The organism is Sulfitobacter sp. F26204 (assembly GCF_026410305.1).
In the GTDB taxonomy this organism is placed as follows: domain Bacteria; phylum Pseudomonadota; class Alphaproteobacteria; order Rhodobacterales; family Rhodobacteraceae; genus Sulfitobacter.
In genome coordinates, this window is record NZ_JAPMLQ010000002.1 from 222560 (window position 1) to 278244 (window position 55685).

The 55685-nt window shown below is 56.7% G+C and carries 60 protein-coding genes and 1 riboswitch (1 of these 61 cut by a window edge); of the genes, 30 read left to right on the top strand and 30 right to left on the bottom strand.

Annotated features, from left to right (window positions below):
* Nucleotides 1-111: 111 nt before the first annotated feature.
* The 4 genes from OS190_RS04995 to OS190_RS05010 are packed head-to-tail and all read right to left on the bottom strand — an operon-like array spanning nucleotide 112 to nucleotide 3786.
* Nucleotides 112-1269: an acyl-CoA dehydrogenase family protein gene (locus tag OS190_RS04995; RefSeq protein ID WP_416237372.1), complete on the bottom strand. Its 1158-nt coding sequence runs from the start codon at nucleotides 1267-1269 to the stop codon at nucleotides 112-114.
* A 17-nt stretch (nucleotides 1270-1286) separates the two neighbouring features.
* Complete coding sequence (locus OS190_RS05000; protein WP_267157569.1) at nucleotides 1287-1499, bottom strand: hypothetical protein; 213 nt, start codon at nucleotides 1497-1499, stop codon at nucleotides 1287-1289.
* Nucleotides 1500-1547: 48 nt separating this feature from the next.
* Complete coding sequence (locus OS190_RS05005; protein WP_267157570.1) at nucleotides 1548-3329, bottom strand: acyl-CoA dehydrogenase C-terminal domain-containing protein; 1782 nt, start codon at nucleotides 3327-3329, stop codon at nucleotides 1548-1550.
* Nucleotides 3330-3384: 55 nt separating this feature from the next.
* Entirely contained in the window at nucleotides 3385-3786 is a 402-nt protein-coding gene (locus tag OS190_RS05010; RefSeq protein ID WP_267157571.1) for a MerR family transcriptional regulator, read from the bottom strand.
* Nucleotides 3787-4259: 473 nt separating this feature from the next.
* Here OS190_RS05010 and OS190_RS05015 point away from each other — a divergent pair, with 473 nt between their 5' ends.
* The gene (locus OS190_RS05015) at nucleotides 4260-4472 is read left to right on the top strand and encodes a hypothetical protein (protein WP_267157572.1); all 213 of its coding nucleotides are present in this window, start codon (nucleotides 4260-4262) and stop codon (nucleotides 4470-4472) included.
* 35 nt (nucleotides 4473-4507) lie between these two features.
* Here the strand turns inward: OS190_RS05015 and OS190_RS05020 are convergent, their stop codons facing one another.
* Entirely contained in the window at nucleotides 4508-4888 is a 381-nt protein-coding gene (locus OS190_RS05020) for a MerR family transcriptional regulator (RefSeq protein ID WP_267157573.1), read from the bottom strand.
* A 118-nt stretch (nucleotides 4889-5006) separates the two neighbouring features.
* Between OS190_RS05020 and OS190_RS05025 the strand changes: the two genes are divergently transcribed.
* From OS190_RS05025 to OS190_RS05035, 3 genes are read left to right on the top strand one after another with little or no spacing between them, the layout of a single operon-like run.
* Nucleotides 5007-5429 (top strand): PaaI family thioesterase, encoded by a 423-nt coding sequence (locus OS190_RS05025; RefSeq protein WP_267157574.1) that lies wholly within the window; start codon nucleotides 5007-5009, stop codon nucleotides 5427-5429.
* Complete coding sequence (locus OS190_RS05030; protein ID WP_267157575.1) at nucleotides 5426-5932, top strand: PaaI family thioesterase; 507 nt, start codon at nucleotides 5426-5428, stop codon at nucleotides 5930-5932. Before OS190_RS05025 ends, OS190_RS05030 begins: the two co-directional genes overlap by 4 nt.
* Nucleotide 5933: 1 nt before the next feature.
* Entirely contained in the window at nucleotides 5934-7268 is a 1335-nt protein-coding gene (locus OS190_RS05035) for an MATE family efflux transporter (RefSeq protein WP_267157576.1), read from the top strand.
* A 99-nt stretch (nucleotides 7269-7367) separates the two neighbouring features.
* Here OS190_RS05035 and arsC read toward each other — a convergent pair whose 3' ends face one another.
* From arsC to OS190_RS05055, 4 genes are read right to left on the bottom strand one after another with little or no spacing between them, the layout of a single operon-like run.
* On the bottom strand, nucleotides 7368-7712 hold the full coding sequence (gene arsC / locus OS190_RS05040; RefSeq protein ID WP_267157577.1) for an arsenate reductase (glutaredoxin): 345 nt from the start codon (nucleotides 7710-7712) through the stop codon (nucleotides 7368-7370).
* A complete protein-coding gene (locus tag OS190_RS05045; RefSeq protein WP_267157578.1) occupies nucleotides 7709-8785 on the bottom strand; it encodes a quinone-dependent dihydroorotate dehydrogenase in 1077 nt (358 codons plus the stop codon). Before OS190_RS05045 ends, arsC begins: the two co-directional genes overlap by 4 nt.
* Nucleotides 8749-9180 (bottom strand): DUF1330 domain-containing protein, encoded by a 432-nt coding sequence (locus tag OS190_RS05050; protein ID WP_267157579.1) that lies wholly within the window; start codon nucleotides 9178-9180, stop codon nucleotides 8749-8751. Before OS190_RS05050 ends, OS190_RS05045 begins: the two co-directional genes overlap by 37 nt.
* On the bottom strand, nucleotides 9177-9527 hold the full coding sequence (locus OS190_RS05055) for a DUF952 domain-containing protein (RefSeq protein ID WP_267157580.1): 351 nt from the start codon (nucleotides 9525-9527) through the stop codon (nucleotides 9177-9179). Before OS190_RS05055 ends, OS190_RS05050 begins: the two co-directional genes overlap by 4 nt.
* Before the next feature lie 172 nt (nucleotides 9528-9699).
* Between OS190_RS05055 and OS190_RS05060 the strand changes: the two genes are divergently transcribed.
* From OS190_RS05060 to OS190_RS05070, 3 genes are all read left to right on the top strand, one after another.
* Nucleotides 9700-11256 carry a bifunctional metallophosphatase/5'-nucleotidase gene (locus tag OS190_RS05060; RefSeq protein ID WP_267157581.1) on the top strand — a complete coding sequence of 519 codons (1557 nt, stop codon included), beginning with the start codon at nucleotides 9700-9702 and terminating at the stop codon, nucleotides 11254-11256.
* A gap of 295 nt (nucleotides 11257-11551) precedes the next feature.
* On the top strand, nucleotides 11552-11980 hold the full coding sequence (locus OS190_RS05065; RefSeq protein ID WP_267157582.1) for a GNAT family N-acetyltransferase: 429 nt from the start codon (nucleotides 11552-11554) through the stop codon (nucleotides 11978-11980).
* Between the two features lie 299 nt (nucleotides 11981-12279).
* The gene (locus OS190_RS05070) at nucleotides 12280-12960 is read left to right on the top strand and encodes an SOS response-associated peptidase (RefSeq protein ID WP_267157583.1); all 681 of its coding nucleotides are present in this window, start codon (nucleotides 12280-12282) and stop codon (nucleotides 12958-12960) included.
* Between the two features lie 23 nt (nucleotides 12961-12983).
* On the opposite strand, the gene OS190_RS05075 is transcribed toward OS190_RS05070, so the two are convergent.
* Together OS190_RS05075 and OS190_RS05080 are read right to left on the bottom strand one after the other, a co-directional pair.
* Nucleotides 12984-13334 carry a cupredoxin domain-containing protein gene (locus OS190_RS05075; RefSeq protein ID WP_267157584.1) on the bottom strand — a complete coding sequence of 117 codons (351 nt, stop codon included), beginning with the start codon at nucleotides 13332-13334 and terminating at the stop codon, nucleotides 12984-12986.
* 105 nt (nucleotides 13335-13439) lie between these two features.
* Nucleotides 13440-14348: a LysR substrate-binding domain-containing protein gene (locus OS190_RS05080; protein ID WP_267157585.1), complete on the bottom strand. Its 909-nt coding sequence runs from the start codon at nucleotides 14346-14348 to the stop codon at nucleotides 13440-13442.
* 86 nt (nucleotides 14349-14434) lie between these two features.
* Here OS190_RS05080 and OS190_RS05085 point away from each other — a divergent pair, with 86 nt between their 5' ends.
* Together OS190_RS05085 and OS190_RS05090 are read left to right on the top strand one after the other, a co-directional pair.
* Nucleotides 14435-15658 carry an acyl-CoA dehydrogenase gene (locus OS190_RS05085; RefSeq protein ID WP_267157586.1) on the top strand — a complete coding sequence of 408 codons (1224 nt, stop codon included), beginning with the start codon at nucleotides 14435-14437 and terminating at the stop codon, nucleotides 15656-15658.
* 96 nt (nucleotides 15659-15754) lie between these two features.
* A complete protein-coding gene (locus OS190_RS05090; protein WP_267157587.1) occupies nucleotides 15755-17950 on the top strand; it encodes a dehydrogenase E1 component subunit alpha/beta in 2196 nt (731 codons plus the stop codon).
* A gap of 217 nt (nucleotides 17951-18167) precedes the next feature.
* Here OS190_RS05090 and OS190_RS05095 read toward each other — a convergent pair whose 3' ends face one another.
* The 10 genes from OS190_RS05095 to OS190_RS05140 all read right to left on the bottom strand — a co-directional run bounded on the left by OS190_RS05095 (nucleotide 18168) and on the right by OS190_RS05140 (nucleotide 28090).
* Nucleotides 18168-19400 (bottom strand): mandelate racemase/muconate lactonizing enzyme family protein, encoded by a 1233-nt coding sequence (locus OS190_RS05095; protein WP_267157588.1) that lies wholly within the window; start codon nucleotides 19398-19400, stop codon nucleotides 18168-18170.
* Between the two features lie 115 nt (nucleotides 19401-19515).
* Entirely contained in the window at nucleotides 19516-20604 is a 1089-nt protein-coding gene (locus tag OS190_RS05100; RefSeq protein ID WP_267157589.1) for a Zn-dependent alcohol dehydrogenase, read from the bottom strand.
* A 90-nt stretch (nucleotides 20605-20694) separates the two neighbouring features.
* Nucleotides 20695-21906: a TCR/Tet family MFS transporter gene (locus OS190_RS05105; protein ID WP_267157590.1), complete on the bottom strand. Its 1212-nt coding sequence runs from the start codon at nucleotides 21904-21906 to the stop codon at nucleotides 20695-20697.
* 3 nt (nucleotides 21907-21909) lie between these two features.
* Nucleotides 21910-23235, bottom strand: a complete 1326-nt coding sequence (locus OS190_RS05110; protein WP_267157591.1) for a lyase family protein — start codon at nucleotides 23233-23235, stop codon at nucleotides 21910-21912.
* A gap of 18 nt (nucleotides 23236-23253) precedes the next feature.
* Complete coding sequence (gene pcaC, locus OS190_RS05115) at nucleotides 23254-23637, bottom strand: 4-carboxymuconolactone decarboxylase (protein ID WP_267157592.1); 384 nt, start codon at nucleotides 23635-23637, stop codon at nucleotides 23254-23256.
* Nucleotides 23630-24418, bottom strand: coding sequence for a 3-oxoadipate enol-lactonase (gene pcaD, locus OS190_RS05120; protein WP_267157593.1), 789 nt, complete (start codon nucleotides 24416-24418; stop codon nucleotides 23630-23632). The genes pcaC and pcaD overlap by 8 nt, the downstream gene beginning before the upstream one ends.
* Before the next feature lie 3 nt (nucleotides 24419-24421).
* On the bottom strand, nucleotides 24422-25615 hold the full coding sequence (locus tag OS190_RS05125; RefSeq protein WP_267157594.1) for an endonuclease/exonuclease/phosphatase family protein: 1194 nt from the start codon (nucleotides 25613-25615) through the stop codon (nucleotides 24422-24424).
* A complete protein-coding gene (locus tag OS190_RS05130) occupies nucleotides 25615-26583 on the bottom strand; it encodes a threonine ammonia-lyase (protein ID WP_267157595.1) in 969 nt (322 codons plus the stop codon). The genes OS190_RS05125 and OS190_RS05130 overlap by 1 nt, the downstream gene beginning before the upstream one ends.
* A complete protein-coding gene (locus tag OS190_RS05135) occupies nucleotides 26580-27404 on the bottom strand; it encodes an alpha/beta fold hydrolase (protein ID WP_267158298.1) in 825 nt (274 codons plus the stop codon). Before OS190_RS05135 ends, OS190_RS05130 begins: the two co-directional genes overlap by 4 nt.
* Nucleotides 27404-28090 (bottom strand): haloacid dehalogenase type II, encoded by a 687-nt coding sequence (locus tag OS190_RS05140; protein ID WP_267157596.1) that lies wholly within the window; start codon nucleotides 28088-28090, stop codon nucleotides 27404-27406. The genes OS190_RS05135 and OS190_RS05140 overlap by 1 nt, the downstream gene beginning before the upstream one ends.
* A gap of 191 nt (nucleotides 28091-28281) precedes the next feature.
* On the opposite strand from OS190_RS05140, the gene OS190_RS05145 reads away from it, so the two are divergent.
* Nucleotides 28282-28713, top strand: coding sequence for an FKBP-type peptidyl-prolyl cis-trans isomerase (locus tag OS190_RS05145; protein ID WP_267157597.1), 432 nt, complete (start codon nucleotides 28282-28284; stop codon nucleotides 28711-28713).
* 18 nt (nucleotides 28714-28731) lie between these two features.
* On the opposite strand, the gene OS190_RS05150 is transcribed toward OS190_RS05145, so the two are convergent.
* Complete coding sequence (locus OS190_RS05150; protein ID WP_267157598.1) at nucleotides 28732-29151, bottom strand: hypothetical protein; 420 nt, start codon at nucleotides 29149-29151, stop codon at nucleotides 28732-28734.
* A gap of 142 nt (nucleotides 29152-29293) precedes the next feature.
* Here OS190_RS05150 and OS190_RS05155 point away from each other — a divergent pair, with 142 nt between their 5' ends.
* Nucleotides 29294-30409 (top strand): THUMP domain-containing class I SAM-dependent RNA methyltransferase, encoded by a 1116-nt coding sequence (locus OS190_RS05155; RefSeq protein WP_267157599.1) that lies wholly within the window; start codon nucleotides 29294-29296, stop codon nucleotides 30407-30409.
* 108 nt (nucleotides 30410-30517) lie between these two features.
* Here the strand turns inward: OS190_RS05155 and OS190_RS05160 are convergent, their stop codons facing one another.
* From OS190_RS05160 to fabA, 4 genes are all read right to left on the bottom strand, one after another.
* Complete coding sequence (locus tag OS190_RS05160; RefSeq protein ID WP_267157600.1) at nucleotides 30518-31309, bottom strand: enoyl-ACP reductase FabI; 792 nt, start codon at nucleotides 31307-31309, stop codon at nucleotides 30518-30520.
* 9 nt (nucleotides 31310-31318) lie between these two features.
* Nucleotides 31319-32548, bottom strand: a complete 1230-nt coding sequence (gene fabB / locus OS190_RS05165) for a beta-ketoacyl-ACP synthase I (RefSeq protein WP_267157601.1) — start codon at nucleotides 32546-32548, stop codon at nucleotides 31319-31321.
* A gap of 155 nt (nucleotides 32549-32703) precedes the next feature.
* Nucleotides 32704-33579, bottom strand: a complete 876-nt coding sequence (locus OS190_RS05170; protein ID WP_267157602.1) for an adenylate/guanylate cyclase domain-containing protein — start codon at nucleotides 33577-33579, stop codon at nucleotides 32704-32706.
* Nucleotides 33580-33718: 139 nt separating this feature from the next.
* Nucleotides 33719-34228: a bifunctional 3-hydroxydecanoyl-ACP dehydratase/trans-2-decenoyl-ACP isomerase gene (gene fabA, locus OS190_RS05175; protein WP_267157603.1), complete on the bottom strand. Its 510-nt coding sequence runs from the start codon at nucleotides 34226-34228 to the stop codon at nucleotides 33719-33721.
* 210 nt (nucleotides 34229-34438) lie between these two features.
* On the opposite strand from fabA, the gene irrA reads away from it, so the two are divergent.
* From irrA to OS190_RS05190, 3 genes are all read left to right on the top strand, one after another.
* Nucleotides 34439-34861, top strand: coding sequence for an iron response transcriptional regulator IrrA (irrA, locus tag OS190_RS05180; protein WP_267157604.1), 423 nt, complete (start codon nucleotides 34439-34441; stop codon nucleotides 34859-34861).
* A gap of 19 nt (nucleotides 34862-34880) precedes the next feature.
* Nucleotides 34881-35681: a phytanoyl-CoA dioxygenase family protein gene (locus OS190_RS05185; protein WP_267157605.1), complete on the top strand. Its 801-nt coding sequence runs from the start codon at nucleotides 34881-34883 to the stop codon at nucleotides 35679-35681.
* Nucleotides 35682-35773: 92 nt separating this feature from the next.
* Complete coding sequence (locus OS190_RS05190) at nucleotides 35774-36688, top strand: hypothetical protein (RefSeq protein ID WP_267157606.1); 915 nt, start codon at nucleotides 35774-35776, stop codon at nucleotides 36686-36688.
* Between the two features lie 81 nt (nucleotides 36689-36769).
* On the opposite strand, the gene OS190_RS05195 is transcribed toward OS190_RS05190, so the two are convergent.
* Nucleotides 36770-37639, bottom strand: a complete 870-nt coding sequence (locus OS190_RS05195; RefSeq protein WP_267157607.1) for a hypothetical protein — start codon at nucleotides 37637-37639, stop codon at nucleotides 36770-36772.
* A 123-nt stretch (nucleotides 37640-37762) separates the two neighbouring features.
* On the opposite strand from OS190_RS05195, the gene miaB reads away from it, so the two are divergent.
* The 12 genes from miaB (at nucleotide 37763) to OS190_RS05255 (ending at nucleotide 49530) form a co-directional block, all read left to right on the top strand.
* Nucleotides 37763-39070, top strand: coding sequence for a tRNA (N6-isopentenyl adenosine(37)-C2)-methylthiotransferase MiaB (miaB, locus tag OS190_RS05200; RefSeq protein WP_267157608.1), 1308 nt, complete (start codon nucleotides 37763-37765; stop codon nucleotides 39068-39070).
* A 203-nt stretch (nucleotides 39071-39273) separates the two neighbouring features.
* A complete protein-coding gene (locus OS190_RS05205; protein WP_267157609.1) occupies nucleotides 39274-39861 on the top strand; it encodes an OmpA family protein in 588 nt (195 codons plus the stop codon).
* A gap of 11 nt (nucleotides 39862-39872) precedes the next feature.
* The gene (locus tag OS190_RS05210) at nucleotides 39873-40190 is read left to right on the top strand and encodes a hypothetical protein (protein WP_267157610.1); all 318 of its coding nucleotides are present in this window, start codon (nucleotides 39873-39875) and stop codon (nucleotides 40188-40190) included.
* Between the two features lie 145 nt (nucleotides 40191-40335).
* Nucleotides 40336-41346 carry a PhoH family protein gene (locus OS190_RS05215; protein ID WP_416237382.1) on the top strand — a complete coding sequence of 337 codons (1011 nt, stop codon included), beginning with the start codon at nucleotides 40336-40338 and terminating at the stop codon, nucleotides 41344-41346.
* Nucleotides 41347-41401: 55 nt separating this feature from the next.
* Nucleotides 41402-41905, top strand: coding sequence for an rRNA maturation RNase YbeY (gene ybeY, locus OS190_RS05220; protein ID WP_267157611.1), 504 nt, complete (start codon nucleotides 41402-41404; stop codon nucleotides 41903-41905).
* 37 nt (nucleotides 41906-41942) lie between these two features.
* Nucleotides 41943-42854: a hemolysin family protein gene (locus tag OS190_RS05225; RefSeq protein ID WP_267157612.1), complete on the top strand. Its 912-nt coding sequence runs from the start codon at nucleotides 41943-41945 to the stop codon at nucleotides 42852-42854.
* 8 nt (nucleotides 42855-42862) lie between these two features.
* Entirely contained in the window at nucleotides 42863-44356 is a 1494-nt protein-coding gene (lnt, locus tag OS190_RS05230; RefSeq protein ID WP_267157613.1) for an apolipoprotein N-acyltransferase, read from the top strand.
* A gap of 32 nt (nucleotides 44357-44388) precedes the next feature.
* Nucleotides 44389-44437: riboswitch (SAM-SAH riboswitch) on the top strand.
* Nucleotides 44438-44440: 3 nt separating this feature from the next.
* Nucleotides 44441-45622, top strand: coding sequence for a methionine adenosyltransferase (gene metK, locus OS190_RS05235; protein WP_267157614.1), 1182 nt, complete (start codon nucleotides 44441-44443; stop codon nucleotides 45620-45622).
* Nucleotides 45623-46159: 537 nt separating this feature from the next.
* Nucleotides 46160-46861, top strand: a complete 702-nt coding sequence (gene trmB / locus OS190_RS05240; RefSeq protein ID WP_267158300.1) for a tRNA (guanine(46)-N(7))-methyltransferase TrmB — start codon at nucleotides 46160-46162, stop codon at nucleotides 46859-46861.
* Nucleotides 46862-47042: 181 nt separating this feature from the next.
* Nucleotides 47043-48395: a 3-phosphoshikimate 1-carboxyvinyltransferase gene (gene aroA / locus OS190_RS05245; RefSeq protein WP_267157615.1), complete on the top strand. Its 1353-nt coding sequence runs from the start codon at nucleotides 47043-47045 to the stop codon at nucleotides 48393-48395.
* Entirely contained in the window at nucleotides 48392-48910 is a 519-nt protein-coding gene (locus OS190_RS05250) for a hypothetical protein (protein WP_267157616.1), read from the top strand. Before aroA ends, OS190_RS05250 begins: the two co-directional genes overlap by 4 nt.
* Nucleotides 48911-48912: 2 nt before the next feature.
* Complete coding sequence (locus OS190_RS05255; RefSeq protein ID WP_267158301.1) at nucleotides 48913-49530, top strand: (d)CMP kinase; 618 nt, start codon at nucleotides 48913-48915, stop codon at nucleotides 49528-49530.
* A gap of 190 nt (nucleotides 49531-49720) precedes the next feature.
* Here the strand turns inward: OS190_RS05255 and OS190_RS05260 are convergent, their stop codons facing one another.
* Together OS190_RS05260 and OS190_RS05265 are read right to left on the bottom strand one after the other, a co-directional pair.
* Nucleotides 49721-49951 carry a hypothetical protein gene (locus tag OS190_RS05260; protein WP_267157617.1) on the bottom strand — a complete coding sequence of 77 codons (231 nt, stop codon included), beginning with the start codon at nucleotides 49949-49951 and terminating at the stop codon, nucleotides 49721-49723.
* Between the two features lie 135 nt (nucleotides 49952-50086).
* Nucleotides 50087-50593: a DUF992 domain-containing protein gene (locus OS190_RS05265; RefSeq protein ID WP_267157618.1), complete on the bottom strand. Its 507-nt coding sequence runs from the start codon at nucleotides 50591-50593 to the stop codon at nucleotides 50087-50089.
* A 400-nt stretch (nucleotides 50594-50993) separates the two neighbouring features.
* Between OS190_RS05265 and rpsA the strand changes: the two genes are divergently transcribed.
* From rpsA to OS190_RS05285, 4 genes are all read left to right on the top strand, one after another.
* Nucleotides 50994-52667: a 30S ribosomal protein S1 gene (gene rpsA, locus OS190_RS05270; protein ID WP_267157619.1), complete on the top strand. Its 1674-nt coding sequence runs from the start codon at nucleotides 50994-50996 to the stop codon at nucleotides 52665-52667.
* Between the two features lie 277 nt (nucleotides 52668-52944).
* The gene (gene ihfB, locus OS190_RS05275) at nucleotides 52945-53229 is read left to right on the top strand and encodes an integration host factor subunit beta (RefSeq protein ID WP_267157620.1); all 285 of its coding nucleotides are present in this window, start codon (nucleotides 52945-52947) and stop codon (nucleotides 53227-53229) included.
* A complete protein-coding gene (locus OS190_RS05280; RefSeq protein WP_267157621.1) occupies nucleotides 53229-53579 on the top strand; it encodes a lipopolysaccharide assembly protein LapA domain-containing protein in 351 nt (116 codons plus the stop codon). Before ihfB ends, OS190_RS05280 begins: the two co-directional genes overlap by 1 nt.
* 8 nt (nucleotides 53580-53587) lie before the next feature.
* Entirely contained in the window at nucleotides 53588-54235 is a 648-nt protein-coding gene (locus OS190_RS05285) for a phosphoribosylanthranilate isomerase (RefSeq protein WP_267157622.1), read from the top strand.
* 93 nt (nucleotides 54236-54328) lie between these two features.
* On the opposite strand, the gene OS190_RS05290 is transcribed toward OS190_RS05285, so the two are convergent.
* A protein-coding gene (locus OS190_RS05290) for a phosphomannomutase/phosphoglucomutase (protein WP_416237383.1) crosses the window boundary here: on the bottom strand, nucleotides 54329-55685 show its 3' portion. 83 nt of this gene lie beyond the right edge of the window; only the last 1357 of its 1440 coding nucleotides appear in the window; its start codon lies off the right edge, out of view — the gene reads right to left on this strand; it ends in the stop codon at nucleotides 54329-54331.

Genomic DNA, 55685 nt, shown 5'->3' on the forward strand with positions numbered 1-55685 from the left:
GGCAAGATGAAGCCTGAGGTCGCTCAATGGCTTTGTGCGTGGTGTTTGTCGGGCCCTCTGGTTTCACTTTGCAAATAAACTCAATCCTGTTCTTACGTCTTGGTCGATGGGTCAGAGATTGCGCGCAATCAGTTCTTTCATGATCTCGTTGGTGCCTCCGTAGATACGTTGAACGCGTGCGTCGGCCCACATTTCACCAATGGCATATTCCTGCATGAACCCGTACCCGCCGTGCAGTTGCAGACAGTCGTCCAACACTTCACCTTGTGTATCGGTGAGCCAGTATTTTGCCATTGCAGCGCGATCCACGGATAATTCCCCGCGCAGGTGTTGCGCGATGCACTGGTCAAGGAATGCGCGCGCGACGGTCGTTTTGGTTTTGCATTCGGCCAGTTTGAAGCGGGTGTTTTGGAACTGTGTCAGCGGGCCGCCAAAGGCTTCGCGTTCCTTGCAATAGGCGATGGTGCGGGCCATGGCACCTTCCATGGCACCGACCGCTTCGCAGGCGATGATCAGCCGCTCTTGCGGCAATTGCTGCATCATCTGGTAAAAACCTTTGCCTTCTTCACCGCCCAGGATGTTTTCAGGCGGAATTTCGACGTTTTCAAAAAACAGCTCTGATGTGTCGGAGGCGTGTTTGCCTATTTTTTCAAGGTTTCGGCCACGTTGGAAGCCCGTCGCACCCTCCGTTTCTACCACCACCAGCGAAACACCTTTGGAGCCTTCTTTTGGGTCTGTCTTGGCTGCGACGATGATGAGGTCGGCGTGCTGGCCATTGGTGATGAAGGTTTTCTGACCCGACAGACGGTAGCTGTTGCCGTTTTTGATCGCGCGTGTCTTGATGGCCTGTACGTCCGATCCTGTGGAAGGTTCGGTCATCGCCAGGGCACCGACCATTTCGCCCGAGACCATCTTGGGCAACCAGCGCTTTTTCTGCTCTTCTGTGCCATAGGCCAGGAAATAATGCGCCACGATACCGGAATGGATGCCATTGCCCCAGCTTGCCAGGTTGGCGCGGGCGGATTCGAGATAGATCGCAGCCTCATGACCAAAGTCCCCACCGGCACCGCCATATTCTTCGGGGATGGAGGCACAAAGCAGGCCCAATGCCCCGGCTTCGTTCCATGTGTCGCGGTCCATTTCGGACTGTTTGCGCCATTTCTCGAATTTCGGGGTCCATTCGGTCGTGATGAAATTGGCCGTCATCTCAGCCAGCATCTGGTGTTCTTCGGTCATCCAGACAGATGATTCTGCGGCCAGGTCTTTCATATCATCCCCCAGGATTTCTAACGTTTACGGTCGTCGAGTTCAGCATTGAACAAGCGCAGTCGCGCCGTCAGGTTTTCTTCGTTGATCACCGAAGCAAAGTTTTCGAAGAGGAAGGAAAGTGCCTCGCCCTCATCCAGACCTGCTTCTGCGCTGAATTTCTTGAGCACACGGTAGCCGTCTTCGGTCATGGCGACCGGAAAACGACGGGTCAGGCGAAAGCGTTTGGGCACTTGTTTCTCCGAATTGTGTTGGCCGGACAGAACTGTCCGACCATCACTTTAGAAGTTCGCCGCGTCGAGCGCCATCACTGTATCCGCACCCGACTGGATGCGCGTGAGGTGGAGGGCAGTCGCGGGCAGCTGGCGTGCCATATAGTAGCGGCCTGTCGCCAGTTTTGTCTCGTGAAACGCCGCGTCAGAGGCCCCGTTGGCAAGGGCAGCATTTGATGCCAGACCCATCTTTGCCCACATCAGGCCCAGACATACATGACCGAACATATGCATGAAGTCGTTGGAACCTGCGAGGGCATGGTTGGGGTTTTTCATCCCGTTCTGCATGAAATACATGCCCGCGCTTTGCAAATCCTTGCTTGCTGCTTTCAGAGGTTCGATGAAACCTTTGTCAAATGCCGCATCGGTGCCGGCATTGTCCTTGCAAAAGGATTTTACCAGGTCAAAGAAGGCCATCACGTGTTTGCCGCCGTCCTGCGCCAATTTGCGGCCCACGAGGTCCAGTGCCTGAACGCCATTCGCCCCTTCATAGATCATCGCGATCCGTGCATCGCGGGTGAATTGGGACATGCCCCATTCTTCGATATAGCCATGGCCACCATAGAGTTGTTGCGCCTTGACAGTCATGTCATAGCCGACATCGGTCAGGAAACCCTTGATTACAGGTGTGAGCAGGGAGACCAGGCCATCCGCGTCCTTGTCGCCAGAGCGATGGGCAGCGTCAATCATCGACGCTCCCCAGAGGATAAAGGCGCGCGCGCCTTCGACAAATGATTTCTGATCCATCAACGACCGGCGAACGTCGGGGTGCACAATGATTGGATCAGCGGGTTTGTCCGGTGCCTGCGCACCTGTGACTGCGCGGCCTTGCAAACGATCGTTGGCATAGATGACAGCATTCTGGTAGGCGACATCGGCCTGGGCCAGGCCCTGCATGCCAACGCCCAGGCGCGCCTCGTTCATCATGGTGAACATGGCGCGCATGCCTTTATGCTCTTCGCCCAGAAGATATCCGGTCGCGCCGTCATAGTTCATCACGCAGGTCGAATTGCCGTGAATGCCCATCTTTTCTTCGATGGAGCCAACCGTGACGCTGTTGCGCTCTCCCAGCGAACCGTCTTCGTTCACGTTGAACTTGGGTACGATGAACAAGGATACACCCTTGATGCCTTCAGGACCGCCCTCGATCTTGGCCAGTACAAGATGGATGATGTTGTCGGCCATGTCGTGTTCGCCCGACGAGATAAAGATCTTCTGGCCGGTGATCTTGTAGGATCCATCCTGCTGAGGGGCGGCTTTGCTACGCATGAGGCCGAGATCGGTACCGCAATGCGGTTCTGTCAGGTTCATCGTACCGGTCCAGTCGCAGGAAACCATCTTGGGCAGATAGGTGTCCTTTTGCTGATCGGTGCCATGGGCGAGAATGGCCGAGGCCGCGCCATGAGTCAGGCCTTGATACATCGTAAAGGCCTGGTTCGCGGCCGAGAACATTTCCCCTACAGCAGATCCGATGACCTGTGGCATGTTCTGACCACCATATTGTTCGGGCATATCGAGACCGGTCCAGCCGCCTTCCTTGACCTTGTCAAACGCGTCTTTGAAGCCGGTGGGGGTATAGACCACGCCGTTTTCCAAACGGCAGCCTTCCTTGTCACCAACCGTATTCAGCGGTGCGATCACCTCAGTGGTCAGTTTGCCCGCTTCTTCAAGGATGGCAGAAGTGAAATCAGGGTCCAGGTCTTCGTAGCCGGGAATGGATGCCTCGCTGATTTTCAGCACGTCATGCAGAACGAATTGCATGTCTTTGATCGGGGCGGTGTATGAAGGCATGAGGCTCTCCCTTTGAGATAAAACTTTTGGCCGGAGGGGACGCGCGGTTTGGCAGTTATTCTGCCATGCTCGGCGTTTGGTTGAGGGAAGACATTATCTTTTCTCCCCACTTCAGCTGTTCCTTGAGGTCGTCGATGGCGGCGTCCAGCTCTTCACGCTGGGCAAGCATATCGGTCAGACGGTCGCGGGCTATGCCATAGGCGCGGGTGATCTGGGTCTTTTGCTGGTCGCCACGATGGTAGAGATCCAGGAGCTGGCGGATTTCTTCCAGACTGAAGCCGAACCGCTTGCCGCGCAGAATCAGTTTCAAACGGGCGCGATCGCGCTTGGTGAACAGGCGTTTTTGACCTTCACGCTCAGGAAACAGCAGTTCCTTGGCTTCGTAAAAACGCAGGGTGCGCGGCGTTACGTCAAAGGTGTCGCACATCTGGCGGATCGTCATCATATCGCTGGTCATATCATTTACTCTCGTCACAAATAACAGGTTATCCACTTGGCTGTTTGGTGCCTTGATGGATTAAGATGTGTGGTGTCTCAGCGTTGCATACAATACCGCAGATGGTTGACGTAACATGGACGTCACGTCATTTTACGGGTTTACGTAACGACCGTTTTGGTAAAGTTGTAATTTCTTTGGGGAATGCGATGCAGAGGGGCTATTTTAGGGAATTGAAATAGTGAACAGGGAAATAGAGCAGGCTCACCGGTGATGAAGCCTTACCGGATCGAGACTTCGCATCCCAATCCAGTTGATGGTGCCTGCGAAGGCCTCTATCTGGTCGTGGGGCAGCGGGAAAGCTTGGCAAAATAGTGCCGAGGTCAGATGTAGTTATGTTGACCGGGTATGAAATGTGGTAGCCGCTGTTGTCTCGCAATTTTAGCGTTTGGCACAACCAATTGATCTAAGTGCCTATAAGTAGGATTTTCGCCATGGCCCGTTCATATGTGTCTCCGCACGAGCAGCAGGCAGAAAAAGAGCGTGCGCTCGCGGATATTGATACCGCGTCAAAATTGATTGATGGCGCAATCTTTGATCTGGCTGAACAACTGCCAAGCAACATGATCGGCAGACTGGTTGCGCTGAGTGCGGATCTTGAAAGGATTCGCTCTGACATCAAAGGCAAGAAAACACTGACCCAATAGCGCGGTCGTTGCAGCAGGACGGCGCCGATGAAGGCCTAACTGCCTATTTTGGCAAGTTCCGATGCCGTTTCGTCGCGCAGAGCCTGAAGTTCCCGGATGGCATCTTGCAGTTGCGCTTGTTGGTCCGAAAGTTCTTCGAGTTGTTCATCCGCCAAGGCAATCCATGCCTTCATCTGGCTTTCATTGCCTTCCTTTTCGTAGATCAGCAACCATTGGCGGATCACCTCGAGCGGGAAACCGAATTTACGCCCACGCAGGATCAGCTTCATGCGTGCAGATTCACGGGGGCCATAGAAACGAGAACGGCCTTCGCGGTCGGGATGTAGCAATTCGATGTATTCATAATACCGCAGGGTACGCGGTGTTACATCGAATTTGGCACACATTTCCTTGAACGTCAGGCGGTCATCGGCCATAGAAACTTACTCCCTCAGATATAAGTTAAGCCGATGGCAAAGGGAGCGCAACAGGTGGCCTTGCCCTTTGCTGCGAGGCTGGGGATAAAGGGGCAAATTCGCCCAAAGGACCCCGGACATGACAAACAAGATCGAGCGGGCAGGACAGTTCATTCGCGCATTGCCGCATGCAGATGCCCTGGGGATGGAGCTGGAAGAGCTGGATCCCGGAACCGCCGTTATTTCGATGCCCTATTCGGACAGGATTGTAGGTGACCCTGAAACAGGGGTGGTTCATGGTGGTGCCGTATCTGCCCTGATGGACACCTGTTGCGGAGCGGCAGTGATGAGCCATCCGAGCAATCCGGCAGGTACCGCAACGATCGATTTACGCATTGAATATTTGCGGGCTGCCACGCCGGGACAGCGGATCACGGCGCGTGCAACCTGTTATCATGTGACCCGTTCGGTTGCTTTTGTCCGGGCGACGGCAACAGACGAGGACGAAGACTTGCCCGTTGCTATGGCCACTGGCACATTTACGGCGGGGAGTGGCAAATGAGCAAACGGCCCGAACCTGTACAAGTCGTGAAACAACGCCGTGACAGTGTGCTGCGCGCCCTGACCAAGGGTGTTCCCTATATTCAGTTTCTGGGCGTCGAATTTGAACGGCGCGGGGACGAACTTACCGCGATCATGCCGTTCAAGGAAGAATTGATCGGCAACCCGATTCTGCCCGCCTTGCACGGGGGTGCAACCGCTGCCTTTCTGGAAGTGACTGCGATCATCACCTTGAGCTGGGGCATGATCTGGGAAGACATGGAAAGCGGTGCATTGAACGTTGAAAACCTGGAACAGATCAAACTGCCACGCCTGCCAAAGACAATTGATTTTACCACCGATTACCTGCGTTCCGGTCTGCCACGTGATGCTTACGCGCGGGCACGGATCACACGGGCGGGGCGGCGTTATGCCTCTGTGCATGTAGAAGGGTGGCAGGACAATCGGGCGCGGCTTTATGCCCAGGCAACAGGACATTTCGTGATGCCACAACGGGACGCCTGAAATGACGGTTCCCGAAACTGCTGTGGCGGGTGCGATCACACATAAGCGGGTGCTGCAAATCGCCCTGCCAATTGTCATTTCCAACGCAACGATACCTATTCTGGGTGCTGTCGACACAGGCGTTGTCGGGCAATTGGGCGCGGCCGCGCCGATTGGTGCTGTCGGATTGGGCGCAATTGTGCTGTCTGCTTTCTATTGGTTCTTCGGCTTTTTGCGCATGGGGACTGTTGGGCTGACCGCACAAGCGGCAGGCGACGGTGATACAGGTGAAGTCGCGGCCTTGTTGACCCGTGGGCTAATGATCGGCCTGGGAGCGGGGGTGCTGGTGATACTCCTGCAATTCCCGTTATTCTGGCTTGCGTTCAATGTTTCGCCCGCCTCAGCCGAGGTCGAAACCCTGGCACGGCAGTATATGGCGATCCGCGTCTGGTCGGCTCCTGCTGCTATTTCGATCTATGCAATTACCGGTTGGTTGATCGCTCAGGAACGCACCCGTGCTGTGTTGGTGATCCAACTCTGGATGAACGGATTGAACATCGGCCTGGATTTATGGTTTGTACTGGGTCTTGGTTGGGGGGTCGAAGGGGTGGCCATCGCTACCTTTATCGCGGAATGGAGCGGTGCTGCCCTTGGGATGTGGTTCTGCCGTGGCGTGTTTCAAAGCCCCGACTGGCGTAATTGGGTACAGGTTTTCAACCGCCTGCGCTGGGTCCGGATGATCCGACTGAACACCGACATTCTGATCCGTTCCATGTTGCTTGAGGCGATTTTCCTGTCTTTTGTCTTTATCGGGTCCGACATGGGAGATGTGACACTGGCCGCCAATCAGGTATTACTGCAATTCCTGATGATCACGGCCTACGGACTTGATGGTTTTGCCTTTGCCGCGGAGGCCCTGGTGGGACGTGCGGTGGGTGCGCGCCGGGTAGCGGACCTGCGGCGCGGGGCGGTACTGGCCTCGTTCTGGGCAGGTATCGTGTCGCTGTTGTTGCTGTTCGGGTTCGGGTTCTTCGGGCCAAAAATCATCGATCTGATGGCCAAGGCACCAGAGGTGCAAGCAGCCGCACGGGTCTATTTGCCCTATATGATGCTGGTACCCGTATTGGCCTGTGCGGCTTTTATGTTGGACGGTGTCTTTATCGGGGCGACGCAGTCCCGTGACATGCGCAACATGATGGCGGTGTCTTTTGTGGTGTTTGTGATTGCGGTGCTGATCCTCGTGCCAATTTTTGAAAACCACGGTCTTTGGGCGGCGATGTTGATTTCCTTTGTGGCGCGTGGCGTCACTTTGGGACTGCGCTATCCGGCGCTGGAACGATCGGTCAGCGCGTCCTGAAGATACCATGCCTATCACCCTTTGAGCGTCCGACACCGCGATACCCTGTTGATGCATCTCTGGCACCGGGCAGGGTATTGGGGGCGACAGCCCTATCAGCTACAGTAATTCCTCAATGGCTTCGACGGGTCGCCCGATGGCGGCTCGGTCGTGGGAAAAGGCGATTGGCCTTTCGATCAGAGCAGGGTGGGCAACCATAGCGGCGATCAGTTCTTCGTCAGGGGTGTCCTTGCTGAAGCCCAATTCCTTGAACAGTTTATCTTCGCTGCGCATCATCTTTATCGCTGGAATATCACCCAATGCCGAAAGCGCCGTGGTGATTTCGGCTGCAGTTGGCGCGTCCATAAGGTATTGTCTTACGGTGACTTCTGCGCCTGACTCTTCGATCAGAGCCAATGCCTGACGGGACTTTGAGCACCGCGGGTTGTGCCAAATTGTGATCATAACCATTCCGTTTGTTTGCTGCCGACGGCATCTGCAACATTGGCAAAGCCGTCCTGGGAAAGTAGCGCATCGACGCCATGAGCGATTTGTGCCACCAGTGACATACCACCATAGACCAATGCAGTGTAAAGTTGTATCGCAGAAGCTCCGGCACAGATCTTGGCATAGGCCTGTGCAGCGGACCCGACGCCCCCGACCCCAATCAAAGGAATATCGGTGAAGGTCGACAGCCGTGCCAATACACGCGTCGAACGTTCAAAAAGTGGTTCGCCGGACAGGCCACCTGATTGACCTGCATGTTTTGAGCGCAGACCTGTACGATCCAGTGTTGTGTTGGTCGCAATGATCGCGGCAACGCCTGCCTGTGTCGCAACTTCCGCCACATCTGCAATCTCTTGCTCTGTCAGATCAGGTGCGATTTTCAGGAAGACCGGCGTCGTTCCGCGAACGTCCATGACTCCGTCGAGCAGAGCGGCCAAAGCGGCCTTGCCTTGCAGGTCACGCAGTTTTTCGGTGTTGGGCGAGGAGACATTGACTGTGGCAAAATCCACGTGATTGCGGACTGCCTGCATCACGCGGGCGAAATCAGCCGCGCGATCGGTGCTTGTCTTGTTCGCGCCGAGGTTCAGGCCAACGGGCACGACTGCGTCATGCTGTGTTAGCCGGGTGCAGATTGCTTGGGCACCATCATTGTTGAACCCGAAGCGGTTGATCGCTGCGCGGTCCTTTGTCAGCCGGAACAGGCGTGGTTTGGGGTTGCCCGGTTGCGGCAGGGGGGTTGCCGCACCAACTTCGATAAAGCCAAAACCGCAGCGCGAGAGTGGCGCGATCGCGGTTGCGTTCTTGTCAAACCCGGCGGCAAGGCCGATAGGATTGGACAAGGTAATTCCGGCGACTGTGGTCTTGAGCCGGTTCGAGGTAACCGGCCCCGGTGCGGCGGCCAGACCCATTTGCAAGGCACGGATGGCCAGAGCATGTGCCGTCTCGGGGTCGAGCCGGTGCAGGACATTCAACCCGAGTTTCTCAAGCAGTGAATTCACGCAAATTGTCCTGTGATGTTTGTAGGCTGGCATCGGATCAACCGTGAGGTTTTGACTGCGGCTTGACGGTGCACGACAGCTTTTTGATAGGCGGGGTCAGAAATCATCGCCAGAAATGCATGTGCCGTTGGGTATTGCGCGATGAACATCGCGTCCCATATTTCCTCTGAGGGGCCAATAAGTGTCAGCTCAAAGCTGCCTCGCCAAAGGATGCTGCCGCCGACTTTATCCAGAATTGCAGCGGTTTTTGCGCCATAGTTGGCATAGGCTTCGGCCCCAGAAAGCCCGTCGCGGGCCAGTTCATGATCGCCCGGATAATTCGCCAGATCACGAAACGCCACAAGGTTGAGCATGTTCAGGGGAAGGTCCCTGTCGAGGGCCTTGAAGGTGTCGAACTGGGCGCGGTGAGGGTCGATATAGTCAGTCATTGGCTGGCCTTCTCAAAACCGGCAGGAAACTGGTGCCTGCCGTCCTGTAATGGCAATGGCTGCGCCCAGATCACATCGGCAAGTGACATCTTACGGTAGAGATGCGGAAACAGCGCATCGCCGCGAGAGCGTTCCCATTTGAGTGCATCACCGGCGGCATCTGCATCGACCGCGATCAAGAACAGCCCGTCAACCCCGGCAAAATGCTTTGCCGCGGTCTCTGCTGCCTGGGTTGCTGTGGAAAAGTGAATATAGCCATCGGCCAGATCGATCGGAGCCCCTGCCGTTTCGCCGTTATCGCGCAGCATCTGCCATTCGTCGGTTCGGAATATTTTATAAATCAACATGCGGATGTGATGCCTGTCTGTCCGGGGAGCGTCAAGCCGCCAGTGGCACCTTGCATGTGCAGTTGGATTGAGCGCGCAGTGGCTGACCCGAAGGCAGTGGCGCACTACTTCTTTGACAGTGGCAGGACAGGGATGCACGATGCGGATATAGATTCCATTTGGGGGAAAACCAATGATACGATTCCTGTCTAGCGTTGCGGCACTTGGTCTGATGGCCGGTGGTGCTGCTGCCGATTATACACTGACGATCTTGCACACTAACGACTTTCATGCGCGGTTCGAGCCGATCAGCAAATATGACGGGCCCTGTTCTGCTGAGGATAATGCAGAAGGCAAGTGTTTTGGTGGTTCCGCAAGATTGATGACTGCGATCACCGAGGCGCGGGCGCGTTCGACTAACTCGATCCTCGTCGATGGCGGGGATCAGTTTCAGGGCACGCTGTTCTACACCTATTACAAGGGTGCATTGGCCGCGGAGATGATGAACCAGATGGGATATGACGGCATGACCGTCGGTAACCACGAATTTGATGACGGGCCAGAAGTGTTGAAAGGCTTTATGGATGCGGTGGAATTCCCGGTCCTGATGTCCAATGCGGATGTTTCGGGTGAGCCCTTGCTCGCGGATAGTCTGGCCAAGTCAGCCGTGATTGAGCGGGGCGGTGAAAAGCTGGGTCTGATCGGTCTGACGCCCGAAGATACAGACGAGCTGGCCAGTCCTGGCGACAATATCACCTTTTCCGATCCGGTGGCGGCGGTGCAGGCCGAAGTTGACAAGCTGACGGCTCAGGGGGTGAACAAAATCATCGTGCTGAGCCATTCCTCATATGGTGTTGACCAAAAGGTCGCCGAAGGCACCACCGGTGTTGACGTCATTGTCGGTGGACATTCCAACACCCTGCTGTCCAACACCAACGAACGTGCCGAAGGGCCTTACCCAACGATGGTTGGCAATACTGCGATCGTGCAGGCCTATGCCTATGGTAAATTTCTGGGAGAGTTGAACGTCACCTTTGATGATGCGGGCAATATCACCGAAGCGAAAGGCGAACCTGTGGTTCTTGACGCTGCCGTGACCGAAGACGAAGGCACGATCGCGCGCATCACCGAGGCTGCAGGCCCATTGGAAGAAATCCGCAACAAGGTGGTAGCGCAGACCGATGAAGTGATCGGTGGTGATCGCGACGTTTGTCGGGCCATGGAATGTACGATGGGCAACCTGATTGCCGATGCGATGCTGGATCGTGTTGCGAACCAGGGGATCCAGGTGGCTTTTCAGAACAGTGGGGGCATCCGCGCATCGATTGACGCGGGGGAAGTGACCATGGGCGAAGTATTGACGGTACTGCCATTCCAGAACACGCTGTCCACCTTCCAGGTGACGGGTGCCGTCCTGTTGGAGGCACTTGAAAACGGCGTGTCGCAGGTTGAGGAAGGTGCCGGGCGTTTCCCGCAGGTTGCAGGGATGACCTATGCCTTTGACGCTGCTGCAGAAGTTGGTTCGCGGGTAAGTGACGTGACAGTAGGCGGTGAGCCGCTCGATCCGGCGGCGACATATGGCATTGTGTCCAACAACTATGTACGCAACGGCGGAGACGGCTACGAAATGTTCAAGAACGCTGCCAACGCCTATGATTTCGGCCCAGATGTGGCAGATGTCACGGCCGAATACATTGCCGCCCATGCGCCGTACAAACCCTATACGGATGGACGGATCACCAAAAAGTAACTGCAGTTACATGACGACAGAAGAAGGGCGCATCCTGTTGGTTGCGCCCTTTTTTGATCCCGTACCCACGCGGAAGCGGTCTGGATTCCTTGCAAGAGCGGCGGTGCTGCGATAGCCTTGCCCGGTGTTCATGGAGATTCTATGCCCCGTTACTGAGGGGAGGCACTATCGCCTCCTGGTTTAAATCCTGACAAAGCCAGAACGGCGATGATGCCGTGGCGGTCGGTTTATTCTTAGTCAATCCATACCATGAAGTGCGGATGTTTCCGCACGTCGAACACGAAAGTTCATCATAATGATTCGTACATACGACAGATCGGATGCCGATGCTCTGATCTCTATCTGGGACAAGGCAGAGGTTCTTGCCCATCCGTTTCTACCTGCTGACGTCAGAAACCAGGTGCGCAGGGATTTGCGTAATTTATACCTGCCGCATGCAGAAACCTGGGTACTTGAAGTCGCCGGAACTCCGGCAGGCTTTATCGCAATGATCGACACTGAAATCGGTGGCTTGTTCCTTCATCCATCCCACCAAAAGCAGGGTCTGGGCCGACAAATGGTTGACCATGTTGTGGCGTTGAAAGGGCCGCTTGAGGTCGAAGTATTCAAAGCCAACAAGATTGGTCTGCCATTTTACACACAGTATGGTTTTGAGATCATCGGTGAAGGCACATTCGAACCTACAGGCGATGAAACAGTCAAAATGGCGATGCCGACCACCTAGATAGCATCCGGTGGAGGGCATGAGAGGACGGTGCCCTCCTCCATTGCTGCGCGTCATCGGGCATTGTGTGAAAGATCATCCGATGGCGGCGTTAGTCCGGGCATCGCAGATTGGTCACGTGAAAGGCTGAAAAAACAGTGCAACCACCATAGTCACACCAATTTGCGATCTGACCCGAACCTCTTGGGCGTTCTCATCTTTGCCAAGACAACTGGATGAGCAATGGTTGTGCCTGGGTTTTGCGAAAGTGGGGGCATGCGGTTAGCATCACCAAAACCAGTAGCCAAGGAGAGACCCTGATGTGCGGACGCATGGCCGTGACAATGCCACCCGATGCGATGGCGCAGCTTTTTGCTGCCGCGCCGGATAACGTCATGCCGCAACTGCCCAATTATAACGTTTGCCCGACCAATGATGTGCCCATCGTTACCGGTGACGGGCAGGGCGGGCGCAGGCTGCGTGCGATGCGCTGGGGGTTTATTCCGCGCTGGTACAAAAAACTGAATGGCGGACCTTTGCTTATCAATGCACGGGCTGAAACACTGGCGGAAAAACCTGCCTTTCGCGATGCTGCACGAACACGGCGGGGATTGGTTCCTGCCACAGGATTTTACGAATGGACCAAAGCCGCTGATGAGGGGCGCGATCCTTGGTACATTGAACGAACGGATGGTGGGGTGCTGGCTCTGGCCGCTGTCTGGCAGGACTGGCAGGCGCCCGAGGGCGAGGTATTGTCCACCTGTGCAATCGTGACCACATGCGCAAATGCATCCATGCAGGCGATCCATCACAGGATGCCTGTCATTCTGGAGCCTGATGCCTGGGCGCTCTGGCTGGGGGAACAAGGAAAGGGCGCGGCAACGCTGATGACCGCTGCACCAGATGATCTGTTGCAGTGGCACCGCGTTGACCGCGCCGTAAATTCCAATCGCGCCAGTGGGTCCGCGTTGATCCAACCTCTGGCGAGTGATGCCAGATGAAGACCGCGCTGGGCTGAGGGGTCTTAGTTTTCGTCAGAAGGGGCTTGGGCAAAGACGATTTCACCGGCAACTTCATTGCCCGCTGCGTCCAGACCCGAAAACTTTGGCGGGGTCTCGGCTTTGACTTCCAGTAGATAGGCCCCTTCGGATGCGATCGAACCGGAGGTCCATTGCTGGCCTTCACCGGTCAAGGTGTGAGACGTGTCACTGCGGTTTTGAAAGGTGATTTTGTCACCGGGCGTCGCAAAAACCAGATTAGGGAAATAGCTGCCATCATTGATGATCACAACATGTTCCTCCGCATGCGCAGCACCGGCCACAAAACTGAGAGCAGCAGCAAGTGCTACAGCGCCCTTGCGATAAGAATTAAGCATTGAAATGCTCCTTGTAACGGCCCCACCCGGTCACAGACAATTTTTCTTAAAGGGTAAATGCGGCGAAAGTTTGGCAAACAGGGCGGAAATTGGGAGGCACCGTGTTCATTCCGATGTTTGGGCTTGTCCTGCCAACCAACTGCGAAAGGAAACTAGTGCAGCACCCTCATCGCGATCGGCAGGCCAGACGAGGAAGTAACTGCCGATGCTCTGCGTGGATTGTGCCGACGCCAGCATGAGTTGACCATCCCGCAAATAGGGTTGCGCAAAGAATGTGGGCAACAGCGCGACACCAAGCCCATGGATCGCCGCCTGTGCCATTGTCGAGAATTGGTCAAACACCATACCGGAGGGCGGATCGGCAGTTACACCCAGGGCGGCAAGCCAACGTGCCCAACCGCGGGGGCGGGTCTCAAGATGCAACAGGGGATGGGCCAGCATGTCAGCAGCCTGGGTCAAGGGCGCTGCTATCATATCGGGTGCGCAAACGGGCACGACGGTTTCGGGCATCAGGGGCAGATAACGCACCCCCGGCCAATCCTCGTGACCAAAGTGAATGGCCGCATCGAACGGGCTGTCGGAAATCGCAAAGGGTTTGAGCCTTGTACTGAGGTTGACGGTGACTTCTGGATGGGCCTCGGCGAAACCGCGCAGACGCGGGGCCAGCCAATGCATGCCGAATGCAGGAAGAATGGCAAGGTTCAATGTGCCGCCATGGGGGTTTGTGCGCAGGGAAACCGAGGCTTGTGCAAGCCGGTTGAGAATGTCGCGCACCTGCGGAACATAGGCCTGACCCGCTTGGGTCAGTGCCAATTGCCGGCCCTTGCGCAGGATCAGCACCACATCCAGTTGTTCCTCAAGAGCCTTGAGCTGGCGGCTGATCGCGCTTTGCGTCAGCGACAGCTCTTGTGCGGCGGCAGTCGCGGAACCCAGGCGCGCGACTGCCTCGAATGCCAGCAATGCCGAGATCGACGGCAGAAAGCGTCGCGGAGCAATCATATGATTTTTTCTCATACATCCAGTACAAAGCAGCGATAGTCTTTCCGTCCCGATTTTGCAATGATGCCACCGAACACTCCTCTTTCTCGAAAGGAATTGCGATGAGCGCCGAAACCCCCGCCCTGCGTGCCAAGGATGCGCCCGATCTGGGATCATTCGACTGGACCGATCCGTTCCGTCTGGACGGTCAATTGTCAGAAGACGAACGCATGATCCGCGACAGTGCGAAGTCCTACGCGCAGGAAAAACTGCAGCCGCGGGTAATCGAGGCCTATGCAAACGAGGAAACAGATCCGTCGATTTTCAAGGAAATGGGTGATATGGGCCTGCTCGGCATCACCATCCCAGAAGAATACGGCGGCCTCGGCGGCGGCTATGTGTCCTATGGTCTGGTTGCACGCGAGGTCGAGCGTGTGGATTCAGGGTATCGCTCTATGATGTCGGTACAGGCAAGCCTCGTGATGTATCCAATCTATGCCTATGGATCAGAAGCGCAGCGCAAGAAATATCTGCCCAAACTGTGCTCCGGTGAATGGATCGGTTGTTTCGGCCTGACGGAACCCGATGCAGGATCCGACCCAGGCAGCATGAAAACCCGTGCGGTGAAAACCGCGAATGGGTACAAGCTGACCGGTTCGAAAATGTGGATTTCCAATGCCCCGATTGCGGATGTCTTTGTGGTCTGGGCCAAAAGCGAAGAGCACGGGGGAAAGATCCGCGGCTTTGTTCTGGAAAAAGGCATGAAAGGCCTGAGCGCACCGAAGGTGGGGAACAAGTTGTCCCTGAGGGCGTCGATCACCGGCGAGATCGTGATGGACGGTGTGGAAGTGGGCGAAGATGCTCTGTTGCCACATGTCTCCGGTCTGAAAGGACCGTTTGGCTGTTTGAACCGCGCGCGTTACGGTATTTCATGGGGGGCCATGGGCGCGGCGGAATTCTGCTGGCATGCGGCACGTCAATACGGTTTGGACCGCAAACAGTTCGGCAAGCCGCTGGCGCAGACCCAGTTGTTCCAGAAAAAGCTGGCTGATATGATGACCGAGATTTCACTGGGCCTGCAGGGGTCGTTGCAAGTTGGTCGTCTGATGGATCAGGCGAATGCGGCCCCCGAAATGATTTCTATCGTCAAGCGCAACAACTGTGGCAAAGCCCTCGAAGTGGCCCGTCACGCCCGCGACATGCATGGTGGCAACGGGATTTCCGGTGAGTTTCAGGTCATCCGCCATATGATGAACCTCGAGACAGTGAATACCTATGAGGGGACACATGATGTCCATGCGTTGATCCTTGGGCGTGCTCAAACCGGCCTTCAGGCGTTCTTTTGACCCCGTGATACGCGCAGGCGCGTGATGAGTTTACGGGCAAGATGAAGCAGGGGCGCGTGGGAGACACGGGCCTCTGCGTTTTTATGTGAGGGTGATATGGACCGCGTTTCGATCGTGCACGAGAATTTTCTGCGTCGTGTGGCTGCGGAGGATTTCCCCGCTGGTGATACGGATATTGGAGATATTGACCGGGAGGAAGCCTTGGGGCTTTACCGGGGGCAGGTGCTGTCGCGCGCCCTGGATGTGCAAAGTCGCGTGATGCAGAAGGCGGGACAGGGGTTTTATACCATCGGGTCATCCGGGCATGAGGGGATGGCTGCCCTGGGGCATGCCCTGCGTGTCGATGATATTGCCTTTTTGCATTATCGTGATGCCGCCTTTCAGATTGCGCGGGCTGCCAAGGCGGGGCAGGCAGGGATGATGCGCGATATGTTGTTGTCCTTTGCCTGTTCGACAGAGGATCCAACCAGCGGCGGGCGCCATAAGGTACTGGGCGCGCGCAGTTTGATGATCCCGCCCCAGACCTCGACCATCGCCAGTCATCTGCCCAAGGCGGTGGGGGCGGCACATTCGATCACTCTTGCCCGGCGTAACCGGCCGGAGCATGCGATTCTGGCACGGGATGCTATTGCGATGTGTTCGTTTGGGGATGCGTCATTGAATCACTCCACAGCGCAGGGCGCGATCAATGCGGCGGGATGGACCGCAGTACAGGGTATCCCCTTGCCCCTGTTGTTTGTCTGCGAAGACAACGGCATCGGAATATCGACCAAAACACCTACAGGATGGGTGAAAGCCACGATGTCGGTGCGGCCCGGTATGGCCTATTTCGAAGCCGATGGTCGCGATGTTTTTGCTGCTCTCCAGACCGCGCGAGAGGCAACGGATTGGGTACGCCGCCATCGCAAGCCAGCGTTTTTGCATCTGCGTACCGTGCGACTTTACGGCCATGCAGGGCCGGATGTCGTGACCTCCTATCTTCCACGTGCAGAAGTTGAAGCGGATGAGGCGCAGGATCCTTTGCTATATACAGCCGGGCATCTGGTTGCTTCGGGCAAGGTGACCGCCGCGCAGGTATTGGAAATTTACACGGAGATGCTGGAGGAGGTTGCGCAGGCGGCAGAGGAGATGGCGGATACGCCCCGTTTGAAAACCGCAGGCGAGGTCATGGCCAGCCTGATCCCGCCGAAACGGGACGTCACACAAGGCAACGGGCCAAGCGCCGAACAGCGGGCGGAGATTTTTGGCAGTGACCTTGCGCAGATCGATCAACCTCAACCGATGTCACGACTGATCAACTGGGCGATCCATGATCTGATGCTGCAATATCCCGAAACCCTGCTGATGGGAGAGGATGTCGGACGCAAAGGCGGTAACTATGGGGTGACCCAAAAGCTGCACGCGCGATTCGGTCCTGCACGGGTCATCGACACTTTGTTGGATGAACAGAGCATTCTGGGGCTGGCGATTGGTCTGGCGCATAACGGCTTCATTCCGATGCCGGAAATCCAGTTTCTTGCCTATCTGCACAACGCCGAGGACCAATTGCGTGGGGAGGCAGCGACACTGCCGTTTTTCAGCAAGGGGCAATGGAGTAATCCGATGGTTTTGCGCATTTCCGCGCTTGGCTATCAGAAAGGCTTCGGTGGGCATTTCCACAATGACAATTCGCTGGCGGTGCTGCGCGACATTCCGGGGGTGATCATAGCCTGCCCATCAACCGGGGATGAGGCGGCGCAAATGCTGCGTGAATGCCATCGTTTGGCGCGCGAGGAGCAGCGTGTCGTGGTTTTCCTTGAGCCCATTGCGCTATATCCCATGCGTGATCTGGCCGAGGCGGGAGATGGTGAATGGATGCGTCACTATCCTGCACCGGATCAAAGAATCGGATTGGGCAGTGTCGGTGTGCATGGGGATGGTGCGGATATTGCCATTGTGACCTATGGCAACGGGCACTACCTGAGCCGTCAGGCCCAGCTTGATCTGGCGCAAAGGGATGTTGAGGCACGGGTCATTGATCTGCGCTGGCTGGCACCGCTCCCCGAAGATGCCTTGCTGGAAGCCATAGGGGACCGCCCCGTACTCATAGTCGACGAATGTCGTCGCACCGGAGGGCAGGCGGAGGCATTGATGGCGCTGTTGAGCGAGCAGGAAGTGACGCGTTTTGCGCGGCTGACCGCCGAAGACAGCTTTATCGCGACGGGACCTGCCTATGGCGCAACCTTGCCTTCGCGTGAAGGGATTGTGGCTGCGGCTGAAAACCTTCTGGCGGGAGCTGCCAAACAGCAATGAGGTAGACAGGAACGATACTTGTGTAGAGAAACCCCATTGATTTGTTCAGGGATGACACAAAATCGTTGTGTGATCGATCGGCCCGTCCTGCGGCAGAATGTCAACTGACCTGGGCAGAAGATACAGGTGGGGCATCGGAGGCAGGTCACCTCTTTGGATGAAAACGGTCCGCACCTGGCGGAGCGCGGGAACACCTGCCGGGTAATACTGGTTGGCTTCAGGTCTTGTGCGCCGGTGCGCCGCCTTCAAAGGCATTGCCATTTACGTAATCGCATGGCGCGTCCTGCATTTGCAGATGCAGGTCGGTCCCGGTGTAGGGATGGGCCCGCGCCAGAACTTCGTCAACGTCGATGCCCAGACCGGGGGCAGTCGGGGCAGCAATGAAACCGTCTTCAACCTTGATGCTGCCTTTGATCAGTTGATCGTGGAACGGTGTTTCAATGGTTTCGGCCATCAGCAGGTTCGGAATGCTGACACCCAGATGAATATTGGCGGCCCATTCCACCGGTCCAGCATAGAGATGCGGTGCCATTTGGGCATTGTAAACCTCAGCCAAGGCCGCGACCTTTTTCATTTCCCATAGGCCACCGGCACGTCCCAATGCTGGTTGCAGAATGGTCGCTGCGCCGCTGCGTAACACCGGTGCAAACTCTGCCTTGGTGGTCAGGCGCTCACCGGTTGCAATCGGTATGCGGAGGGAGCGGGCGACCTTTGCCATCTCTGCGGTATTGTCAGGCGGAATCGGTTCTTCGAACCAAAGGGGGGTGAAGGGTTCGAGGGCTTGACCCAATCGGATTGCACCCGCAGTTGAAAACTGTCCGTGAGTACCAAAGAGCAGGTCCGCCTTGTCGCCGACCGCCGCGCGGATGGCTTTGCAAAAGGCCACGGATTGCGCAATGTCCGACATGGCAGGCATATGCCCGCCGCGCATCGTATAGGGGCCGGCCGGGTCGAATTTGACCGCGGTATAGCCACGTGCAACGCAATCAGATGCGGATTCAGCCGCCATTTCGGGAGAGGTCCAAAAGGCGGTCGGATCATGGTGGGGCAAGGGATAAAGGTAGGTATAGGCCCGTACCCGTTCATTCATCACACCGCCAAGCATGGCATAAACGGGACGATCGCGGTCTTTGCCCAGAATATCCCAACAGGCAATCTCAAGCCCCGAAAAAGCACCCATCACGGTCAGGTCAGGACGCTGTGTAAAGCCCGAAGAATAGACACGGCGGAACATGCGTTCGACATTTTCCGGATTTTCGTTCTGCAAATGACGGGTGAAGACGTCCTCGATCACATGGCGCATCGCTTCGGGCCCGACTGACGAGGCATAACATTCGCCCCAACCGACGATGCCCGTATCCGTCGTCAGTTTGACCAATACCCAATAACGCCCCCCCCAACCTGGTGCGGGGGGGGATGTGATGATGACGTCCAGATCGTGCAATTTCATGGCGGGGTCCCTGTTCCCGGGCCACATGGGCAGCCCCTGTTTCACTTGCGACCTTACATCCCCCGGCAGGTCGGTGGTGGTGATTAGGTTGAGGCCACAATCGCGGCGTCAGCCCTTAGCGTTCAAATATAATCACATTGCGCCGGGCTGCGCCGGTCTTGGTATCCGCAATGGCCTCATTGATCTGGTCCAGTGACCAGCGTCCAGAAATCAATTCGTCCAGCTTCAATCTACCTTGCAGGTAAAGGTCCACCATCCAGGGAATATCGCGCTGGATTACGACATCACCCATTTTGGAACCGACCATGCCTTGCCCAGTCGCTGCCAGCATCACGGGTTCGTAGCTCGACATTGCGCCGGAATGGGGCATGCCGACCATGATCACCTTGCCGCCCATCGCCAGATAGCGCGGTGCCTGATCATAGGCAGGGATTGCGCCAACGGTAACAATCACTGCATCGGCCCCTCGGCCCATTGCGCTTTGTGCAGCGCGCCATGGTTTGCCGCTGGTCGCCAGAACGCCGTCTGTCGCGCCGAATTCCATGGCCACGTCAAGTTTTTCCGCACTCATGTCAACGGCAACAATGCGTCGTGCACCGGCGATGCGGGCCCCCTGAATGGCGTTCAGCCCGACGCCGCCTGCGCCGATCACGACAACGTCCTGTCCTGCTCGCAAGCCAGCTGCGTTCACCACAGCACCCACACCCGTGATCACACCGCAGGCAATCAGGGCTGCGGCGTCTTTGGGAATGTCGTCGCTTATTTTGACCACCTGTGCCTGTTCCACAACGACCTTTTCCGCAAAGGCACCAGAGGCCATCGCCTGATGCAGCTTGCCGCCATCGGCGGTTTTCAACGGGCCATGATCTCCGTCATAGGGCGTTTCGCAGACCGTGGGCTTGCCACTCGCGCAGGAAGGACAGCTCCCACAGGCCCGAATCAAGGTGACGATGACGCTGTCACCCGTTGCCAGCCCACGCACGTTGGCGCCAACCGCGCTGACACGTCCAGCGGCTTCGTGCCCGTATACCGCAGGCAAAGAGCCGCCCCATGCGCCATCGGCAAAGGAAATGTCGGAATGACAAATGGCGACGGCATCCAGGGTAACTTCAACTTCGCTACCTTCTGGCGCGCGAAGTTCGACATCCTCGATCACCAACGGCGCCCCGAAGGCATATGCGACTGCAGCTTTGACTTTTGGCACGTATCACCCTTTGAATTGCGTTTCTGTCAGGCTGACGCTGAAATCGGGCCGGTGCAAGCATCTAAACGACGTTTGATGTAACCTGTTACGTCACGTCCGTTGGGCAGCTTTGTTGTGGCTGCGCAAAACGAACAGGCACAGGGCCAGGATCATCAAGCTGCAGGCCACCAGAAAGGGGGCACCCGGCAGATAGAGGGGCGCGTCAGATCGGGTAAAATGTGCAAAGGTTGCGGTCATTGCCAGGGGGGAGAGGATCATCGCCAGCGCATTGGCCGAGGTCAACGCCCCTTGCAATTCGCCCTGTGCATTATCCGCCACCTGGCGCGACATGATGCCAGTCAGTGCCGGCGGAATAACCCCGGCCAAGGCCGCTACGGGTGTCAGGGCCAGAATCGCTGTGCCATGGGGAACCAATGCAATTCCCGCATAGGTTCCGATGGCAAAGAGCAGGCCAAAAATCACAGTGCCCCGTTCGCCGAGATGTTTGACCACCAGCCGGATCAACCCGCCTTGGACGACCGCCATCGTGACCCCGAACAAGGCCAGTGACAGACCGATAAGGGAGGGCTCCCAGGCAAAGCGTTCCTGCCCGAAATAGGCCCAAACCGATGGGTATACGGCGAATGAAACGTTATACAGGAAATAGACCGTCAACAGCAGGCGCACGCCGGGCAATCGCCCCAGGTGTTTGACCGCTCCGAATGGATTTGCGCGACGCCAGTCAAAGGCCCGCTGACGTGCGGGAGTCAGGGTTTCCTTCAGCACGATAAAGCCAAATATCGTATTGCTGGCGGCCAGAAACGCAGCAGCCCAGAATGGCGCACGCGTGCCGTATTCTGCCAGAAATCCCCCCAGCACCGGCCCAAGGACAAAACCCATGCCGAAGCTTGCGCCGATCATGCCAAAGTTCTTAGTGCGTTCCGCAGGTTTCGAAATGTCCGCCATAAATGCCGAGGCCGTGGATTGGGTTGCGGATGTGATGCCACCGACAATGCGCCCCAACAGCAAAAGCCAAATGCTGCCGGCAAGGGCCATGACGACATAGTCTGCCGCCATCACCACAAGGGAGGTCAGGATCACAGGGCGACGACCAAAGCGGTCTGACAAGCCGCCAATTACCGGCGCGAACATGAACTGCATCACCGCGAAAATTGTGGTCAGCAGGCCGCCCCAAAGCGCGGCCTGGCTGAGGTCGCCGCCATTCACCTCGCGGATCAGATCGGGCATGACGGGTATCATCAGGCCGATGCCCATGGCATCAACCATGACGGTTATCATGATGAATAAAACGGCGGGGCGCATTGCTCAGAGGGCTTTGGCGCGGGCGGCAAAGGCAAGCGCCTCGGCGGGCGCATCCCCCATTGCGCGGGCCGGATCAAAAATACCTCTGTCCAGATCGGGGTAATCTGCAAGGGCCAGGTCCGGCAGGGGGGTGCGCGTTTTGCGGGCTTCCAGACAAAGTGCCTTGCATGCGGCCTGGGCGTCCGGGCGTGGCATATGCCGGGCAAGGGCAAAGCTTAGAGCTTCGGCATGGATCAGCCCCAGATTGCCTTCCAGCGCGGCGCGCATCTGTACCGGATGCGGCGCCAATCCGGCACTCAGCGCCTTGGCGTGTTGCAATCCGGCTGCAAGGCTCAGGGTGATCTGAGGCACCAACATCCACTCCGCAAACCAGGCCGCGCCGTCGCGTTGGTGCTGATGCGCGGATGCGGCCTGCAGTCCCGCCCGCAGGCCTCCCATTTGATGATGCAGCGCCAACATGGCAGAAGGGCTGACCGGGTTCTGTTTTTGCGGCATGGTCGAAGAGGCACCCGTGCCGCCCAATGTTACCTCTGCCACTTCGCTCGTGGTCAGACCGATCAATGTTTGCCCCATATGCCCCAGCGCTGCCAGTGTCTGCGCCTGCCAGTCAGCAATGCGTAATACCGGTGTGCGATCCGTATGCCATGAACGGGCCGGATCATACAGGCCCAGAGCCCCTGCAAGTGCTGCGCGTGTGTCACTCGCCAGGGGACCAAGGGCAGAACCGGTTCCAGCAGCGCCTGATAAGGAAACAAGCAGCGAGGTGCGTCGCAGGGGTTCGAGGGCGGTCAAGGCATCAAGCATAGGTGCGCCAAATTGCGCGAGCAGCGCCCCCCAGGAGGTCGGCGTTGCCTGCTGGCCATAGGTGCGCGCCGTCATTGGCAGTTTCGCAAATTCTTCGGCCTGTTTGCCGAGCGCCGCGATGATGTCGCGCAGGTCCGTTTCTGCCAGAGCCAAGGCCTGCCTCAAGCGCAACATCAGTGCCGTATCTATTATGTCCTGCGAGGTCGCACCCCAATGCACGTATTGCGCATGTTCCGGAGCATTCATTTCTGCCCGAAAGGCGGCGACCAGACCGGGCACGCAGACGCCGTTTTCGCCCGTGGCTTTGGCAATCGCACCCGGATCTATTTGGATTTCCATACTGGCGCGATGGATGGCGGCCGCTGAAATTTCGGGGATTACCCCGAGAGTGCCCTGCACTTTGGCCAAGGCACCTTCGACCAGCAGCATTGCGCGTATGGCTGCACTGTCTGAAAACAAGCGACCTGCGTCACCGGTTGTAAAGAGTTGCGCATATAGCGGGCTGTCAAACAGTGATGCGGCCATATCTGGCGATTCCCAAAATTATCTGTCGGTTGTCTCTTGGTCGCTCCAGACCTGTTTGGCAATCTTGATCGCATGGTTGGCCTTTGGCACGCCTGCGTAGATCGCAACATGTTGGAAAGCTTCGATGATGTCGCTCTTGCTTGTCCCGGTGCGTTGAGCTGCGCGGACATGCATGGCAATCTCTTCAAAATTCCCGGTCGCGGCAAGCAAGGCCAGTGTCAGCATCGACCGTTCCCTGCGGGTGATCGCATCCGACGCCCAAACCGTGCCCCAGGCACCTTCCGTGATCAGGTCCTGAAACGGCATGTCCTCTTGTGTCTTGTTCTTTTCAGCGCGGTTCACATGCTGGTTGCCCAGGACTTCGCGGCGCACTTCCATACCGCGTGCATATCGGTCAGACATGGCCTGTTCCTTTCAGAAAATCACTCAGTATGGCGGCGTATTCCTCGGGTTTTTCAACGCAGGGCAAATGCCCGGCCTTGCGGATGAGATGAAATTTCGACCCCGGAATCAGGTCAAGGGTTTCGCGGACCAGATCAGGTGGGGTCGAGCCGTCCTCGTCGCCTGCGATACCCAGGGCAGGCAGGCGCAGCCCGCTGGTGGGGGTATAAAAATCTGTGCCTGAAATTGCGGCGCAACAGCCTGTATAGCCCCGGTCCTCGCCTCGCACCAGCATGTTGCGCCACAATTCCAGCTCGGGAGAGGTACAGAATCCGGCCGAGAACCAGCGTTGCATCACCCCATCAGCAAGGGCTTCGATACCGCCGGTTTCCACAGCAGTAATCCGTTCCTCCCACATTGCGGGCGTGCCGATCTTGGCTGCGGTGTTGGACAGGACCATGGCGCGGATCAGATCCAGCCGTTTGACAGCCAACCCCTGAGCGATCATCCCGCCAATCGACAGACCGACAAAGACGCAGCCTTTGACGTTCAAATGATCCAACAAGCGTTCTGCATCGGTGATCAATGCGCCCATCGAATAGGGCCCCTCAGGACAGGAGGACAGACCGTGGCCCCGTTTGTCATACCGTATATAGCGCGGACCCTCGGGCAATAACGGCAATACCGCGTCCCAGAGCCGCATGTCGGTGCCCAGTGAATTGGCAAAAACCACCGGCGCACCATCCGCGGGGCCGTCGACGCGATAGTGCAGGCGGACATCGCCAGTGTCGAAAATCTTCATGGGTCAGGTCTCCCGCAATTGTATGGTTGCCATGATTTGCCCATGATCGGAGGCAAGCTTGTTATAGGGTGCTTCGGGATGGCTGCCATCGGTCAAGTGATCGTTGAGGACAGAGAAATAGGTCATCTCGCCAATGTGGTTTGGCCACTGCGGCAGGAAATGACGCGACATCAGAATTTGGTCGATACTTTCATAAATACCACCAAAGGCCGAAGTATAGACCATATCGCGCAGGGACTTGCGTTCAAACTGACGTTCGGCGGAATGTAAACGCACGGCTTCGATTTCCTCAGTGATCTTGGCGCTTTCGGCGGCAGAGTAACGATCCCCGCGGTGTTTCGCATCATGTCGCAGCATCCATGTATAATTCTTGAACGGCACCTCACCGCTGATGATCTCTGAACTCACCGCGTTTTCGCTGTCGTTCAAATCGCCCAACACTATTACCGGGCGGCCTTGTTGCAATTCACCGATGATGGCCCCGCGCAGCACCCAAGCCTCTGCCATACGACGCATTGCGGCACGCGCAGCACCCAAGGCACGACCAACCGGGTCATAGTTGGTGAGGTCCGCTTCACTGGCGAAATCCGCGCCTTCAGGGCGGATGAATTCGCCCAGCTTGGATTTCAGGTGACAGTTGAAAACGGTGATAACCTCGCCGCCCACGGGTACGCGCACCTTGAGTATCGGGCGGCTGAGTTTTCGAAGGGTGTAATGCCCGCCATCTTCATCGTCAAATGTCTGAAAGGGAATTTTGAAAGGCGCGCCCAGATCCTGAATGATTTCAGGATCTTCGGCAAATCCTAGGCGTGAAAGCACGGCGACACCGGGGCGACGATTTCCTGCTTCCGCGTCATGGATGTTGGGGGCAAAGGCGAGGGCGGCATTGCCATAATCGCCATAGCCCAGATGTCGAAAAATTGCCCGCTTGCGATACCGTTTGTCTGGACCGGGCAGTGCTTCGGCGTTGTTTTCCGCCCCAATGCGATCTGCGCGGGCAATGGTGCGGCGCAGGGCTTCTTCTTCGAATACTTCCTGAAAACCGATGATGTCGGCGTTCATTGTTACCAGTTGATCGGCCAGCCAATCCTCTTTCCATGCGTATTCTTCAGGGGTGTAGGATTGGAACTTGTAATACTCACGATCCGCGCCAATCAGGTTTTTCACGTTGAAACTGGCGATGGTGAAAGCGCTCATCAGGCAAGCTCCAGAGCGCGGGCAAAGACAGCGGCGTCAACGTTCCCCCCTGAAATCGTGACGATCACATCATCGCCCTGAATTTCATCACCATGAAACAAAACCGCGGCAAGGGCGGCGGCACCTCCAGGTTCGGCAACTAATTTCAACCGGTTCCATGCATGCGCCATTGCGGCAAGCGCTTGGTCTTCGGTGATCACCAGTCCGGCACCGCATAAACGTTTCATGATCGGGAAGGTCAGATCACCTGGTTGCGGCGTGATGATGGCGTCGCAAAGATTGCCGGAGGTCCTGAGATTGCGTTTGATTTCGCCGGCGTGCAGGGACCGCGCCACATCGTCAAAGCCTTCGGGCTCGGCAGGCCTGACGCGCAGGCCTGGCGCTTCTGCTTCAAGAGCGAGTGCAATACCTGAGGTGAGGCCACCCCCGCCGCAACAGACAATGACCTGAGCATCTGTTATGCCCTGTTCGGTTGCCTGTTGCGCAATTTCCAACCCGCAGGTGCCTTGGCCCGCAATCACTTGCGGTTCATCAAAGGGCTTGATCAGGGTCAGGCCCCTTTCCTGGCTGATGCGCGCGCCGATCTCGTTACGGTCTTCGGTGTCGCGGTCGTAAGTGATGACTTCGGCACCATAGGCGCGGGTGTTTTCCAGTTTCATGGCGGGGCTGTCCGCAGGCATGACAATCACTGCCGAGGTGTCGTGCATCTTTGCCGCCAGCGCCACGCCTTGGGCGTGATTGCCGCTGGAAAAGGCGATGACACCTTTGGCGCGCACCTTGGGGTCAAGGGCGCTCAAGGCCGACCAGGCACCGCGAAACTTGAAACTGCCTGTGAGTTGCAGACATTCGGCCTTTACCCAGACGCGCCGCCCCGCAAGGGCGTCCAGCAAAGGTGAATTCAAAAACGGTGTGCGCAATGCGTGCCCATTCAGGCGTTCAGCGGCGGCACGTATCATGTCGATGTTCATTGCATGGCTCCTATCCATGTTTGAAGTGCGATGATGGCCTCGGGTTCATCCAGAAACGGTACATGACCGCGTCCGGGAACTTTGGCGAGAATCATGTCGGGGCGACGCTTTTGCATTTCTTCGACCGTGGCTTCGCCCAGCAGGTTGGAACTGGTGCCCCAGATACATGCCAGCGGCAAGCCCGAGAGCGCATCGAAATAAGGCCAAAGGTCAAGGTCCGGCCCATCCATCGCCGCCAGCATGGCATCGCGTAAATGCGGATCATAGGTAATGTGCAAACCCTCTGGCGTTGAGGTGAAGTGCTTTACCGCTTCCTCCATCCAACGGCTGTCCGGGACATTTTTGAATTCAACAAAGGCGCGTGCCAAGGCGGCAGCGGCCTCCGAATGGGTTTTGGCAGCAGGTGGTCGGCCGATGAAATGCCGGATCGCATCCAAGCCCTTGGCTTCGATCACCGGACCGACATCATTCAACGCTACCCCCAGCAGTCGCTCCTTGGCCGCAGCGGCCAGCCCCATGGCGTTGAGACCGCCCCGCGAGGTCCCAAGTATCGCCACCTTGTCGAGGTTGAGATGCGCCAATAACTCCAGCACATCACGACATTCAACCGGCAGTACGTAGTTCTGCCAGTCGGTATCGAAATCCGATCGGCCACGACCGCGGTAATCCAGCTTGATCAACCTGTTACCCGACAGAAAGGGGGTCACATAATCGAAATCAGTCGTTGTGCGCGTCAATCCCGCAAGACAAAGAATGGGCAGACCTTCGCCATCGTCGGTGTAATACAGCGACAGTCCATCAGATGTGGTGAAATAGGCCATCAGAGATCTGCCAAGGTCGGGATGCCGGTCAAATCGGTGAGCATATGCGCCGGCCTCCATGGCAGGCGCTCCATCGGGTCGCCGTTGCGGTTCACCCAGGCCGTGACAAATCCATAGCCAGTTGCCGCCGCCGCGTCCCAACCGTTCGAGGAGACAAACAAGACTTCGGATTTGTCACAATCAAAACAGGCACCGACCAGATCGTATACCCGTGTGTCCGGCTTGAAGATGCCGACGCTTTGCACTGAAAGAGTGGCATCCAGGACGCTTTCGATCCCCGCTGATCTTACCGCAGCTTCCAACATTTCTGGCGATCCGTTGGACAGGATTGCCGTATTCAGCCCGGCAGCCTTCAGCCGGGTCAACATTTCAGGCACTTCACGGTAGGCCTGCAATTCCCAATAGAGCGCCAGAAGCCGTTCGCGCAGCTCGGGATCATTTGTATGCCCGGTCTTTTCCAACGCCCAATCGAGCCCGTTTTCGGTGACTTCCCAGAAATCGGTATGGGCATTGGCAACGGCGCGCAGCCATGAATAGGACAGTTGTTTTTGGCGCCAATGTTCAGCCAGTTCTGCCCAGTCGCTCCTGATTGCCTTGAAATCCGGCTCTGACGCAGCCTGGCGGGCAGCGGCCCCCACATCGAACAATGTGCCATAGGCATCAAAAACACAGGTGGTGATCGGCATGGGGCGCACTCCGTTGGCTCAGGTCAGATTGTCATGCCAGGCCCTTGTGAAAAACCCCTGAAATTGTATCAAGATTCGCGATCCCTGAGGGGGTTTACATCGGGCGACCTGTTTGACACTTTGCCGCCCAAGCTGGAGCACCTGCGCAGATACGTGGCCTCCCCCAATTTCCCTACATTTCGGAGACGAAGATGACTGAAGTCAAGTCAGGCGATACGGTCGCTATACATTATACAGGCACGCTGCTGGATGGCACCACTTTCGACAGTTCCAAGGGCCGTGATCCGCTGGAATTCGAAGTAGGATCCGGTCATATCATTCCCGGGTTGGACGTCGCTTTGCCGGGGATGACCGTCGGCGAAAAGAAAGTGGTGAAAATCGCCTGCGCAGATGCCTATGGGCCGCTCAATCCGGACATGCGTCAGGCGATCCCGCGTGACGGGATCCCTGAAGACCTGAACCTGGAGGTCGGCCTGACGTTGGAAATGCAGACGGCTGACGGTCAGGCATTGCCGGTGATGGTTGTGGAACTGGACGAGGCGACAGTAACTCTTGATGCGAACCACCCGCTGGCAGGCAAGGATCTGCAGTTCGATATTGAACTGGTCAGCATCGCAAGCTGAGCCTTGCACCGGCGGGCTTTATCCGCCGTTTGCCCCGAAGGTTGACAGCCTGTGTCCCAGGTCCTGTGCAAGCCCCTGTGGATCAACCTGATCCTGGTTGATTCCACCTTGAAGGGTGCTTCCCGACAGGGGGCGGTTCACCTTGATCCGGTCACGCAAGCTGATGTTGCTGCCGGACTCCGTGCCGGCAGACATGGTGCCGGCAAAGGGGGCGGCGTTTGACGCCGCGGGCGGTGGTCTGTCGCGACCGGTTGCTTTCATTGCAGCCTCCATCGCGGCTTCTAACAGCGCGCTGCGCAATTCTGGCTCCGTGCGCAATGTGACGGCAACCAGCAACATCAACAGCAAACTCACGATTTTTGCACCCAGATGGGCGCGTTGCGATCGCGTGCGTCGTGATTCCAGCACCTGTTGGCCGTATGTTTCTGCAAAGCTCATATGATGTTTTAACCGGATAAAGCTGGCAAAATCGTGGCCTGGATGCTGGAATTGCCTTGAAATGCGACTTTTGCCGGGGCAGGCGCGGTCGGAAATCAAAAGTCCGCTTCTTCCCGCGCGTGTTTCCCTCTATGCAAGCCGGATGGACAGTTCTCGCCCCTTTGAAATATTCCTTGTTTGTGCCCCCGGCCTGGAGCCGGTCCTGTTGGAAGAAGTGCGCGAAAAGGGATTTGACAAGGCTGAAGCAGGCCCGGGAGGTGTGACCATCATGGGCGGATGGCCAGAGGTCTGGCGGGCCAATCTCGATCTGCGCGGTGCTGTTCGGGTGCTGGTTCGGATCGGCGGGTTCATGGCCTTTCATCTGGCACAACTCGACAAACGCAGTCGCAAGTTTGACTGGGGTGCCGTGCTGCGGCCAGAGGTCCCGGTGCGCGTCCAGGTGACTTGCAAGGCTTCGAAAATCTATCACGCCAAAGCGGCCTGCGAACGCATCGAACGCGCTCTTGTGGAAAGTCACGCCATCCCCCTGTCACCGGAAGCCGAGATCGTGGTGAAGGTACGGATCCACGACAACAACGTCGCGATCAGCATCGATTCTACAGGGGAGGCGCTGCATATTCGTGGCCACAAGGAAGCCGTTGGCAAAGCTCCCATGCGCGAGAACCTCGCTGCAATGCTGCTGCGGCAATGTGGGTATGACGGGCGTGAGCCGGTGATCGATCCCATGTGCGGCTCTGGCACCTTCGTTATCGAAGCCGCCGAAATTGCGGCAGGGCTACAACCGGGCCGCAGCCGCGGATTTGCCTTTCAAAACCTTGCATCCTTTGACGCAGAGGCCTTTGCCGCGCTGCGCCGAACCGCGCCAAAACCTGTCCCGGCCTCGGGCTATTACGGATCCGACCGTGACGCGGGTGCTGTGCGCAATGCGACAGCCAATGCTGACCGGGCGGGTGTTTCGGAGTTTACCCATTTTTCCTGCCACGGTGCTGCAGAAATCCGCCCTCCAGATGATCGCAAGGGATTGGTCATGGTGAACCCGCCATACGGAGGCCGGATCGGCAACAAGAAACTGCTCTATGCGCTTTACGGCTCCTTTGGCCAAACCATGCTGACACATTTCAAAGGCTGGCGTGTCGGGCTGGTCACTTCTGAACCCAGTCTGGCCAAGGCCACAGGTTTGCCATGGAAACCTCTCGGTCTGCCGATCGCCCATGGCGGTATGAAGGTCTGGCTCTGGCAAACCCCGCCCTTGCGTTAGGCCATCTGCCATTGCGTCCATGGCTGAGGGTGCAATCAAGGCACCACAAGCTTTCTCTTTTTGGCCTTATATACCGTCCGCAGTCTCGTCTTGCGCAGGGTTTCGCGTTCACAAATACTCTTGTTGCGGCATGCCCAAAACGTGAAAGCCACCGTCCACCCGAATGATTTCGCCGGTGGTGCAGGCCCCTGCATCAGAGGCGAGATAGACAGCCGTGCCTCCCACAGCTTCCAGTGTGGCGTTCTCGCGCATCGGGGCATTCAGTCCGGTGTGTTTATAGGTCTTGCGTGCACCGCCGATGGCCGCACCGGCAAGTGTTTTCATCGGTCCAGGGCTGATCGCGTTGACACGGATGCCTTCCGGTCCGAGATCATTGGCAAGATAGCGGGTGGCACTCTCTAGTGCGGCCTTGGCCACTCCCATGACATTATAGTTCGGCACCACGCGATTGGATCCCTGATAGGTCAGAGTCATCAATGTGCCACCATTCTCCACCATCATCGGATGGGCGCGGCGTGCGATCTCGATGAAGCTATAGGCAGAGATGTCGAGTGAGTGTTTGAAATTGGCGCGGGAGGTATTCAGAAAACGGCCAGTCAGTTCCGATTTGTCGGAAAAAGCAATGGCATGGACAACAAAGTCGATGGTGGGCCAGCGATCCGCAAGCTGGCTGAACGCGGTGTCAAGCGAGGCATCCTCGGTGACATCCACATCGACCGTGAAATCCGACCCGACGCTTTCGGCCAAGGGCTTCAATCGGCTGCCGAATGCCTCACCCTGATAGGTAAAGGCCAGTTCAGCACCCGCATTCGCCATCGCCTTTGCAATGCCCCAGGCAATTGATCGTTCGTTGGCGACCCCCATGATCAGGCCGCGTTTACCTTTTAGCAAATCCGTCATGGTCCGGTCCTATCCGTTGTATTTCGACAGGATCATTGATCCGTTGGTGCCGCCAAATCCGAATGAATTGGTCATGACTGAATCAAGTCCCGCATTGTCGACACGGGTCGTGGCGATTTCAGAGGGGTGCAGCGCAGGGTCGAGGGTTTCGACATTGATGGAGGGTGTGATGAAATCATCCTTGAGCATCAAAAGACAGAAGATCGCTTCCATTGCGCCTGCCGCCCCTTGTCCATGGCCGGTCATTGATTTGGTCGAGCTGACAGGCGGTGTTGATCCCTGTCCAAAGACACGGCGCACCGCTTCGATCTCGCCAACATCCCCCACAGGTGTCGAGGTGCCATGGGCATTGATATAGCTGACCTTGCGGCCTTCGGGCAGCGTAGCGAGGGCCAGCTGCATGGCTCTGGTGCCGCCTTCGCCGGAGGGGGCAACCATATCGTGTCCGTCAGAAGTTGCAGCAAAACCAGTGACTTCGGCATAGATCGTAGCGCCGCGCGCCAGCGCATGGTCAAGGTTTTCCAGTACCACCATGCCGCCGCCGCCTGTGATCACAAAACCGTCACGGTTGGCGTCAAAGGCGCGCGATGCCTTTTCAGGAGTGTCGTTATATTTGCTGCTCATTGCGCCCATGGCGTCAAACAGACAGGACAGGGTCCAGTCCAATTCTTCTCCGCCGCCTGCAAACATCACATCCTGTTTGCCCAGCATGATCTGTTCCGCGGCCGACCCGATACAATGCAGAGAGGTCGAACAAGCCGAGGTGATGGAATAATTGATGCCCTTGATCTTGAAGGCAGTGCTCAGGTTTGCACTGATGGTGGAGGACATGCATTTCGGTACTGCGAAAGGGCCGATACGCTTGGTCGCGCCGGTCTTGTCGACCACATCATGGGCGACCTTCATCGCCGAGGTGGAAGGCCCGCCGGACCCGGCAATCAACCCGGTGCGCGGGTTTGAAATGATGCTCTCGTCCAGACCTGCATCGGCGATCGCCTGTTCCATGGCAAGGTAGGCATAGGCGGCACCCTGTCCCATGAAGCGCAGGGTGCGTTTGTCGATGTGATCCGCAACATTGATCTTCAGCGTGCCCGCGATCTGGCTGCGAAACCCGTGCTCTGCCATCTCGGTGCTGGTTTCGATCCCGGATGTGCCTGCCTTGAGCGCGGCTGTGACGTCTTGCGCATTGTTTCCGATGGATGAGACGATTCCAAGTCCTGTGACGACAACGCGCTTCATGTGCATACCTCTGCTTCGATGCGGTGCATGGGCTGCACTCCTTTGATACTTCAACACCTATTTAGGACAGCAGGGCTTGGCGGTGCAAGGGGTTAGCAGGAAGCACGCCGTTTGGCAGCGGGTCACCGCGGCAAAAATTCGACCCGTGCAGGTGATCATTCGAACTTCAGATCATTGGTGCTGTAGCGGATGATCGAACCGGTCATCGACCTGTCACGAGTCCCCACCAGCACCAGACCTTCGCCCGACAGCAACATGGAGCGGCGTTGGAGTGAAAATTCCTGCCCGTCAGATGTGATGATCGTGCTGCCGGATGAACTGTGGTCGGTATATTCCAGTTGTGCCGCGCGTAATTCAAAAAAACCGTGTTTGCGTGACACCCAGGGATGATCCAGGATTGCCTGACAATCGGATGACCGTCCCACGGCTACGCTTTCCCCGTCCGACAGGTTCCATTCCTCGGATACGCAAGAAAGCGCAGCGGACTCGGTGCGTGGTCCCAGCAGGGACTCTCCGCTGCCAAACAACACGGTTTGCGTCTTCAGGTCGCTGACGGCAAAGGAATGAACTTGGGTGGCTTCGCGTTTGCCCTTGAGCTTGAGCGCCCCCATGGACACGCAGAGCATGCGCGTCGCTTCGCCCAATTGTGCAAAAACCGTATCGCCAAGCAAGAGTTCGCTGGTCTTGGCCAGGGAGGCAAGACGCGCCGCGGTGTTTACCGCGTCGCCGTAGATGTCGGAATCCTGGCTCAACACTTCGCCAAAATGAATGCCGGCATGGACACCAAGGCCATCACCCCAGTCGGCCTCGATCATCGCGCGTGCTGCTGCAAAGGCCTGATCGGCTTCACTGAAAAAGCTCAGGGTATCGTCGCCCTGCGATTTTACGCAGTGACCGCCGTTCTCTTCGATCATGTTGCGCATCTGGGCGAGGATGATGCTGACCTGTGCGAGAGCTTCCTGATCGGTCAAACGATCATACAAGCTTGTGCTGCCGGTAATATCGGCAATCAGGACATGGGCCGTGGCCATCAATATCGCTCCGCGGTTTGGGGCCGCATTCAAAGGGTCTATATACCCAAACCATAGATTTGGGCGGTCCTTCTTGCAACAAATTCCGACTTTTATCTGTCGGGGAGCCGACCAGCGACCACAGCTTTGTGGGCAGACTTCAGCTTTCGCTGAGCGCGACCTTCATGTCTTTAACCTCATAGATCACCTCGCCGTCCGCCTCGACGATGCCATCCGCGACGCCCATGGTGAGGCGGCGTGTCTGGATCGCCTTGGTGAAATCGATCTTGTAGGTCAGCATCTTGCGGTCCGGCCGAACCATCCCCTTGAGTTTGACTTCGCCCACACCCAGTGCATAGCCGCGCCCCTGCCAGCCGCGCCAGCCCAGGTTGAAACCGGTCAGTTGCCAGAGGCCATCGAGCCCCAGACAACCCGGCATGATCGGATTGCCGGGGAAGTGACAGTCAAAGAACCAAAGCTCCGGTGTGATGTCGAATTCCGCTGTAATATGCCCTTTGCCATGGGCACCACCGTCGCCTGAGACATCCGTGATCCGGTCCATCATCAACATTGGGGGGGCAGGCAATTGGGCATTGCCGGGGCCAAACAGATCGCCTGCGGCACATTTCAACAAGGCTTCCTTGTCAAAGCTGGTGGGATAGTCGGCCATGCGGGCACTCCTGCTGGGCATTTAAAATGAAATCGATTGAAAGTCGGAGGCGGTGTACCCTGCACGGGTCCGTATCGCAAGTGCGGTGGGCTACAACCCGAGAAGACTGCGAGCGACAAAGGTGCACTCTAGTGCCACTTTTCCGATTTGGAATTGAAAAACATCCGCAAAGACACCTATATTGAAACCATCAACGCAACGGAGCGATCCATGACGCAGACCCATCAGGAGAACGGTACCCGCTGGCTGGAACAGGCAGGCGTGCGGCCTACGCGGCAACGGGTAACACTGGCCAGCCTTCTGGTGGGGGACGGACAGCACCGGCATGTCACGGCCGAAAGCCTGTTTGACGCGGCCATGGGGCAGGGCGATGCGGTATCCTTGGCCACTGTCTATAACACGCTTCGTGCATTTTGCAGTGCGGGACTATTGCAGGAAGTGACGGTGGATGGTTCCAAAAGCTATTTTGACACCAACACCCATGACCATCCGCATTATTATTGGGAAGACGACGGCACGCTCACCGACGCTCCTGCCGAACAATTGGTGATTTCTGGCCTGCCGGAAGCGCCAAAAGGTGCCGAGATTGCCGGTGTCGACGTTGTCATACGTCTGCGTCGCAAGAATTCCTAGGTCAAGAGAGTATCAAACCATGCCGCATCCGTTGATCACGCAGGACCATGTCGACCAATTCCAGCGTGACGGCGTCGTGCTGGTCAAAGGATTGTTTGCGGCGCATGTCGATACCCTGCGCTCCGGGGTAGAGCGCAACATGGATGCGCCCGGCCCCTATGCCTCAAACAACGACAAGGCGGGTGAACGGGGGCTGTTCTTTGATGATTATTGCAACTGGCAACGTATTCCCGAATTCGAAACCGTGATCCGCACCTCTGATGCGGCAGAAGTCGGCGCACAACTGATGCAAAGCGATACCGCGCAATTGTTCCATGATCATGTGTTGGTCAAAGAACCCGGTACTTCGATGGCAACGCCCTGGCATCAGGACGGGCCGTATTATTTTGTCGAGGGGCGGCAAACAGTTAGCTTTTGGTCACCACTTGATCCGGTGACAAATGCAACGCTGCGCTGTGTGGCGGGGTCACATCTGTGGGAAAAACCGGTGCTGCCGACGCGCTGGGCCAAGGGGGATGCGTTTTTTGATCCCGCACCCTATATGCCGGTACCCGACCCTGACGCCGAAGCCATGGAAATCCGCGAATGGCAAATGGAACCGGGCGATGCGGTGGCTTTTAACTATGGTACCCTGCACGGTGCACGTGGCAATACGGCAGACACACGCCGACGCGCGTTCTCATTACGGCTGGTCGGGGATGATGCGCGGTATGTCGAACGGCCTGGCCCGACATCGCCACCTTTTCCGGGACACGGAATGACAGCGGGAGATCGCCTGCGCGAGGATTGGTTCCCCGTGTTGTGGCCGCACCCCCAGTAAAATAGCGTTTATTCTTGCTTTTTGGCAATGTGTTCTCCTAGGGTTGAGCCTTTAGCATGGTCTATTTCGACCAAAGCCCAAGGAATATTATTATGTCCAAAGAAGTTGAGAAGCTAAAAATACACGTCACGAAAAAAATTAAAGACAAGCTCAAGAAATATTCTCCTGCAGCGGCGGAGAAAATCAAAAAGGCACTGTTGTCCAATCTGGATGATACCTGGGCCAAGGAAGACAAGCTGCAAGAAGCGGTTCAGAACATCAAATTGGGCGGAATGGCCGGCAAGAAAACCGACGATTTTCTCAAACACAAGGATGCAGCCGGCCCGCGCAAGACATGGGAAGCTGCACTGAAAAAACATCGGACAGGGCTGGTCGAGTTCAAGAAGTTTCAGGACGAGGCAACGGTAATCCGCAAGGACCTGGAAAAGCAGATTGCCTTGGCAGAGAAAGACCTGAAAAAGACCGGTGGCAAACCGGATAAGACCGTCAAGAAAGATATGGATGAGGCGCGCATGGCTTTGGCCGAAATCACAAAGGCGGAAAAGACCTATGGCGCTCTGGAAGGCTTTGTCGTGATGTATGGCATGGCACTGAAACGGACCAATATTGCCATCGTGAAGCAGGCGATTGACGCGGTCACGCCCAAGGAGCTGCCAGATCCTTTGACTGCAAAGAACCGCGCGGCGACCGAAAAACGGCTTAAAAAAGATACCAAATCTCTTGATGGTCTGTGCGATTCTGCGTGGAACCTGCTCAAGGAAGGGGATCTTAAATCGGCAAAAGGCTTTATCAAAAAAGCTGAAATGCTGGTTAAGAGACTAAAACCATGGGCCAAGGATGCCAAGGCGGCCTCAGGCAAAATGAAGGCTGAAATCAAGGCTAATGAAGATGCGAAAGCAATTGATGCCCTGATCAAGCAAATGACCGAAATCTACAAATATGGCGAAGAACAGATCGTGGAGCTGACCAAAGAGCTGAAGGTCAAAGAGAAGGCCAAACAGGCCTAGCAGAACGGGCAGTGGTGCTGAAGACGAGGGGCCCATTGCCCACGGCAGACATCCGATGTTTTTGGGCTTTCTCGCGTGTCCCTAAAACCACTGTCCCGGTTCCATAAGGCCCAGGTCCAGCAATTGACGCGAATGCCATTCAAATGGTGAGGAATTGTGCCATTTGAAGGTTTCAATCTCGAACTTGCTGCCGGGGTTACTTTTCAGTGCTTTCGCGGTGCGGAAGGAACAGATCGCGCCGGTGATGTTGTGGTGCCACGGGCAGGCGTAGGTGTTGTATTCTTCGTCCGAAAACGTGTGATCCCAACGAATTTTCAGCCCCTTCTTGGCACGAAACAGCGGGATTCGGTCGATCTTGCGCCGGATCTGGGGCACGTGTTCTTCATAACGCCAACGCAATCCACCGTAGAAATCAAGCTGGCGTTCTTTGGGATGGCCATGGTTGTCGAGATCAGGACGTGCCAAGGCATAATAGCCAGAGCGGTCCATATGCGCATTGTCCAGGGAAACCGCGTTTGGATGATCAACCAGATTATCAGAATAAAGATCAATCACATAAGATAGCATGGCATCGCGCCGCTCTTCTGTGTGAAAGGCCAGCATTTCAATAACGTTGCGGGTCTCACAGAAGGGGAAAAAGAAATACTCGGCGTTATAGCAATAATAAACCCATTGTCCCGCCATGGGGTCCATCAAGGAGTTGATCGCAGTTTCCATCGCCTCTTCATCGGACATGTTGTAGTCGACGCGAATAACCGTTTCGGCCAGGTCGCGCGGCAAGTCGAACACCGCAGGCATCAATGCGATTACAGCGGTGAATCCCATTTGCTGATGGTGACGCAGCGTTGTCGCGACTTCGACGTCATCCTCAATCATGACGATTGCCAGCGGTCCTTTGGCAAGGGTCGTGGTTTCGGACGCAATCATTTCGGACAAGCTGGTATAGTGCATGAGGCCTCTGGTCGGGTGTTTTGAGGCAGAATCGGTTAATTTCACGTGCATTGCAAGCGATGGGTGGTCCTGTTAGAGGATGCGCAATTCCTGTCACCCCCTCGCTACGTATCGGACACTGCCATGACCGCGCCCAAGAAGCTGTTTATCAAGACCTATGGCTGTCAAATGAATGTTTATGACAGTGAGCGCATGGCCGAAGCTCTGGGCGGGAAAGGCTATGTCGAGACCAAGACCGCCGATGATGCGGACATGATCCTGCTCAATACCTGTCATATTCGAGAAAAAGCAGCCGAAAAGGTTTATTCCGAGTTGGGGCGGTTGAAGCCGTTAAAAGATCTGAAACCCGATTTGAAAATCGGTGTTGCTGGATGTGTGGCGCAGGCGGAAGGGGCCGAAATCATGCGACGCCAGCCTGCTGTCGACCTCGTGGTCGGGCCGCAAAGCTATCATCGGTTGCCTGCGATGGAAGAACGTCTGCGGCAAGGACAAACCGCGCTCGACACGGATTTCCCCGAAGAGGACAAATTCGAACATCTGCAATCACGACCCAAGGCCAAACGCGCCCCTGCGGCGTTTTTGACGGTACAGGAAGGATGTGACAAGTTTTGCGCCTTTTGTGTCGTCCCTTATACACGTGGTGCCGAAGTAAGCCGCCCCGCCATGCGCATATTGCAGGAAGCACGTGACCTGGTCGAACGCGGTGTGCGCGAAGTCACGCTTTTGGGGCAGAACGTCAACGCCTATCACGGCCATGACGGCGGTTTGGCCGGGCTGATCCGTGCCCTGGCAAAGGTCGACGGGCTTGAGCGTATCCGCTATACAACCAGCCATCCCAACGACATGGATGATGATCTGATCGCGGCCCATGGCGACGTGCCCGAATTGATGCCCTACTTGCATTTGCCTGTTCAGTCAGGGTCTGATCGTATTCTCAAGCGCATGAACCGCAGTCACACAGCAGAGAGCTATTTGCGCTTGCTTGAACGCATCCGTGCGGCCCGCCCTGACATCATTTTGTCCGGGGATTTCATTGTCGGTTTCCCCGAAGAGACCGACGCTGATTTCGAGGCGACAATGGATTTGGTGCGTGAAGTCAAATATGGCTATGCCTATTCTTTCAAATATTCGGCCCGCCCGGGAACACCTGCTGCAGAACGTGCCCTGGTTGATCCGAAGGTTGCCGATGACCGTCTGCAACAACTTCAGGCACTTATCAGCAGCCATCAATACGAAATCCAGCGTTCCATGGTCGGGCGGGACGTGTCCGTTCTGGTGGAACGGGCAGGCCGTCAATCGGGGCAGATGCTTGGTAAATCCGAGTATCTGCATTCGGTTCACATTGAAGATTGCACTGCGGGAATCGGCGATATTGTAAACGTCAGAATCGTTGAGGCAAAAACCAACTCCTTGACCGCCCGGCAGCAGTAATCGAGCCTGCAACCCGGAGCCATGGTGCGTCTTTGCCACATTTATACATTAATTCGATGTGTTTACCGTGAATTTAAACACTAAATGTAGATAACAGCGCTTCACACGCTGGGAATTATTACCTAACGTAGGAAAATAAGCGGGGGTGTCCGGGTGATAAACGGGGCATGCCTTTCGTGGGGGACTAGATAAAGGAAAATGCTGTGGTGAACACAATCTCCAAAGCGATCCGCGCCGTGGCGAGCCTGTCACTCGCAGCCGCGATCGCGCTGCCGATGACTTTTGCGGCAACGGGCGTAGATGCCCAAACACGCTCGCAGGGCGGACGTGACAAAGGTGTGTACACGCCGACCATCTGGGTTGACCCTGACGGTTGTGAACACTGGGTTATGGACGATGGTGCCGAAGGTTACATGACCCCGCACACCAGCCGCCAGGGCATTCCGGTCTGCCGCCGGGGTAATGTCTGTGGTGTGATGCCATCGGACCAGTTTTTTGCCACAGACAGCTACCGCATCAGCAGCGCGGGCAAACAGCGCCTTGCCGAGTTCTTTCGTTCGACCGGCGCGGTTTCATACATCATCACCGGTCACACAGATAGCCGTGCCTCAGATGCCTACAACATGAAGCTCAGCTATAACCGTGCCAGCGCGGTCGCGTCCATTGCAGCCGCAACAGGTGCGCGTATTGCGGACGTACGCGGCTACGGCGAACGCATGCCGGTTGCTGCCAACAATTCTTCGCATGGGATGGCCAAAAACCGTCGCGTCGAAATCATCTGCATTCGCTAAGGGGACGTGACGTGATCAAATCAACAATTCTTCTCGTGACGGCCTGCGCCTTTGGTCTGAGTGCCTGTGGCGACATCGAAGGTATCCGTGGCTATCCGTCTGACAAGACGCGCGACCGTGGCATTAATGGTCACCACCTCAGCACTCTTCAAGCTGGGATCTGGGTTGATCCAAACGGCTGTGATCACTGGATTATCGATGACGGTGTCGAGGGCTATCTGTCCGCTCGTCTGGACAAGTTCGGTAAGCCTGTATGCTCGGGCGTTGCACCGCCCACGCACACGGTAGGCGACTTCAAAGGCGGAACATTCATTCCGGATCCAAACTGATTTTGCCTGAAAAATTCAGCAATTTCGGGCCGGAGTGTTTAACACTTCGGCCCGTTTTACGTCTTGAGGGTGTATTTCTACCGCCTCGTACCTATTTGCCAATCGAACCCCTGTTCCCAAGGAGCTTATTTTGCCCTCAACCGATTTGATCAAGCAGCCCCCTGCGGACGTCCCCGCGTCGGCCAAACCCGTTGTACTGGAATTCCCTGACAATCGTTTGTTGGTTGATCTTTGCGGAGCATATGATGCGCATCTGGCCGCAATTGAAAAGGCGCTCGAAGTTCAAATTGTTAGACGCGGTAATCACCTGAGCATTCTGGGCGAAGCAGATGTTGCAGCTCAGGCTGGGAAGGCTCTTGGCACGCTTTATGCGCGCCTTGAAGGGGGGCGGACGGTCGAACTGGCTGACGTGGAAAGCCTGCTGCGGATGAGCGGTACCGACTTCGATCAGCCCGCAGGCACCGGCGCACAATTGGACAGGCCTCTGGGCGAAACGATTGAAATCCAGACCCGCAAGAAACTTGTCGAACCGCGTACCGAAGCCCAGAAAGCCTATGTTAAATCTCTGTTCGATAATGAGCTTGCCTTTGGCATTGGACCTGCCGGTACAGGCAAGACCTATCTCGCAGTTGCGGTGGGGGTCAGCCTGTTCATTGGCGGGCATGTGGACAAGATCATTCTCAGCCGGCCCGCCGTAGAAGCCGGAGAAAAGCTTGGCTATCTGCCAGGAGACATGAAGGACAAGGTCGATCCCTACATGCAGCCTTTGTATGATGCCCTGAATGACTTCCTGCCTGGCAAACAACTGGCCAGGCTGCTTGAGGAAAGGCATATTGAAATCGCGCCTCTTGCCTTTATGCGCGGCCGTACCCTGTCCAATGCCTATGTGGTGCTGGATGAGGCGCAGAATGCCACGACCATGCAGATGAAGATGTTTCTCACCCGCCTTGGTAAGAATTCACGTATGGTTATCACCGGTGACCGTACCCAGATCGATTTACCCCGTGGGGTAACTTCCGGTCTGGCGGATGCCGAGCGTCTGCTCAGCGGTATTCCCAAGATCAGCTTCAACTATTTCACGTCAAAGGATGTGGTACGCCATCCTCTTGTCGCGGCGATCATTGAGGCCTACGAGGCAGACAAGCCAGCGGGCTAAACATCCTCGTTCCCTTTGCCTTTCATCGGACAAAGCCCCAAAATTTGATCAGCACATGCAGAATATGGACATCACTATAGAAGACCCGCGCTGGTCCACGCTTGATTTCCATCACGTGGCCGAGGTGGCGGTGTGGGCAACGCTGGCTCATCTCGATGTGCCCGACAGGGCTGAAATCAGCATCCTCGCCTGTGATGATCCATCTATTACGCTGCTCAACCGCGATTTTCGCGGCAAACCTAGTCCGACGAATGTACTGAGTTGGCCCAGTCAGGAAAGGACTGCGTCCAGTCCTGGCGGTAAGCCGCTTCCGGCGGAACCGGGGTTCGACGGTGAGATCGAACTGGGGGACATCGCAATCAGCTATGACACCTGCGCAGCAGAAGCGCGGGCCACGAACAAAGACCTTGGCCAACACGTTACCCATTTGATCATTCATGCAACGCTGCATCTACTTGGTTACGATCATGAGACCGCGCAGGATGCCGCCTTGATGGAAGGGCTTGAGGTCAATATACTTGGCAAACTGGGTCTTGATGACCCATATAGAGAATCGTAGGTGGCTCCGAAGCCGCCGTTTCACATGACAGGACCCAATGGGCGACACTGACGAACAGACTGGCGGGCCGTCTAGCGCAGCGCAAAGCGCGCAACCGGTTGAAGAGGCAGCACAGCTTGAAGAATCCACTGCAAAATCCGGCGGATTTTTATCTCGCGTAATCGGGGCACTGACCCCATCTGACACGGATCCATACAACAATTATACGCCGCCGCTTGCGGACAGGCTTAGCGCACGTGGCATGATGAACCTGCGCCGCATGCGGGTTGATGATGTGGCAATTCCCAAGGCGGATATCGTTGCCGTGCCACTGACCGCGGACATGGAAGAACTTGTGGCGGTGTTCAAGGAACGTGGCCTGACACGGCTGCCGGTCTATGATGGCACGCTCGACAGTCCCGTGGGGCTGGCCCATCTCAAGGATCTTGCATTGCAATACGGGTTTAATGGCAAGACTTGTGAATTTGATCTCAAAGCGATGTTGCGCCCTTTGCTTTTTGTGCCCCCTTCGATGGGTATTGGCGTATTGCTGACCAAAATGCAGGCGGAACGGCGCCATATGGCGCTGGTTATCGACGAATATGGTGGTGTTGACGGATTGGTCACCATCGAAGACCTGATCGAACAGGTTATCGGCGAGATCGAAGACGAACACGACGTTGATGAAGATACCTTCTGGAGCCTTGAAAAGCCGGGGACCTATCTGGCGCTGGCCAAGACCCCACTTGAAGATTTTGAAGCCGAGATTGGACACTCCCTGACCGATCATGACGATGTCGATGAAGAAGAAATCGATACCCTTGGCGGTCTGGTTTTCATGCTTTCGGGTCGTGTCCCGACACGTGGCGAAGTGGTTCTGCATCCCGATGGGCCTGAATTCGAAGTGATCGATGCCGACCCGCGCCGGATCAAGCGCCTGCGCGTTCGTACGCAACGGTCTAACAAGTGACAGCCCGCATGTCGGGGTGGCGGCGTGTTGGCTTGGCTGGACTGTTGGGTGCGTCGGCGGGATTTGGCCAGGCACCTTATGACCAGCCTTTGATCTTGATGCTGGCGCTGACCTTGGCCTGTTACTTATTCGGACAGGCACAAACGACACGGCAGGCGGCGGTCTTTGGCTGGGCGTTCGGGACCGGCTACTTTGCGCATACCCTACAATGGATTGTTTCGCCTTTCATGGTGGATGTGGCCCGTCATGGGTGGATGGCACCCTTTGCCTTGCTGTTTCTGGCCGCTGGTCTGGCGCTTTTCTGGGGGGGCGCGTTCTGGCTGGCGCGGTGGCTGGAGCGACGGGGGGCATGGGCGCTGATCCTGAGTTTGCCAGCGGCCGAACTTGTTCGCGGTTATCTGTTTACTGGATTTCCCTGGGGTTTGCTGTCTCAATCCCTGGTTGACAGTGCCGGGGGGCAGGCCCTTTCCTGGATCGGGCCTTATGGGCTGACCCTACTGATGGTCGCGGTTGCTGTGGCGCTGAACGTTCGCGCAACAACCTGGGTCAGCCGAACTCTACGCTTTGGCGCGGTATTGCTGGGTTTGGGGGCGGTTGTCCTGCCGGTTTTCAGGCCAGTTGCCGTGCTGACCGATCACAGTGTTCGTCTGATCCAGCCCAATGCTGCGCAACGTGACAAGTGGAATCCTGATCACATCCCGGTCTTCTTTGATCGGCAGTTGACCTATTCGGCGGCTCCGCCTGCAGCAGAGGGTGCTGTACCCGATCTTATCTTGTGGTCCGAAACTGCAATCCCCTGGCTGCTGGATCGGGCGGGTTCATCGCTGAATGAAATTGCCAAGGCAGGGGGAAACGCAACCGTGGCGCTGGGTGTGCAGCGCCGTGATGATAGCGCCTATTACAATTCAATGGTGGTGCTGGAGCAGGGAGGCGAAGTTGCACAGATCTATGACAAACACCACCTGGTTCCCTTTGGGGAATACATGCCCTTTTCTGATGTATTCGCCCGTATCGGCGTTTTTGGCCTCGCTCAAAGAGCGCGTGGGGGGTATGCGTCAGGGTCCGGTGCCAAAGTGCTGGACTTTGGTGAAATGGGGCGTGCCCTACCGTTGATCTGCTATGAAGCCGTCTTTGCGCAAGATGTGAATGCCGCACCTGAACGCCCTGATTTCCTGATACAAATCACCAATGATGCCTGGTTTGGCAAAGCCGCTGGTCCGCGTCAGCATTTGGCCCAGGCCCGTATGCGGGCGATTGAACAAGGTCTGCCCCTGGCCCGAAGTGCGAATACCGGCATTTCAGCGATGATCGACCCCTATGGTCGCCTGTTGGCGTCCTTGCCATTGAACACGGCTGGATATGTCGATGCCCCTTTGCCTGCGCCACTATCTCCCACGGTTTATAGCCGCACCGGCGACCTGCCATTTGTCTTTGTGTTGCTTGCGGGACTCGCATGTGCAGGATTCCGACGGCAGCAGCGTCAACAAAGGGTTAAGAATTGACGCTCATTAGAGGGGGCGGTAAGCCGACTTAACCAATGCCACAACGGCTTCCTGACGTGGCATTTCATATTTATTGGAGCAGATATGTCCCGACAGAACTATATTTTCACTTCCGAGTCCGTCTCGGAAGGTCATCCCGACAAGGTTTGTGATCGCATTTCCGATGCCGTACTGGATGCATTCCTGACCGAAGAACCCGAAGCACGTGTCGCAGCAGAAACCTTTGCCACGACCAACCAGGTGGTGATCGGTGGCGAAGTTGGTCTGTCGGATCAGGCAAAATTGAGCGAATACATGGGCCGCATCGAGGATATTGCACGCGCCTGTATCAAAGATATCGGTTATGAGCAGGAAAAATTTCATCACGCCACCTGCAAGATCACCAACCTGCTGCATGAGCAATCCGCGCATATTGCGCAGGGCGTTGATGCTTCGGGTAACAAGGACGAAGGTGCGGGCGATCAAGGCATCATGTTCGGTTATGCAACTGATGAGACAGAGCAGCTGATGCCGGCGCCGCTTCACTATGCACATGCGATCTTGCGCCGCCTGGCCGAAGTGCGCAAAGACGGTACCGAACCGACATTGCGCCCCGACGCCAAGAGCCAGCTATCCGTGCGCTATGAAGGGGGTAAACCGGTTGGTGTCAGTTCGATCGTATTGTCGACGCAGCACGCATCAGAAAAGCAAACCAGCGCTGACATCCGGGACATTGTTGAACCATACATTCGTGAGGTCCTACCGGAAGGCTGGATCGACAATGATACGGTATGGCACGTGAACCCGACAGGTGTATTTGTGATCGGCGGCCCCGACGGCGATGCAGGGCTGACAGGCCGCAAGATCATCGTGGACACCTATGGCGGTGCCGCACCGCATGGCGGCGGCGCATTTTCAGGCAAGGACCCGACCAAGGTAGACCGCTCCGCTGCCTATGCCGCCCGCTATCTGGCCAAGAACGTGGTGGCCGCGGGGATGGCGACAAAATGCACTATCCAGTTGAGCTATGCCATTGGTGTCAGTGAGCCTCTTTCGATCTATTGCGATACTTTCGGCACCGGTGAGGTCGACGATGCCGAGGTCGAAAGGGCGATCCGCAAGGTCATGAGCCTGACCCCGCGTGGTATTCGCGAACACCTACAATTGAACAAGCCGATCTATCAGCGCACCGCTGCTTATGGCCACTTTGGCCGCACACCCGAGGCGGACGGTGGATTCTCCTGGGAAAGACTGGACCTTGCGGACAAGTTGAAAGCAGAAGTCTGAACTTGAATTGCGGCGACCAGATGCCCGACGGGCAAGGCGGAAACGCTTTGCCCGTTTTGCCCTGCATGGGGTGCCTGCCTATCGATAACAGAGGGTTCCGGGATTTGGCAAAGGTCGGTGGGCCAATGACCGTGTATTTCTGCCCGTGACGTCATTCAACAGCGCCATGCCACCCTGTCTTTCCATTTCTATCAGACATGACCAAAGAGGCAGGCAGCCTTGCTCACCATTATCGATTTCAGCGCGCTTATCTCTCTTTTCATGCAGATGTATTTGTCGCATTGAGCGGCGTAGCATCGGTCTGGTTTCTGGGGACAGGGGGTGATGGAGTGGGCCGGTATCCCTTCGGCCAGGCTGGCGCCAATCCTTGCGGCGAAGACATGATGGATACTGGTCTGGACAATGTCAGGCCGATTCCCTTACGGGTTTGCTGCGCTCAGTTGGGAACAGGGCATCAGTTCGGAATTTGCATCTAAAATGCCGGCAGTTGCCGGCGGGCCATTGCAGCGCAAGGCGCAGCAGGCTAAAGCCCGCGCCATGACGACACCTGCACGCCCTCGCCGTAATTTCTATGGTCGCCTCAAAGGCAAATCGCTCAAGCCCTCGCAACGGGGGTATATTGAGCAGGATCTGGCCGGTCTATCGCCGGGCCCCGTGTCCTGGGAGGAGAACCCCCAGCGTGATCCGTTGGATTTGCCTGCGCTGTTCGACGGCAAGCCGGTCTGGCTGGAAATCGGTTTTGGCGGCGGCGAACATATGGTGCATCAGGCGGCGCGGAATCCGGATGTCGGGATAATCGGTTGCGAACCCTACATCAATGGCGTTGCGATGTTGCTGGGCAAGATTCGGCGCGCAGAGGTTGGAAACGTTGCAGTCTATCCGGGTGATGTGCGTGACATGTTTGATGTCTTGCCAGCAGGGTCGGTTGACCGCGCCTTCTTGCTTTACCCCGATCCCTGGCCAAAGGCCCGCCATCACCGCCGCCGGTTCGTGACTGAAGAACATCTGGTGCCATTGGCCCATGTGTTGAAGCCTGGTGCCATGTTTCGTGTGGCAACGGATATTGAAGATTACGTCCGCCAGACCTTGGAAGAAGTGCCAAAATTCGGGTTTGAATGGCTGGCTGAAGGGCCTGCGGACTGGCGCGCACCCTGGCCCGACTGGTTTTCCACGCGGTATGAACAAAAAGCCCTTCGTGAGGGGCGGGTTCCGCATTATCTGACCTTCCGGCGGGTCTGACCCGCTTGTGCGGGCAAGCCCGCATGCGATTTTGCATTTTTCTTTTGAAAAATGGTTTTGAGGCTCTGCCTCAAACTCCGCGGTATTTACGGCCAAAAAGAAAAGCATGTCGGGTGCCTTGGCATGGACGGCATCTGGGCGCTGGGGTAGAAGTTTTGCAAAGCAGTTTAAGGATGAGTTTATGTCAGCCCATGGCGACCCTATTCCAATGAAGTCGAGCGCATGCGGGCCTTTGACCGGCATAGCAGAAGTGCCGGGGGACAAGTCGATTTCTCATCGGGCATTGATCCTGGGGGCGCTGTGTATCGGAAAAACCAAGATTGACGGCCTGCTGGAAGGTCAGGATGTGCTCGATACGGCGAAGGCCATGCGGGCGTTTGGTGCCGAGGTCACGGATCATGGGGCTGGATCGTGGTCGGTGCAGGGGGTTGGTGTGGGTGGATTTGCCGAACCGGAGGGTGTGATCGATTGTGGCAATTCCGGTACCGGCGTACGGTTGATCATGGGGGCGATGGCGACCTCACCGATTGTGGCGAGCTTTACCGGAGATGCCAGCCTGAACGGTCGGCCCATGGCGCGTGTCACCGAGCCATTGTCGGCCTTTGGCTGTCGTTCCGTGGGGCGCAGTGGCGGGCGGTTGCCCATGACGTTGGTGGGGGCAACAGAACCCATGCCGGTGCGCTATGTCGTGCCTGTGCCTTCTGCACAGGTGAAGTCGGCGGTGCTGTTGGCAGGGCTGAATGCGCCTGGGAAAACCGTTGTGATCGAAGCCGAAGCCACGCGGGACCATACAGAGCGCATGTTGGCGGGGTTTGGTGCCGAGATCACAATTGAGGAGACCGATGAAGGGCGCGAAATCACCCTGACCGGTCGACCAGAATTGCAGGCACAGCATATCGTGGTGCCACGGGACCCGTCGTCTGCGGCCTTTCCGGTCTGTGCCGCCCTGGTTGTGCCCGGATCCGATGTGCTGGTGCCCGGTATCGGATTGAACCCGACACGGGCGGGATTGTTTACCACGCTGCGCGAGATGGGCGCGGATTTGAGTTACGAGAATGAGCGCGAGGAGGGCGGCGAGCCTGTGGCGGACCTGCGTGCCAGGTTTTCGCCCGACCTTGAAGGTATCGAGGTGCCGCCGGAACGGGCTGCGTCAATGATCGATGAGTACCCAGTGTTGTCGGTGGTGGCATCCTATGCCCGGGGACGCACTGTGATGCGGGGCGTCAAGGAACTGCGGGTCAAGGAAAGTGACCGGATTGATGCAATGGCTGCAGGTTTGCGTGCAAATGGCATCGAGGTGGAGGATGGCCCGGATTGGTGGACTGTCACCGGGGCCGGCCATGGCGGTGTTGCGGGCGGCGCGACCTGTGCCAGCCATCTGGACCATCGTATTGCGATGTCTTTCCTGATTTTGGGAATGGCGGCGCAAAAAGCAATCAGCGTAGATGACGGTGGCCCGATTGCGACCTCCTTTCCGATTTTTGAATCCTTGATGCAGCAATTGGGGGCGCAGATTGTGCGACTGCGCGCATGACGCGGCTGTTGTGGTGCCTTGCCGCGACGAGCCTTGTTGTGTTTGCGGTGCTCGCCTATTTGTCGGTCTTTCGTCTGGTTGCGGAAGGGCAGATGATTTTTGACAGCCGTATGGCCGGATATTCTGTAGAGGCTGGACGCATGTATCTGCAAGCGCTCACCTCGGAGCAGACTGTGCTTTACCTCGGGCCGTTTCGGGTGTTGGATACTGTCCTGCCAATCCTGCTGGCGTTGACGATGGCGCTGTTTACCTGGCATCATGCGGCAGGTGTTTCGGTGCCTTTGCGCCTGATGGCTGCATTAAGCCCCTGTGTCTATCTGTTGCTTGATCTGCGCGAAAACGTGTTTGTTGCCCTGCTGCTCGAGACCGGCCCACAGGTTTCGGCAGGGGCGATCCTGCAGGCCAGTGCCTATACGGTGGGCAAATTCATCTCGCTTATGCTGGCGCTGTTGCTTTGTGTCTGGGCCTGGCGTTTGGTTTCCGTTCAAAGACCGGATGATGGGGCGGCCCGGTGAGTATCACAAAAGGATTCACGGTCGCGATTGACGGCCCGGCAGCATCGGGCAAGGGTACGATTTCCAAGGCAGTAGCCGCGCATTTCGGTTTTGCCTATCTGGATACTGGTCTGTTGTATCGGGCGGTTGGGGCCAAGGTGATGTTGGGGATAGAGCCGCTGAAGGCGGCGCAGGCGCTGGTGCCGGAGGACCTGGACGGTGAAGCCCTGCGTACGCCAGAAGTGGCGCAAGAAGCCAGCAAAGTTGCCGCCTTGCCGGATGTGCGGGCAGCTTTGGTCGATTTTCAACGCAGTTTTGCGGCGCGGGCGGGGGGCGCTGTTCTGGATGGACGGGACATCGGTACCGTGATCTGTCCGGCGGCACAGGTGAAATTGTTTGTGATTGCAGATTCAGTAGTGCGGGCGCGCCGGCGGTTTGCAGAATTGACCTCCAAGGGGATCAAGACCACCCTGGAAGAAGTCCTCGACGATGTTCAGGCGCGGGACGCGCGCGACATGGGCCGGGCTGATGCGCCGTTGAAAGCTGCCGCGGACGCCATCGAGATAGACACTTCCGCGCTAAGTATCGAGGATGCAGTTGCCCAGACAATCGCTGTGATCGAGGCGGCGATGGCGCGCTAGCCGTGCATCAGTGTCGACAGAACTGCAGGTGCTTCCCTGCAAGGCGGCCGACGGCGGAGGCGTGCAGTTGATACAGGGCAAAGCCTGTCGGAAGCGGGTGGCCCGCGCATAAAGACAGAGCGCATATTCTGTGGGCGCAAAGAGGCATTGCAACTTGCAGTGCCTCTTTATCGTTATCATTGCAAGGACATCAGTTCCCTTCAACGGCCCCTTCAACGGCGTCTGCTGCGCCTTGAACGGCCTCGCCTGCGCCTTCGATCGTGATGTTCACGTCTTCGCCACTCGGGGCTGATCCACCAGACAGGACGAAATATGCAATTATCGCGACAATCACGACCAATGCACCTACGACCATACCCATCCCGGCACTGCTGCCGGATGTTGTCGTGGTGACGTGTTCGCTTCTTTCCGGGGTAGCCATGTCAAACTCCAATCTTGTTAGTATTCAGGCATTTCTAGTGACAGGCTGCGGGGAGTGACCCCCAGTAGATGCAGTGCTGTCGAAGTTGTCGAGAGGCGGATATGAACCGCCCCTCAGCACGGATCCGAAGAGTAATTATCCGGAAACGCGTGTCAGGTTTATCTCGCCGACACCGATGGCAAAGTTGATACCATTCTGGGTGTTCACGCTGAGTGGTTGGAGAGCAAGCGTGTTCTCGGAACCGCCGGTCATGACATTTGCGCCGAGCCCGACACCAAATGTCGCTTCTGCGGAAACCCCTTTGTAGGAACCGTCAAGACCACCTTCGCTGTATTCGGACTCTGTGGGCGCAAGCACCAGCCAGGACATCTGGCCGTTTGTTGTCTCGCCGACGTCAAGTCCCCAACGGTTGATCTCACCCAGATAGGTTTCATCTGCAAGACCTTCTTCTACAGGGTTGAAGGTACAGTTCAATTCGCGGCTCGACCCGATGATGAAACCGCTGCCATCGCCAACATCACAGCTAAGGGAGCCGACTTCGACATGATCGACGGTTTCTTTGTCGGCCGCCATTGCCATACCGCCCAAGGCGGTGGCAAAGAAAACTGCGGTACCGAAGGTGAAATTCGAACGCTTTGTCATCGTTTCCTCTTTCCGGTGCCTCTGGAGCACCAAACTTGTATTTCATGCAGCAGCCAACCAGTCAGGTCGCCTTGCCGCTCGTCAAAAAAAGAACGTCGCAGATTGAAATGGGTTCCAAAAATTTTTGGATTGGCCAAACCGGTCAGGGTGCAGGGTGGCTTTGGATCACTGGTCTGACGCTTGGGCAAACCAGCTTGCGCCCGCGCCATATTTCCCCTATACGCCGCAGTGTCTAAGGAGCGGATACAAGCACCGGACGCATATCTCAGGCAGGGTCGGTTTATTCCGGCCCTCTTTCTTTTGCGTTCCGCTACCCGTTCAAAGGACCAATTCACACCCAAGACCGGCGGAGACAACCGCACGGCCAGTAAACAAGTCTAGATTAGGAAAAATACGCTACATGGCGAATATGATGGACGAGTTTGAAGCACTCTTGAACGAAAGCTTCGAAATGGACACCCCCGAAGAGGGTTCCGTTGTTAAAGGCAAGGTTATCGCGATCGAAGCGGGCCAGGCCATCATCGACGTAGGCTACAAGATGGAAGGCCGCGTCGAATTGAAAGAATTTGCCGAGCCAGGCGAAGCCCCCAAAGTTGAAGTCGGCGATGAGGTGGAAGTCTTTCTGCGTCAGGTCGAAAACTCCCGTGGTGAAGCGGTTATCTCACGCGAGATGGCCCGTCGCGAGGAAGCATGGGACCGTCTGGAAAAGGCCTACGCTGCGGAAGAGCGCGTCGAAGGCGCGATCTTTGGCCGTGTCAAAGGTGGCTTCACTGTGGACCTTGGTGGCGCGGTCGCCTTCCTGCCCGGCTCTCAAGTTGATGTGCGCCCCGTGCGCGATGCCGGCCCATTGATGGGTCTCAAGCAGCCGTTCCAGGTGCTGAAAATGGACCGTCGTCGTGGCAACATCGTGGTCTCACGTCGTGCCATCCTTGAAGAATCACGTGCCGAACAGCGTGCCGAAGTCATTGGCAACCTGACCGAAGGTCAGGAAGTCGACGGCGTGGTCAAGAATATCACTGAATACGGTGCGTTTGTTGATCTGGGCGGCGTTGACGGCCTGCTCCACGTCACCGATATGGCATGGCGTCGTGTGAACCACCCCTCCGAGATCCTCACGATTGGAGAGACGATCAAGGTTCAGGTGATCAAGATCAACAAAGAAACACACCGCATCTCTCTGGGCATGAAGCAGTTGCAGGAAGATCCATGGGATCTGGTTGCAGCGAAATACCCACTCGAGTCTTCACACACAGGCCGTGTGACCAACATCACCGATTACGGTGCCTTTGTTGAGCTGGAGCCGGGCGTTGAAGGTCTGGTACACGTTTCCGAAATGTCCTGGACCAAAAAGAACGTACATCCTGGCAAAATCGTTTCCACCTCTCAGGAAGTCGAAGTGATGGTTCTGGAAATCGATGGTGCCAAACGCCGCGTTTCCCTTGGCCTGAAACAGACCATGCGCAACCCATGGGAAGTGTTTGCAGAAACACACCCCGAAGGCACGGAAGTCGAAGGCGAAGTCAAGAACATCACCGAATTCGGTTTGTTTGTTGGCCTCGAAGGCGACATCGACGGCATGGTGCACCTGTCCGACCTGTCATGGGACCAGCGTGGCGAAGAAGCCATTCAGGATTACCGCAAGGGCGACACGGTTCAGGCGGTTGTTTCCGAAGTTGACGTTGAGAAAGAGCGCATTTCACTCTCCATCAAAGGTGTCGGCGGTGACAAGTTCGCAGAAGCAGTGGGCGGCGTGAAGCGCGGTTCTGTTGTGACTGTGACCGTGACCTCCATCGAAGATGGTGGCATCGAAGTGGAATACGAAGGTATGAAAGCCTTTATCCGCCGCTCCGATCTGTCGCGTGACCGTGCAGAGCAGCGCCCTGAGCGTTTCTCTGTTGGTGACAAGGTCGACGTGCGCATTACGAACGTCGATGCCAAAGCGCACCGTCTTGGCGTCTCGATCAAAGCGCGTGAAATCGCAGAAGAGAAGGAAGCAGTTGAGCAGTATGGCTCCAGCGATTCCGGCGCATCCTTGGGTGATATCCTTGGTGCGGCTTTGAAGGGCGATGAATGATCTGACTTTCTACAAGGTCTGAGAACCAAGGCCCCGTGCAGGTTGCACGGGGCCTTTTTTGATGCCGAATCGGGTAGCGTAGCGTGCTGGTGGTATGCTGATCCGCCGGGGGTTCACGATGGTAAAACAACGGCTGCCACAAAAATAGCCTCAAAAACAGCAGGTTCTCGCATGAAAAATCGACAAAGGAGGATTCCTTCGGCTTCCCGTGACGTTGGTTTCTTCCTATAGTCGAATGTGATCTGCCAAAATAAACGTCTCGCGGGGGGATAGAACAATGATCCGGTCAGAACTCATTCAGAAGATTGCGGACGATAATCCGCATCTTTATCAACGTGACGTCGAAAGGATTGTGAACACCATCTTTGATGAGATCACGACGGCAATGTCCGGTGGAAACCGTGTAGAGCTGCGCGGATTTGGTGCATTTTCAGTCAAGAAACGGGATGCCAGAATTGGGCGCAACCCGCGAACGGGCGAAACCGTACATGTAGAAGAAAAGCACGTACCGTTTTTCAAGACCGGTAAATTGTTGCGGGACCGTTTGAACGGGAAAAGTTAATGCGTTACGTTCGTTATCTGTGCATCGCGGTATTTGCCATCGCGCTTGTTTCTGTTGCGCTGGCAAATCGTGAAACGGTGACCCTGCAGGTTCTGCCGCAGGAGGTCGCTGGATGGTTTGCGGTCAATCCTTCCCTCGAACTGCCGCTCTTTCTGGTGATCCTCGGGTCACTGGTCGCTGGGCTTCTGGTTGGGTTCATCTGGGAATGGATCCGAGAATTTGGGGAGCGCGCCGAGAAGGCCCGTCTTGCCCGTGAAACCCGCAGGCTGGAGCGTGAGATCGCACGGTTGAAAGGTGAGAAACATCAGGGCAAGGATGAAGTTCTGGCACTGCTCGACGAAGCCAGCTGAGGTCTGAAATGTCTCCCCCCATCAATGTCAAGATCTGCGGTCTGCGCTGCGCCGAGGATGTCGCGTCGGCGGTTGCTGCAGGTGCGCGATATGTTGGATTTGTCTTCTTCGAAAAGTCCCCCCGCCATCTGTCGCCGCAAAAGGCTGCGGCACTGGCGGTTTCGGTCCCTGCGGGTGTGTGCAAGGTCGCCTTGGTGGTGAATGCTACCGATGCATTTCTTGACGATCTTCTGGATCTGGTACCTGTTGACATGTTGCAATTGCACGGAAGTGAAAGTCCCGAGAGGGTACTGGAGATCAAGGCGCGATACGGTATTCCGGTGATGAAAGCCGTTGGAATTGCCGATGCGTCCGATCTGCCGAAGCTGGAGCGCTATTTGTCAGTTGCGGATCAGATTCTGGTCGATGCCAAGCCACCAAAAGGTGCAGAATTGCCGGGCGGGAATGGGTTGGCCTTTGACTGGCGCTTGATGGCAGGACGCAAATGGCCTGTACCCTGGATGCTGGCCGGCGGGCTGACCGCAGATAATATCGCCCAAGCGGTCCGGATGACCGGCGCACAGCAGGTCGACGTGTCCAGCGGTGTCGAGAACGCACCGGGCAGGAAGGATGCCAGGCTGATCGCGGATTTCTGTGCCGCGGCCCTTGCTGATTGAGCAGGCAAAGCCTGCATTCGATTTGAATCTTGGTTGGAGGCTCTGCCTCCAAACCTCCGCGGTTTTTAGGGCCAAAAAGAGAAGGTGCCAGGATCAGATGCTTTGATCATAAGCGCCGACACCTGGTTCGGTGCGGATGGTTGCATCGAGATCTTTGAAAATGGCCCGCATCTCGTCCTCGGAGGTAGGGCTTTCGCAGACAACAACGAGGTTGGGGGTGTTGGATGAGGCGCGCACCAAACCCCAGGCACCGTTGTCCAGAATCACACGTGCACCATTGACAGTGACCACTTCCTTGATGGTCTGACCCGCGATTTTTTCGCCTGCGGCATGTTTGGCAACGAGTTTTTCGACAATGCGCGCGAGGATGTCATATTTTTCTGTGTCGGCGGCATAGGGTGACATGGTTGGTGTCGCCCAGGTCTGAGGCAGCGCGCGGCGCAGGTCGGACATGGACAGGTCGGGGTTGCGATCCATGAGTTTGCAGATTTCCACAGCCACGCGCATGCCGCAATCGTAGCCGCGCCCGATGGGCTCGGCGAGGAAGTAGTGGCCGGACTTTTCAAAGCCTGCAAGTGCGCCGATTTCCTTGACACGACGCTTCATGTGGGAATGGCCCGTTTTCCAATAATCGGCCTGGACGCCATGTTTGATCAATTCGGGGTCGGAGGCGAAGAGGCCGGTCGATTTCACGTCAGCGACGAAGGTTGCATTCGGGTGGATTTTTGCCAGGTCGCGGGCCATGATCACACCGACCTTATCCGCGAAGATTTCCTCTCCCTCGTCGTCGACCACGCCACAGCGGTCGCCGTCACCGTCAAAGCCAAGAGCGAAATCCGCCCCCGACGCTTTTACTGAGGCGCTCATGTCGTGCAGCATTTCCATGGCTTCGGGGTTCGGGTTGTAGTGCGGGAAAGTATAGTCAAGACGGTTATGGCTTTCGACCACTTCGACGCCGAGGCGTTTGAATAACTCCGGTGCGAAAGCAGAGGCCGTGCCGTTGCCCGTGGCGCAGACAACCTTGAGCTTTCGGGTCATTTTGAAATCACCAACCAGATCGTCAAGGTAGGCCGCGCGCAGGCCGTGGACGAATTCATATTTACCACCGTCGCGGGGCTGCCCTTCTCCGTTCAATACAATGTCACGTAGTTCGTTCATTTCATCGGGGCCATGGGTGAGGGGGCGCTCAAAGCCCATTTTCACGCCAGTCCAGCCGTTGGGGTTGTGGGAGGCTGTAACCATGGCCACGGCCGCCGCGTCAAGATGGAACTGCGCGAAATAGGCCATTGGCGACAAGGCAGGCCCGATGTCCTTGACGTGGATGCCGGCTTGCAACAGGCCCAGCATCAGGGCGTTTTTGATCGACAGGGAATAGTCGCGGTAATCGTTGCCGACAGCGATGACCGGGTCGATTCCGCGGCGCTGCATCTGGGTGCCAAGGCCGAGACCG

Bases quoted from the DNA above. Each gene is read 5' to 3' on its own strand.
- OS190_RS04995 (WP_416237372.1), bottom strand. From the start codon at position 1,269: ATGAAAGACCTGGCCGCAGAATCATCTGTCTGGATGACCGAAGAACAC.
- OS190_RS05005 (WP_267157570.1), bottom strand. From the start codon at position 3,329: ATGCCTTCATACACCGCCCCGATCAAAGACATGCAATTCGTTCTGCAT.
- OS190_RS05010 (WP_267157571.1), bottom strand. From the start codon at position 3,786: ATGACCAGCGATATGATGACGATCCGCCAGATGTGCGACACCTTTGAC.
- OS190_RS05015 (WP_267157572.1), top strand. From the start codon at position 4,260: ATGGCCCGTTCATATGTGTCTCCGCACGAGCAGCAGGCAGAAAAAGAG.
- OS190_RS05020 (WP_267157573.1), bottom strand. From the start codon at position 4,888: ATGGCCGATGACCGCCTGACGTTCAAGGAAATGTGTGCCAAATTCGAT.
- OS190_RS05025 (WP_267157574.1), top strand. From the start codon at position 5,007: ATGACAAACAAGATCGAGCGGGCAGGACAGTTCATTCGCGCATTGCCG.
- OS190_RS05030 (WP_267157575.1), top strand. From the start codon at position 5,426: ATGAGCAAACGGCCCGAACCTGTACAAGTCGTGAAACAACGCCGTGAC.
- OS190_RS05035 (WP_267157576.1), top strand. From the start codon at position 5,934: ATGACGGTTCCCGAAACTGCTGTGGCGGGTGCGATCACACATAAGCGG.
- arsC (WP_267157577.1), bottom strand. From the start codon at position 7,712: ATGATCACAATTTGGCACAACCCGCGGTGCTCAAAGTCCCGTCAGGCA.
- OS190_RS05045 (WP_267157578.1), bottom strand. From the start codon at position 8,785: ATGCCAGCCTACAAACATCACAGGACAATTTGCGTGAATTCACTGCTT.
- OS190_RS05050 (WP_267157579.1), bottom strand. From the start codon at position 9,180: ATGACTGACTATATCGACCCTCACCGCGCCCAGTTCGACACCTTCAAG.
- OS190_RS05055 (WP_267157580.1), bottom strand. From the start codon at position 9,527: ATGTTGATTTATAAAATATTCCGAACCGACGAATGGCAGATGCTGCGC.
- OS190_RS05060 (WP_267157581.1), top strand. From the start codon at position 9,700: ATGATACGATTCCTGTCTAGCGTTGCGGCACTTGGTCTGATGGCCGGT.
- OS190_RS05065 (WP_267157582.1), top strand. From the start codon at position 11,552: ATGATTCGTACATACGACAGATCGGATGCCGATGCTCTGATCTCTATC.
- OS190_RS05070 (WP_267157583.1), top strand. From the start codon at position 12,280: ATGTGCGGACGCATGGCCGTGACAATGCCACCCGATGCGATGGCGCAG.
- OS190_RS05075 (WP_267157584.1), bottom strand. From the start codon at position 13,334: ATGCTTAATTCTTATCGCAAGGGCGCTGTAGCACTTGCTGCTGCTCTC.
- OS190_RS05080 (WP_267157585.1), bottom strand. From the start codon at position 14,348: ATGAGAAAAAATCATATGATTGCTCCGCGACGCTTTCTGCCGTCGATC.
- OS190_RS05085 (WP_267157586.1), top strand. From the start codon at position 14,435: ATGAGCGCCGAAACCCCCGCCCTGCGTGCCAAGGATGCGCCCGATCTG.
- OS190_RS05090 (WP_267157587.1), top strand. From the start codon at position 15,755: ATGGACCGCGTTTCGATCGTGCACGAGAATTTTCTGCGTCGTGTGGCT.
- OS190_RS05095 (WP_267157588.1), bottom strand. From the start codon at position 19,400: ATGAAATTGCACGATCTGGACGTCATCATCACATCCCCCCCCGCACCA.
- OS190_RS05105 (WP_267157590.1), bottom strand. From the start codon at position 21,906: ATGCGCCCCGCCGTTTTATTCATCATGATAACCGTCATGGTTGATGCC.
- OS190_RS05110 (WP_267157591.1), bottom strand. From the start codon at position 23,235: ATGGCCGCATCACTGTTTGACAGCCCGCTATATGCGCAACTCTTTACA.
- pcaC (WP_267157592.1), bottom strand. From the start codon at position 23,637: ATGTCTGACCGATATGCACGCGGTATGGAAGTGCGCCGCGAAGTCCTG.
- pcaD (WP_267157593.1), bottom strand. From the start codon at position 24,418: ATGAAGATTTTCGACACTGGCGATGTCCGCCTGCACTATCGCGTCGAC.
- OS190_RS05125 (WP_267157594.1), bottom strand. From the start codon at position 25,615: ATGAGCGCTTTCACCATCGCCAGTTTCAACGTGAAAAACCTGATTGGC.
- OS190_RS05130 (WP_267157595.1), bottom strand. From the start codon at position 26,583: ATGAACATCGACATGATACGTGCCGCCGCTGAACGCCTGAATGGGCAC.
- OS190_RS05135 (WP_267158298.1), bottom strand. From the start codon at position 27,404: ATGGCCTATTTCACCACATCTGATGGACTGTCGCTGTATTACACCGAC.
- OS190_RS05140 (WP_267157596.1), bottom strand. From the start codon at position 28,090: ATGCCGATCACCACCTGTGTTTTTGATGCCTATGGCACATTGTTCGAT.
- OS190_RS05145 (WP_267157597.1), top strand. From the start codon at position 28,282: ATGACTGAAGTCAAGTCAGGCGATACGGTCGCTATACATTATACAGGC.
- OS190_RS05150 (WP_267157598.1), bottom strand. From the start codon at position 29,151: ATGAGCTTTGCAGAAACATACGGCCAACAGGTGCTGGAATCACGACGC.
- OS190_RS05155 (WP_267157599.1), top strand. From the start codon at position 29,294: ATGGACAGTTCTCGCCCCTTTGAAATATTCCTTGTTTGTGCCCCCGGC.
- OS190_RS05160 (WP_267157600.1), bottom strand. From the start codon at position 31,309: ATGACGGATTTGCTAAAAGGTAAACGCGGCCTGATCATGGGGGTCGCC.
- fabB (WP_267157601.1), bottom strand. From the start codon at position 32,548: ATGAAGCGCGTTGTCGTCACAGGACTTGGAATCGTCTCATCCATCGGA.
- OS190_RS05170 (WP_267157602.1), bottom strand. From the start codon at position 33,579: ATGGCCACGGCCCATGTCCTGATTGCCGATATTACCGGCAGCACAAGC.
- fabA (WP_267157603.1), bottom strand. From the start codon at position 34,228: ATGGCCGACTATCCCACCAGCTTTGACAAGGAAGCCTTGTTGAAATGT.
- irrA (WP_267157604.1), top strand. From the start codon at position 34,439: ATGACGCAGACCCATCAGGAGAACGGTACCCGCTGGCTGGAACAGGCA.
- OS190_RS05185 (WP_267157605.1), top strand. From the start codon at position 34,881: ATGCCGCATCCGTTGATCACGCAGGACCATGTCGACCAATTCCAGCGT.
- OS190_RS05190 (WP_267157606.1), top strand. From the start codon at position 35,774: ATGTCCAAAGAAGTTGAGAAGCTAAAAATACACGTCACGAAAAAAATT.
- OS190_RS05195 (WP_267157607.1), bottom strand. From the start codon at position 37,639: ATGCACTATACCAGCTTGTCCGAAATGATTGCGTCCGAAACCACGACC.
- miaB (WP_267157608.1), top strand. From the start codon at position 37,763: ATGACCGCGCCCAAGAAGCTGTTTATCAAGACCTATGGCTGTCAAATG.
- ybeY (WP_267157611.1), top strand. From the start codon at position 41,402: ATGCAGAATATGGACATCACTATAGAAGACCCGCGCTGGTCCACGCTT.
- OS190_RS05225 (WP_267157612.1), top strand. From the start codon at position 41,943: ATGGGCGACACTGACGAACAGACTGGCGGGCCGTCTAGCGCAGCGCAA.
- lnt (WP_267157613.1), top strand. From the start codon at position 42,863: ATGTCGGGGTGGCGGCGTGTTGGCTTGGCTGGACTGTTGGGTGCGTCG.
- metK (WP_267157614.1), top strand. From the start codon at position 44,441: ATGTCCCGACAGAACTATATTTTCACTTCCGAGTCCGTCTCGGAAGGT.
- trmB (WP_267158300.1), top strand. From the start codon at position 46,160: ATGACGACACCTGCACGCCCTCGCCGTAATTTCTATGGTCGCCTCAAA.
- aroA (WP_267157615.1), top strand. From the start codon at position 47,043: ATGTCAGCCCATGGCGACCCTATTCCAATGAAGTCGAGCGCATGCGGG.
- OS190_RS05250 (WP_267157616.1), top strand. From the start codon at position 48,392: ATGACGCGGCTGTTGTGGTGCCTTGCCGCGACGAGCCTTGTTGTGTTT.
- OS190_RS05260 (WP_267157617.1), bottom strand. From the start codon at position 49,951: ATGGCTACCCCGGAAAGAAGCGAACACGTCACCACGACAACATCCGGC.
- OS190_RS05265 (WP_267157618.1), bottom strand. From the start codon at position 50,593: ATGACAAAGCGTTCGAATTTCACCTTCGGTACCGCAGTTTTCTTTGCC.
- rpsA (WP_267157619.1), top strand. From the start codon at position 50,994: ATGGCGAATATGATGGACGAGTTTGAAGCACTCTTGAACGAAAGCTTC.
- ihfB (WP_267157620.1), top strand. From the start codon at position 52,945: ATGATCCGGTCAGAACTCATTCAGAAGATTGCGGACGATAATCCGCAT.
- OS190_RS05280 (WP_267157621.1), top strand. From the start codon at position 53,229: ATGCGTTACGTTCGTTATCTGTGCATCGCGGTATTTGCCATCGCGCTT.
- OS190_RS05285 (WP_267157622.1), top strand. From the start codon at position 53,588: ATGTCTCCCCCCATCAATGTCAAGATCTGCGGTCTGCGCTGCGCCGAG.